This is a genomic window from Nonomuraea sp. NPDC049695 (genome assembly GCF_040674955.1).
GTDB classification, from domain to species: Bacteria; Actinomycetota; Actinomycetes; order Streptosporangiales; family Streptosporangiaceae; genus Nonomuraea; species Nonomuraea helvata.
This window is the reverse complement of sequence record NZ_JBFANV010000039.1, coordinates 1-56209: the sequence shown is the minus strand read 5'-3', so window position 1 is coordinate 56209 and position 56209 is coordinate 1. Positions and strand designations below refer to the sequence as shown.

Annotated in this window: 55 protein-coding genes and 1 riboswitch (1 of these 56 cut by a window edge); of the genes, 21 read left to right on the top strand and 34 right to left on the bottom strand. The window is 69.6% G+C overall.

What is annotated here, in order from left to right; translation table 11 throughout:
* The 4 genes from AB0J64_RS29995 to AB0J64_RS29980 form a co-directional block, all read right to left on the bottom strand.
* Positions 1–200, bottom strand: the start of a protein-coding gene (locus tag AB0J64_RS29995; RefSeq protein ID WP_364033951.1) for a hypothetical protein. Its footprint begins 1408 nt before the window's first position; the window shows 200 of its 1608 coding nt (coding positions 1–200); the start codon lies at positions 198–200; its stop codon lies beyond the left edge, outside the window.
* A gap of 367 nt (positions 201–567) precedes the next feature.
* A complete protein-coding gene (locus AB0J64_RS29990) occupies positions 568–2607 on the bottom strand; it encodes a cellulose binding domain-containing protein (RefSeq protein ID WP_364033948.1) in 2040 nt (679 codons plus the stop codon).
* A 124-nt stretch (positions 2608–2731) separates the two neighbouring features.
* The gene (locus tag AB0J64_RS29985) at positions 2732–3460 is read right to left on the bottom strand and encodes a hypothetical protein (RefSeq protein ID WP_364033945.1); all 729 of its coding nucleotides are present in this window, start codon (positions 3458–3460) and stop codon (positions 2732–2734) included.
* Positions 3461–3586: 126 nt separating this feature from the next.
* Positions 3587–4069 carry a hypothetical protein gene (locus AB0J64_RS29980; protein WP_364033942.1) on the bottom strand — a complete coding sequence of 161 codons (483 nt, stop codon included), beginning with the start codon at positions 4067–4069 and terminating at the stop codon, positions 3587–3589.
* A 258-nt stretch (positions 4070–4327) separates the two neighbouring features.
* Between AB0J64_RS29980 and AB0J64_RS29975 the strand changes: the two genes are divergently transcribed.
* Positions 4328–4792 (top strand): anthrone oxygenase family protein, encoded by a 465-nt coding sequence (locus AB0J64_RS29975; protein WP_364033939.1) that lies wholly within the window; start codon positions 4328–4330, stop codon positions 4790–4792.
* A gap of 33 nt (positions 4793–4825) precedes the next feature.
* On the opposite strand, the gene lpdA is transcribed toward AB0J64_RS29975, so the two are convergent.
* Positions 4826–6205, bottom strand: coding sequence for a dihydrolipoyl dehydrogenase (gene lpdA / locus AB0J64_RS29970; protein WP_364033936.1), 1380 nt, complete (start codon positions 6203–6205; stop codon positions 4826–4828).
* Between the two features lie 20 nt (positions 6206–6225).
* On the bottom strand, positions 6226–6600 hold the full coding sequence (locus AB0J64_RS29965) for a tautomerase family protein (RefSeq protein ID WP_364033933.1): 375 nt from the start codon (positions 6598–6600) through the stop codon (positions 6226–6228).
* An 18-nt stretch (positions 6601–6618) separates the two neighbouring features.
* Here AB0J64_RS29965 and AB0J64_RS29960 point away from each other — a divergent pair, with 18 nt between their 5' ends.
* From AB0J64_RS29960 to AB0J64_RS29950, 3 genes are read left to right on the top strand one after another with little or no spacing between them, the layout of a single operon-like run.
* Positions 6619–7269, top strand: coding sequence for a response regulator transcription factor (locus AB0J64_RS29960; protein WP_364033930.1), 651 nt, complete (start codon positions 6619–6621; stop codon positions 7267–7269).
* Between the two features lie 6 nt (positions 7270–7275).
* A complete protein-coding gene (locus AB0J64_RS29955) occupies positions 7276–8328 on the top strand; it encodes a quinone-dependent dihydroorotate dehydrogenase (protein WP_364033927.1) in 1053 nt (350 codons plus the stop codon).
* A 10-nt stretch (positions 8329–8338) separates the two neighbouring features.
* Positions 8339–8893, top strand: coding sequence for a GNAT family N-acetyltransferase (locus AB0J64_RS29950; protein WP_364033924.1), 555 nt, complete (start codon positions 8339–8341; stop codon positions 8891–8893).
* Position 8894: 1 nt separating this feature from the next.
* Here AB0J64_RS29950 and AB0J64_RS29945 read toward each other — a convergent pair whose 3' ends face one another.
* From AB0J64_RS29945 to AB0J64_RS29930, 4 genes are all read right to left on the bottom strand, one after another.
* Positions 8895–10487 (bottom strand): beta-N-acetylhexosaminidase, encoded by a 1593-nt coding sequence (locus tag AB0J64_RS29945; RefSeq protein WP_364033921.1) that lies wholly within the window; start codon positions 10485–10487, stop codon positions 8895–8897.
* Positions 10484–11311: an N-acetylmuramoyl-L-alanine amidase gene (locus AB0J64_RS29940; RefSeq protein ID WP_364033918.1), complete on the bottom strand. Its 828-nt coding sequence runs from the start codon at positions 11309–11311 to the stop codon at positions 10484–10486. The genes AB0J64_RS29945 and AB0J64_RS29940 overlap by 4 nt, the downstream gene beginning before the upstream one ends.
* A 92-nt stretch (positions 11312–11403) precedes the next feature.
* Positions 11404–11652 (bottom strand): hypothetical protein, encoded by a 249-nt coding sequence (locus AB0J64_RS29935; RefSeq protein ID WP_364033915.1) that lies wholly within the window; start codon positions 11650–11652, stop codon positions 11404–11406.
* 215 nt (positions 11653–11867) lie between these two features.
* Positions 11868–12917 carry a LacI family DNA-binding transcriptional regulator gene (locus tag AB0J64_RS29930; RefSeq protein WP_364033912.1) on the bottom strand — a complete coding sequence of 350 codons (1050 nt, stop codon included), beginning with the start codon at positions 12915–12917 and terminating at the stop codon, positions 11868–11870.
* 155 nt (positions 12918–13072) lie between these two features.
* On the opposite strand from AB0J64_RS29930, the gene AB0J64_RS29925 reads away from it, so the two are divergent.
* On the top strand, positions 13073–13723 hold the full coding sequence (locus AB0J64_RS29925) for a TetR/AcrR family transcriptional regulator (RefSeq protein WP_364033909.1): 651 nt from the start codon (positions 13073–13075) through the stop codon (positions 13721–13723).
* Between the two features lie 128 nt (positions 13724–13851).
* Here the strand turns inward: AB0J64_RS29925 and bldC are convergent, their stop codons facing one another.
* Both bldC and AB0J64_RS29915 read right to left on the bottom strand, forming a co-directional pair.
* The gene (gene bldC, locus AB0J64_RS29920) at positions 13852–14055 is read right to left on the bottom strand and encodes a developmental transcriptional regulator BldC (RefSeq protein ID WP_013133571.1); all 204 of its coding nucleotides are present in this window, start codon (positions 14053–14055) and stop codon (positions 13852–13854) included.
* Positions 14056–14377: 322 nt separating this feature from the next.
* Positions 14378–15241 (bottom strand): hypothetical protein, encoded by an 864-nt coding sequence (locus AB0J64_RS29915; protein WP_364033906.1) that lies wholly within the window; start codon positions 15239–15241, stop codon positions 14378–14380.
* A 105-nt stretch (positions 15242–15346) separates the two neighbouring features.
* Here AB0J64_RS29915 and AB0J64_RS29910 point away from each other — a divergent pair, with 105 nt between their 5' ends.
* Positions 15347–16426, top strand: a complete 1080-nt coding sequence (locus AB0J64_RS29910) for a Glu/Leu/Phe/Val dehydrogenase dimerization domain-containing protein (protein ID WP_364033903.1) — start codon at positions 15347–15349, stop codon at positions 16424–16426.
* Between the two features lie 150 nt (positions 16427–16576).
* Positions 16577–16804, top strand: coding sequence for a DUF3073 domain-containing protein (locus AB0J64_RS29905; RefSeq protein WP_345001228.1), 228 nt, complete (start codon positions 16577–16579; stop codon positions 16802–16804).
* Between the two features lie 164 nt (positions 16805–16968).
* Here AB0J64_RS29905 and purM read toward each other — a convergent pair whose 3' ends face one another.
* Positions 16969–17994, bottom strand: coding sequence for a phosphoribosylformylglycinamidine cyclo-ligase (gene purM / locus AB0J64_RS29900; protein ID WP_364033900.1), 1026 nt, complete (start codon positions 17992–17994; stop codon positions 16969–16971).
* A complete protein-coding gene (purF, locus tag AB0J64_RS29895; protein WP_364033897.1) occupies positions 17991–19427 on the bottom strand; it encodes an amidophosphoribosyltransferase in 1437 nt (478 codons plus the stop codon). The genes purM and purF overlap by 4 nt, the downstream gene beginning before the upstream one ends.
* 225 nt (positions 19428–19652) lie before the next feature.
* On the opposite strand from purF, the gene AB0J64_RS29890 reads away from it, so the two are divergent.
* Positions 19653–20660: a hypothetical protein gene (locus tag AB0J64_RS29890; RefSeq protein ID WP_364033894.1), complete on the top strand. Its 1008-nt coding sequence runs from the start codon at positions 19653–19655 to the stop codon at positions 20658–20660.
* Here the strand turns inward: AB0J64_RS29890 and AB0J64_RS29885 are convergent.
* Positions 20657–21094: a sterol carrier family protein gene (locus AB0J64_RS29885; RefSeq protein WP_364033891.1), complete on the bottom strand. Its 438-nt coding sequence runs from the start codon at positions 21092–21094 to the stop codon at positions 20657–20659. The two genes, AB0J64_RS29890 and AB0J64_RS29885, sit on opposite strands and share 4 nt — an antisense overlap.
* Before the next feature lie 114 nt (positions 21095–21208).
* Between AB0J64_RS29885 and AB0J64_RS29880 the strand changes: the two genes are divergently transcribed.
* Entirely contained in the window at positions 21209–23269 is a 2061-nt protein-coding gene (locus tag AB0J64_RS29880; protein WP_364033888.1) for a PhoX family phosphatase, read from the top strand.
* Between the two features lie 35 nt (positions 23270–23304).
* Positions 23305–25179 (top strand): ABC transporter ATP-binding protein, encoded by a 1875-nt coding sequence (locus tag AB0J64_RS29875; RefSeq protein ID WP_364033885.1) that lies wholly within the window; start codon positions 23305–23307, stop codon positions 25177–25179.
* Here the strand turns inward: AB0J64_RS29875 and AB0J64_RS29870 are convergent.
* Entirely contained in the window at positions 25146–26570 is a 1425-nt protein-coding gene (locus AB0J64_RS29870; protein WP_364033882.1) for an MFS transporter, read from the bottom strand. The two genes, AB0J64_RS29875 and AB0J64_RS29870, sit on opposite strands and share 34 nt — an antisense overlap.
* Before the next feature lie 72 nt (positions 26571–26642).
* Here AB0J64_RS29870 and AB0J64_RS29865 point away from each other — a divergent pair, with 72 nt between their 5' ends.
* A complete protein-coding gene (locus AB0J64_RS29865; RefSeq protein WP_364034062.1) occupies positions 26643–27281 on the top strand; it encodes a TetR family transcriptional regulator in 639 nt (212 codons plus the stop codon).
* 10 nt (positions 27282–27291) lie between these two features.
* Positions 27292–28038 (top strand): methylenetetrahydrofolate reductase, encoded by a 747-nt coding sequence (locus tag AB0J64_RS29860; RefSeq protein ID WP_364033879.1) that lies wholly within the window; start codon positions 27292–27294, stop codon positions 28036–28038.
* Here AB0J64_RS29860 and AB0J64_RS29855 read toward each other — a convergent pair.
* The 9 genes from AB0J64_RS29855 to purS all read right to left on the bottom strand — a co-directional run bounded on the left by AB0J64_RS29855 (position 28035) and on the right by purS (position 36792).
* The gene (locus AB0J64_RS29855) at positions 28035–28355 is read right to left on the bottom strand and encodes a type II toxin-antitoxin system PemK/MazF family toxin (protein WP_364033876.1); all 321 of its coding nucleotides are present in this window, start codon (positions 28353–28355) and stop codon (positions 28035–28037) included. The two genes, AB0J64_RS29860 and AB0J64_RS29855, sit on opposite strands and share 4 nt — an antisense overlap.
* Positions 28352–28576, bottom strand: a complete 225-nt coding sequence (locus AB0J64_RS29850) for a hypothetical protein (RefSeq protein ID WP_357603695.1) — start codon at positions 28574–28576, stop codon at positions 28352–28354. Before AB0J64_RS29850 ends, AB0J64_RS29855 begins: the two co-directional genes overlap by 4 nt.
* A 29-nt stretch (positions 28577–28605) precedes the next feature.
* Positions 28606–30039 carry an MFS transporter gene (locus AB0J64_RS29845; RefSeq protein WP_364033873.1) on the bottom strand — a complete coding sequence of 478 codons (1434 nt, stop codon included), beginning with the start codon at positions 30037–30039 and terminating at the stop codon, positions 28606–28608.
* Positions 30040–30073: 34 nt separating this feature from the next.
* The gene (locus AB0J64_RS29840) at positions 30074–30736 is read right to left on the bottom strand and encodes a Crp/Fnr family transcriptional regulator (RefSeq protein WP_364033870.1); all 663 of its coding nucleotides are present in this window, start codon (positions 30734–30736) and stop codon (positions 30074–30076) included.
* A gap of 33 nt (positions 30737–30769) precedes the next feature.
* The gene (locus AB0J64_RS29835; RefSeq protein ID WP_364033867.1) at positions 30770–32782 is read right to left on the bottom strand and encodes an adenylate/guanylate cyclase domain-containing protein; all 2013 of its coding nucleotides are present in this window, start codon (positions 32780–32782) and stop codon (positions 30770–30772) included.
* A gap of 108 nt (positions 32783–32890) precedes the next feature.
* Positions 32891–35140: a phosphoribosylformylglycinamidine synthase subunit PurL gene (gene purL, locus AB0J64_RS29830; protein WP_364033864.1), complete on the bottom strand. Its 2250-nt coding sequence runs from the start codon at positions 35138–35140 to the stop codon at positions 32891–32893.
* Positions 35137–35817 (bottom strand): phosphoribosylformylglycinamidine synthase subunit PurQ, encoded by a 681-nt coding sequence (gene purQ, locus AB0J64_RS29825; RefSeq protein ID WP_364033861.1) that lies wholly within the window; start codon positions 35815–35817, stop codon positions 35137–35139. Before purQ ends, purL begins: the two co-directional genes overlap by 4 nt.
* 126 nt (positions 35818–35943) lie before the next feature.
* Positions 35944–36327: an ATP-binding protein gene (locus tag AB0J64_RS29820; protein ID WP_364033858.1), complete on the bottom strand. Its 384-nt coding sequence runs from the start codon at positions 36325–36327 to the stop codon at positions 35944–35946.
* A gap of 219 nt (positions 36328–36546) precedes the next feature.
* Positions 36547–36792 (bottom strand): phosphoribosylformylglycinamidine synthase subunit PurS, encoded by a 246-nt coding sequence (gene purS / locus AB0J64_RS29815; RefSeq protein ID WP_345001256.1) that lies wholly within the window; start codon positions 36790–36792, stop codon positions 36547–36549.
* A 230-nt stretch (positions 36793–37022) separates the two neighbouring features.
* On the opposite strand from purS, the gene pdhA reads away from it, so the two are divergent.
* From pdhA to AB0J64_RS29795, 4 genes are all read left to right on the top strand, one after another.
* Positions 37023–38114: a pyruvate dehydrogenase (acetyl-transferring) E1 component subunit alpha gene (pdhA, locus tag AB0J64_RS29810; protein WP_364033854.1), complete on the top strand. Its 1092-nt coding sequence runs from the start codon at positions 37023–37025 to the stop codon at positions 38112–38114.
* A gap of 60 nt (positions 38115–38174) precedes the next feature.
* On the top strand, positions 38175–39155 hold the full coding sequence (locus AB0J64_RS29805; RefSeq protein ID WP_364033851.1) for an alpha-ketoacid dehydrogenase subunit beta: 981 nt from the start codon (positions 38175–38177) through the stop codon (positions 39153–39155).
* A gap of 12 nt (positions 39156–39167) precedes the next feature.
* A complete protein-coding gene (locus tag AB0J64_RS29800; RefSeq protein ID WP_364033848.1) occupies positions 39168–40532 on the top strand; it encodes a dihydrolipoamide acetyltransferase family protein in 1365 nt (454 codons plus the stop codon).
* 130 nt (positions 40533–40662) lie between these two features.
* On the top strand, positions 40663–40956 hold the full coding sequence (locus tag AB0J64_RS29795) for a Dabb family protein (RefSeq protein WP_364033845.1): 294 nt from the start codon (positions 40663–40665) through the stop codon (positions 40954–40956).
* Here AB0J64_RS29795 and AB0J64_RS29790 read toward each other — a convergent pair.
* Both AB0J64_RS29790 and AB0J64_RS29785 read right to left on the bottom strand, forming a co-directional pair.
* A complete protein-coding gene (locus AB0J64_RS29790; protein ID WP_345001270.1) occupies positions 40953–41177 on the bottom strand; it encodes a hypothetical protein in 225 nt (74 codons plus the stop codon). The genes AB0J64_RS29795 and AB0J64_RS29790 overlap by 4 nt on opposite strands.
* Positions 41178–41248: 71 nt before the next feature.
* Entirely contained in the window at positions 41249–42187 is a 939-nt protein-coding gene (locus tag AB0J64_RS29785; RefSeq protein ID WP_364033842.1) for an MBL fold metallo-hydrolase, read from the bottom strand.
* A gap of 108 nt (positions 42188–42295) precedes the next feature.
* Between AB0J64_RS29785 and AB0J64_RS29780 the strand changes: the two genes are divergently transcribed.
* Positions 42296–42745: a hypothetical protein gene (locus tag AB0J64_RS29780; protein WP_364033839.1), complete on the top strand. Its 450-nt coding sequence runs from the start codon at positions 42296–42298 to the stop codon at positions 42743–42745.
* A 17-nt stretch (positions 42746–42762) separates the two neighbouring features.
* Here the strand turns inward: AB0J64_RS29780 and AB0J64_RS29775 are convergent, their stop codons facing one another.
* The 3 genes from AB0J64_RS29775 to AB0J64_RS29765 form a co-directional block, all read right to left on the bottom strand.
* Complete coding sequence (locus tag AB0J64_RS29775; RefSeq protein WP_364033836.1) at positions 42763–43146, bottom strand: VOC family protein; 384 nt, start codon at positions 43144–43146, stop codon at positions 42763–42765.
* A gap of 31 nt (positions 43147–43177) precedes the next feature.
* On the bottom strand, positions 43178–43492 hold the full coding sequence (locus AB0J64_RS29770) for a multidrug efflux SMR transporter (protein ID WP_364033833.1): 315 nt from the start codon (positions 43490–43492) through the stop codon (positions 43178–43180).
* 32 nt (positions 43493–43524) lie between these two features.
* Positions 43525–43586: riboswitch (guanidine-III (ykkC-III) riboswitch) on the bottom strand.
* A gap of 25 nt (positions 43587–43611) precedes the next feature.
* Positions 43612–44409, bottom strand: a complete 798-nt coding sequence (locus tag AB0J64_RS29765; RefSeq protein ID WP_364033830.1) for a methyltransferase domain-containing protein — start codon at positions 44407–44409, stop codon at positions 43612–43614.
* Between the two features lie 102 nt (positions 44410–44511).
* Between AB0J64_RS29765 and AB0J64_RS29760 the strand changes: the two genes are divergently transcribed.
* Both AB0J64_RS29760 and AB0J64_RS29755 read left to right on the top strand, forming a co-directional pair.
* The gene (locus AB0J64_RS29760) at positions 44512–46317 is read left to right on the top strand and encodes an acyl-CoA dehydrogenase (protein ID WP_364033827.1); all 1806 of its coding nucleotides are present in this window, start codon (positions 44512–44514) and stop codon (positions 46315–46317) included.
* Positions 46318–46391: 74 nt separating this feature from the next.
* Positions 46392–46856: a GNAT family N-acetyltransferase gene (locus tag AB0J64_RS29755; RefSeq protein ID WP_364033824.1), complete on the top strand. Its 465-nt coding sequence runs from the start codon at positions 46392–46394 to the stop codon at positions 46854–46856.
* Here AB0J64_RS29755 and AB0J64_RS29750 read toward each other — a convergent pair.
* Positions 46835–47377 carry a helix-turn-helix transcriptional regulator gene (locus AB0J64_RS29750; RefSeq protein ID WP_364033821.1) on the bottom strand — a complete coding sequence of 181 codons (543 nt, stop codon included), beginning with the start codon at positions 47375–47377 and terminating at the stop codon, positions 46835–46837. The genes AB0J64_RS29755 and AB0J64_RS29750 overlap by 22 nt on opposite strands.
* Positions 47378–47447: 70 nt before the next feature.
* Between AB0J64_RS29750 and AB0J64_RS29745 the strand changes: the two genes are divergently transcribed.
* On the top strand, positions 47448–48191 hold the full coding sequence (locus AB0J64_RS29745) for a hypothetical protein (RefSeq protein WP_364033818.1): 744 nt from the start codon (positions 47448–47450) through the stop codon (positions 48189–48191).
* Here AB0J64_RS29745 and AB0J64_RS29740 read toward each other — a convergent pair.
* On the bottom strand, positions 48169–50184 hold the full coding sequence (locus AB0J64_RS29740) for a molybdopterin oxidoreductase family protein (protein WP_364033815.1): 2016 nt from the start codon (positions 50182–50184) through the stop codon (positions 48169–48171). The genes AB0J64_RS29745 and AB0J64_RS29740 overlap by 23 nt on opposite strands.
* A gap of 181 nt (positions 50185–50365) precedes the next feature.
* Here AB0J64_RS29740 and AB0J64_RS29735 point away from each other — a divergent pair, with 181 nt between their 5' ends.
* Complete coding sequence (locus tag AB0J64_RS29735) at positions 50366–52741, top strand: lysylphosphatidylglycerol synthase transmembrane domain-containing protein (RefSeq protein ID WP_364033812.1); 2376 nt, start codon at positions 50366–50368, stop codon at positions 52739–52741.
* Here AB0J64_RS29735 and mgrA read toward each other — a convergent pair.
* Together mgrA and AB0J64_RS29725 are read right to left on the bottom strand one after the other, a co-directional pair.
* Positions 52710–53708, bottom strand: coding sequence for an L-glyceraldehyde 3-phosphate reductase (gene mgrA, locus AB0J64_RS29730; RefSeq protein ID WP_364033809.1), 999 nt, complete (start codon positions 53706–53708; stop codon positions 52710–52712). The genes AB0J64_RS29735 and mgrA overlap by 32 nt on opposite strands.
* On the bottom strand, positions 53705–55792 hold the full coding sequence (locus AB0J64_RS29725) for a S9 family peptidase (protein WP_364033806.1): 2088 nt from the start codon (positions 55790–55792) through the stop codon (positions 53705–53707). The genes mgrA and AB0J64_RS29725 overlap by 4 nt, the downstream gene beginning before the upstream one ends.
* Positions 55793–56209: the final 417 nt, after the last annotated feature.

Sequence of the window (56209 nt, the reverse complement as noted above, 5' to 3'; positions counted from 1 at the left end):
TCCGCCTGCACCAGCCGCTGGTTCCTGGCGCTGGTCTCGCGCGTCAGGTGCTCCTGCGCCTGACGTGCCTGACCGATCCGGTCACGGGCCTGGGCGAGGTCACGGCGTACGCGCATGTGGAGGATGAGGACGCCCACGAGGGCGAGAGCGAGAACGGCGACGACGATCACCGTCGGGAGGCTGAGGGAGTCTGGCGGCATGACAGTCCTGGGTTCGGGGAGAGCCGGCGGGGAGATGTCGACCGCCGAAGAGCCCGCTAACGGCGCGTGCCGGTTTCGCACGGCGACCGGTGGGGGCCGCGGCGGCGTGACACACGCCCTTCCGCGACGCCGGCACGGCTGCGTGCCTGGTGCGGCTCTGCCTGAGGCATGGCGAGGCCAAGCGACATGGGCATCCTCGGTCTCAATGGAACGACGGCCAAACGGGAAACCCAGTATTCCCGTTTAGTCACGATAGTCAACCGTGCGTAAGGCCATCATCGCACTCAGCCGCGAATTTCGTCCGGTTTGCCCGAATCCAAGGCTGCGTACGGCCGCCCAGGGGCGCGGCCCCTGGGCGGCGCGGTGGTTACTGGGTCGTGCAGACGGTGCCGTTGAGGGTGAAGACGGCGGGCAGGACGTTCGGCCCGCTGTAGTTGCCGACGAAACCGATCGTGGTGGACGCCCCCGTGGCGAGGGTGCCGTTGCCGGACTCGTTGACGGCCTTGACGTCCGACCCGTTCTGCGTCCAGACGGCGCTCCAGCCGCTGCCCAGGCTCTGCCACGTCCTCGGCCAGCTGAAGTTCAGGGTCCAGCCGTTGACCGGGGCGCCGTTGTTGGTGATGTCGATGGCGCCGACGTAGCCGCTGGCCCAGTCGTTCTGGACGGTGAGCCGTACCGAGCAGGAGCTGGCGGCCGGCGTGCCGGTGGTGAACGTCAGCGGCGGTGACGCCCAGGACAGGCCGCCGCCGCTGTCGCGTGCGATCACGTTGACCGTGTAGCGGGTGCCCGGATTGAGGTTGGTCACCGTGAACGAGGTTCCGGTGGTCTCGCCGAGCTGCTCGCTGATGGCTCCGTTCTGCCGGTAGAGCTCGTACTTGACGATCGGGCGCGAGCCGGGGGAGGCGGCGGGCCAGGCGATGGTGGCGGCCTTCTCCGTCACCTGGGAGGCCGTGGGCTGTCCCGGGGCGCCCGGACGGCCGGTCTGGGGCGTGGCGGGGTGGAGGATGAGCGTGGTCAGGGAGAGCGGCGGGAGCGTCTGGCTCGTCGCGCTGCCCGTGCTCGAGGTGGTGATGGCGGTGGCGCCGTTGGTGTGGGTCAGTACGGTGGGCGCCCCCGAGGCCGGGCTGTAGCCCGAGTAGTCGATCGCGACGGGGTACGACGTGTCCGACGAGGTGTTGATCAGCATGACCGCCAGGTCGCCGTTGGGCCGGCGGGCGGCGTGCGCGCTGACCTTCGCCTGGTCGGTCGCGGCCCGGACGAACTGGTCACCCGGCCGGGCGAACTTGCTCACCATCTGGAGCGCATAGTACGGCGCGAAGGGCGTGTTGAGCGCCGGCTCGCAGACGCTGTTGTCGGACGTGCACACGCCGCTGGACAGCAGGCCGAAGTCGCCGTAGTCGGTGTGCCCCTCGACCTGGGTGACGGTGCCGATACCGTTGTGCACGTTCCACCAGTCGACCGTGAACACCCCGTTCGCCAGCAGCGTCGCGTACGAGTCGGCGGCGGCCAGCGCGCCGGGCTGGGTGTTCGTGCCGTTGCTGCTCGACCCGGTGTTGAACTCCGTCATGGCGATGCCGATCCGCTCGGAGCCCGGCCCGGCGTACTTCGCGATCTGCTGGCGGGTGAGCTGGACTATGTCGGGTACGTGTCCGGTCTTGTCCAGGGCGCCCGGGTACCAGTGCACGATGACAAAGTCGATCTTCGGGCCGGCGGTCGACAGGACGACCTTGTTCCAGGTGCCGCTGTCGCCGTCGGCGACGATGGCGTCGGGCCAGTTGGCGGCCGTGGTCAGCACCGCGCCGATCTTGATGGTCGGGTCGACCGCCTTCATGGCGTCCGCGTAGGCCACGACGTTGCGGGCGTACTCGGCCGGGCTCTTGTCGGCGTGGTTGTCGGCCTCCCAGGCCGAGCCGTAGTGGCCGTTGCCGTAGTTCTCGTTGCCGATCTCCCAGTACTTGACGCCGTAGCCCTTGGTGATGTTGGCCTGGCGTACCCAGGCCGCGGCCTCGTCGGCGGTGCCGGTGCCGTAGTTGGCGGTCACCATCGCCTGCGCCCCGGTGCGCCGTACGCCGCGCATGAAGGTGTCGAAGTCGGTGTTGGGGGCCACGTAGCCGCCTGGAGCGGTGTGGTCGGCCCAGTGGTAGATGTCGGAGTAGGAGCCGCCCGGATAGCGCAGCACTTTCACGCCCGCGTCCTTGAGCCGGTCGGCGGTCTCGTCAGTGCCCAGATTGGTGTCCCAGATCGCATGGTTGGAGCCGATTCCGGTCTCCGGGACGGTGGCGAGCGCGGCGCGCGCGTTGACGGTCACCGCTACGGGGGTGACGTCGTCGGCGTACGCCGCTGGGGCGGTCAAGGCGGTCAGCGTCAGCAGGAAGGCGGACGCGGCTCGTAACAACGTTCGGGGCATCGGCGTACCTCGCCATGGTCAGCGGTGATCACTCGACGCCTCCTCCTGACCAGGAGGCACGCTGATCATGAGGCGGGTCCGCCGAGCCCGTCAACCAACGGTGAAACTTTCAGGAACGGATCACCTAGTTGTACTTGTAGAGCCTGGTGGCGACCCGCCGGTTGTGGTTGTACACCGACGCGCGGTACATGCTGACGGCCAGGTCACCGTGCTCGGCCTTGCCGCAGGTGTTCACCCCGGCCAGCTGGTGGATCTCGAAACGCGCGGTGGGGTCTCCGGCGAGGAAGTACTGGGCGCGGGCCTGGTATTTGTCGGCGCCCGTGTCACAGACGAAGACGAACGTCTTCTGCTCGCCGAAGCACATGGTCGCGGCGCCGTTGGTCGAGGTGCAGGTCTTCGATCGGGCACGGGCCTCGGCGGGCGTGACCCGCGTTTCCCGCTTTAACGGATATTTCGTCATATCGCGTACGGTTTTCCACCGGCCGAACTTGACCCGATGATTCCCCTCGTAAAGCGCCGCCCGGAACGTCACGATTCTCCCGATTTCTCGGTTTCCTCGGACCTCGCCGCCTCGCCCCAGGTTGTGGATGACGTACTTGGTGCCCAGGTAGCCGTTGAGGTAGTACTCGACGGCCGGATGGAAGTTGTCGTTGGCCGTGTCCTCGACCGTGATGCCCGGCCGATCGCTCCCTTCAGGCCCCACGCACGCCTCCGCGCCCTTGAGCCGAAGGCACACGGGCTCCTTCTCGACCGCGGCCGGCCTGGTGACGGCGGGGGTCGTCGTGGCCACCGCCGGAGCGGCCGGCCGGGGCTCCGCTTCGGCCACCGCCCCGCTGAACACGGTCGCGGTCATCGCGGCCGCCGCTATGAATATCCGGCCTAATGTCACCAGAACCTCACCAGCCTTACCAAGTCACTTCACCTGTGTGGGTGTGACGTGGAAAATGCGGGAAAGGTTCCGAATTCCAGCAAAGGGCGTTCAGTCGCCGTTCACCTGGTGCCGGGACGTCAGGGTGGCCACCGTGAGGAGCAGCGCGCTCTGGGCGAGCATGCCGGGCGCGAGCGGCGGCGCCTGGCCGACGGACTTGGTGAGCGCGTACCACCATTGGGTGAGCGGCGAGAGGGTGTCCCATGTGGGATCGGCCGCGCCGGCGGCATGGTTGACGGACACGTGCATGAAGACGCCGTACGCGGACGCGAGCAGGACGACCAGCGCGATCGCGCGTACCACGGTGGTCGTCCGAGGCGAGTCACGCAGGGCGAGCAGCGCGAGCGCGAACCCGAGCAGCGCCAGGGCCGCCCACGGGATCAGCTGCACCGGGCTCTGCCAGTGGCGTTCGAAGGCGAGCTCGAGAGCGGCACCCATGATGCCTATCGCGGCCAGCCCCAAGAGGCCGAGGCGCACCAGGGCGGGGCGGACGGCCGTCTTCGGCGAGGTCGTAGTGGTAGAGGTCGAGGCCATGCGGGGATCACCATCCGGTACGAGAGGATCTCCGGTTGTCTCAAAGGTCTCCAGGCTCCTTCAGAGGTTTCTGTACGAATCCTGAAGATCTGGTGAGAAAGCGCTAAATCCCCTTGGCCGGCGGAGGAACCGCCTCGAACGCCTACACCGGTTCCACCGCGTTCTCCCTGGCAGGATACGTGTGCGGCATTCGTCCGACCCCCTGCGGGGTGCTTGATCCCCGTAGAAGTGATCTCGCCCGCGGAGGATCATTGGCGCATGGACCTACTCGCGGGCCTCGCGGCGATCCTCGCCCTCGTGCTCAACGGCCTGATGGCCGGGCTCTACTTCGCGTTCTCGACGGCGGTGTCGCCGGCGCTCGACACCATCGACAAGGACCAGGCGGCCGCCGCCATGCGCAGCGTCAACAGGAAGATCCTCAACCCGAGGTTCCTTCCCACGTTCACGCTGTCGCCGGTCGTCGCGCTGGCCGCCGGGGTCCTGCTGCTGGTGGACGGGGCCGGTCTGCCGGGTGTGCTGGCCGTCGCGGCCGCGGTGGCCGGCTTCGTCGGCTCGATCATCGTGACGGCCGTGGTCAACGTGCCGCTGAACAACGCGCTGGACGCGGGCAGCGTGGACTGGCCCGGCTACTCGCCCCGCTGGACCCGCTGGAACAGCGTGCGCGCCTGGTCCTGCGCGCTCGCCGTGGCCCTCCTGGGCACGGCGCTCTACCTCTGGAAGTGACCGGTACGGTCGCGCCGTACCGATCACCGAGGGTCACATGTTGATCATGTGGCCGGCGAGGCCGTGGATCGCCTCCTTGACCGCCTCCCCGAGCGTGGGGTGCGCGTGGACGTTGCGCGCGACCTCGTGCACCGTCAGGTCCCACTGCTGGGCCAGCGTCAGCTCCGGCAGCAGCTCGGTGACCTCGGGCCCGATCAGGTGAGCGCCGAGCAGCTCGCCGTGGGTGTCGTCGCTGATGATCTTGACGAAGCCGGCCGTGTCGCCCAGACCGTGCGCCTTGCCGTTCGCCATGAACGGGAACTTCGCCACCTTCACGTCGTAGCCCAGGTCGCGTGCCTGCGCCTCGGTGTAGCCGAAGCTCGCCACCTGCGGCTGGCAGTACGTCGCCCGCGGGATCATCACGTAGTCGAGCTCCATGGTCTCCGCGTCGGCGATGGTCTCGGCGGCGATGACGCCCATGGACTCCGCGGCGTGCGCCAGCATCAGCTTGGCGGTGACGTCGCCGATGGCGAAGATGTGCGGCACGCTCGTACGGCAGCGCCCGTCCACCGCGATGGCGCCACGGTCGGTCAGCGCCACGCCGGTCTTCTCCAGGCCGTAGCCGTCGACGCGCGGCTGGAACCCGATGGCCTGCAGCACCTTGTCGGCCTCGAGCACCTGCGTCTGGTCGCCCCTGGTGACGGTGACCTTGACGGAGGCGCCGGTGTCCTCGATGGCGTCCACGCGGGTCGAGGTCATCACCTCGATGCCGAGCCGCTTGTAGCGCTTGGCCAGCTCGGCCGAGACCTCCTCGTCCTCCAGCGGCACCATCCGGTCGAGGAACTCCACGATCGTCACCTTGACGCCGTAGTTGTGCAGCACGTACGCGAACTCCACGCCGATCGCGCCGGCGCCCGCGATGATGATGCTGCCGGGCAGCTCCTCGGTGAGGATCTGCTCCTCGTACGTCACCACGCGCTCCGACAGCTGCGTGCCGGGGATCAGGCGAGTGGTCGCCCCCGCCGCGATGATGCAGTTGGAGAACGTGATCGTCTCGCCGTTGACCTGGATCGTGTTGGCGTCCAGGAACGTGCCGCGGCCGTCGTACTCCGTGATCGCGTTCTTCTTCATCAGGAAGTGAACGCCCTTGACCCGCCCGTCGGCCACCTTGCGGCTGCGCTGGAAGGCCGCCCCGTAGTCGAAGCTGACCTGGCCGCTGATGCCGAACGTCTTGGCCTCGTTGTTGAAGATGTGGGCCAGCTCGGCGTTGCGCAGCAGCGCCTTGGACGGGATGCAGCCCACGTTCAGGCAGACGCCACCCCAGTACTTCTCCTCGACGACCGCGGTGCGCAGTCCGAGCTGGGCGGCGCGGACCGCGGCCGTGTACCCTCCCGGACCCGCGCCGAGGACGACGACGTCATAGTGAGTGCTCATGAGTCGGACCATACCGTCAGCTAGACATCGACCTTGTACGAGAGGGTCAGCTCGTCGGCGGGCACCCCGCGGATGCCCCAGTTCGTCTTGGGCATCTCGATGATGGTGATCTCCACGTCCTCGGGGTCGTAGCCGGACCTGGCGTAGATCTCCTTGATCAGCGCCCGCTTGGCGTCGTCGCTGCGCCCGGTGAAGCAGATCACCTCGATGATGAGGTAATTCTCACTGCGCCCAGGGCAGATGAAGTCGTCCTCGTCCAGGAGCAGGAACCGGTGGAACCGCTTCTCCGGCGGCAGACCCCACGCGCTCACCAGGCACGACTGCAGCAGGTCGGAGACCTCCCGCCGGCGCCCGGCCCACACGTCCCTGCGCCCGTACACCTTCACTTGTGCCATGTAGGCAATATAGAGCTCGTGATCCGCATACTTCTGGCCGACGACGAGGCCATGATCCGCGCTGGGGTCGGGGCGATACTCGCGTCCGACCCGTCGCTGGAGGTGGTGGCCGAGGCGGGCGACGGCAGGCAGGCCGTCGATCTGGCCATCAGCCACCGCCCCGACGTGGCGCTGCTCGACATCCGCATGCCGAGGCTGGACGGGCTGGCAGCGGCGGCGGAGCTGCGCAGGGTCGCGCCGCGGACGGCCGTGGTGATGCTGACCACGTTCGGGGAGGACGACTACATCGCCAAGGCGCTCGACGTGGGGGCGAGCGGGTTCCTGCTCAAGTCGGGCGACCCGCGCGAGCTGATCGCCGGGATCCACGCGGTGGCCGAGGGCGCGGCGTACCTGTCGCCGAAGGTCGCCCAGCGGGTGATCGAGCAGCTCGCCGGCGGCAGGATGGCCAAGGGGGCCCGGGCCCGCGACCGCATCGGGGTGCTCACCGACCGCGAGCGCGAGGTGCTCGCCCTGCTCGGCGCGGGCATGTCCAACGCCGAGATCGCCCGCGAGCTGCACATCGTCGAGGGCACGGTGAAGGCGTACGTGAGCGCCATCCTCACCGGTCTCGACGTGCGCAACCGCGTGCAGGCCGCGATCATCGCCCACGAGGCCGGGTTGGTAGCCTGACCCGTGATGTATCGCCTCGTGTTCACGCAGGTCTTGCGGCGTTTCGACGCCGAGGCCGTGCACCATCTCACCGTGAGCGCCCTCGCGCTCCTCGCCCGGCTGCCCGTGCTCAAGCGGCTGCTGCACCGGGCGCTCGCGCCGCACGACCCGGCCCTGCGGGTGTCCGCGTTCGGCGTGCACTTCCCTGGCCCGCTCGGGCTGGCCGCCGGGTTCGACAAGGACGCCGCGTGCGCCGAGGCGCTCGCCTCGCTCGGGTTCGGCCATGTCGAGGTCGGCACGATCACCGCGCACGCCCAGCCGGGAAACCCGCGCCCGCGCCTGTTCAGGCTGGTGCGGGAGCACGCGCTGATCAACCGGATGGGCTTCAACAACGCCGGTGCCGTGGCCGCCGCCCGCAGGCTGCGCCGCACGCGCGGCGTCCCCGTCGTGATCGGGGTGAACATCGGCAAGACCAAGGTGGTCCCCGAGTCGGGAGCCGTGGCCGACTACGTGGCCAGCGCCAAGGAGCTCGCCCCGCTGGCCGACTACCTCGTGGTCAACGTCAGCTCGCCCAACACGCCGGGGCTGCGCGACCTCCAGGCGGTCTCGCTGCTGCGTCCGCTGCTCACCGCGGTCAAGCAGGTGGCTGACACCACACCCCGCCCCACGCCGCTGCTGGTGAAGATCGCGCCCGACCTCGCCGACGAGGACGTGGACGCGGTCGCCGACCTGGCGGTGGAGCTGGGCCTCGACGGGATCATCGCCACCAACACCACGATCAGGCACGGCGGGGAGACGGGCGGGCTGTCGGGCCGCCCGCTCAAGGGCCGCTCGCTGGAGGTGCTCAGGCGCCTGCGCGCCAAGGTCGGCGACCGCCTCACGCTGGTGTCGGTGGGCGGCGTGGAGGACGTGGACGACGTCTGGGAGCGGCTGCTGGCCGGGGCGACCCTGGTCCAGGGCTACACGGGGTGGATCTACGGCGGCCCGTTCTGGGCCTCGCGCATCCACCGCCAGCTCTCCAGGCGCGTACGCCGCCACGGCCTCAAGTCCATTACCGAGGCCATAGGCCGAACGGCCTAATCTAGGACGGGTGATCGAAGACGTACCCCTTTCGGACGGCGTCATCCTGCGCCTGGCCGCCGAGCAGGACGCCGAGGCACTCCTGCACGCCTACAACCGCAACCGCGACCACCTGAAGCCATGGGAGCCCCGCAGGCCCGCGGACTTCTTCACCCTTCAGGGCCAGGCCCTGCGGCTCAAGGACCTGCTGGAGCAGAAGGCGCAGGGCCGCTCGATGCCCTGGGTGCTGGTCGACGGCGACACGATCGTGGGCCGCATGACGCTCAGCGGCATCGTCCGCGGCCCCTGGCTCAGCGCCGACCTCGGTTACTGGGTCGACGGCGACTACACGGGCCGCGGCCTGGCCACCGGGGCCGTGCGGGAGGTGTGCCGCATCGCCGACCAGGAGCTGGGCCTGCACAGGGTCGCGGCCAGCACCCTGCTCGACAACGTGGCCTCCCAGAACGTGCTGCTCAAGGCCGGGTTCGAGCCGTACGGCACCGCGGATCGCTACCTCGCGATCGACGGCCGATGGCAGGACCACCGCCTCTTCCAGCGCATTCTGAACGACCGCCCGGCACCCTGAGTCACAGGCTCGGCCGGGTCGACTCCGCGTCGTGGGTCATGGCGTCGATGCGGGCCATCACGTTGGAGACGTTCACCACGCCCGGCCGGTGCGGGCGACGCCGCTGCCACGGGTGCGGCCCCGCGAAGGGCCGGTACTCGACCCCGATCGCGTCCAGCCGCCCCAGGTGCTCCTCCAGCCGCCCCGTGAAGCCGTCAGAGGACGACCCCGCCCAGGCCACCTCCGCCAGCGCGCAGGCCCTCGGCCACAGGCGATAGTCGACCGTACGGGCGTCCGGCACGCGCTCGGTCCAGAGCTGCGCCTGCACGCCCACCACCCGCGCGCGCTCCTCGTCCGTCCACGAGTCCGGCGCGGCGTCGAAGGCGGCCACGTCCGCGACGGTGATCGCCTCCCCGATGGCCATCGGCTCGTCGGCGGAGGCCGACTCCGCGTAGTCGAAGTACAGCGGGAACACCGGGGTCGCCACCACGTCGTGCCCCGCCGCGGCGGCCCGGCGGCCCACGCCCATGCCCCGCCACGGCATGACCAGCGTGTCCTGGCGCAGCCCGCCGCTGACGAACGCCTCGTCCCACACCACGGCCCGCGCGCCCCGCTCGGCCAGCGCGTCCGCGAGCCGCCGCAGGAACCACGCCTGCAGGTCGTTGACGGAGGCCAGCCCGAGCGAGTCGCGGTACGCGGAGATCTCCGCCGACCCGGCCCAGTGGTCCAGCACAACCTCGTCGCCGCCGATGTGCACGTAGGGCGTCTCGCCCAGCGCCCCGATCAGCTCGTCGAAGACCGTGGTCAGGAACTCGACGGTCGGCGGCAGCGGCGACAGGATCGCGGGGGAGATGCCCCAGCGGTCGAGCACGTCGTACGGCTCCCCGGTGGCCCCGAGCGCCGGGTACGCCGCCAGGATCGCCGACGCGTGCCCGGGCACGTCGATCTCGGGCACGATCGTGACGCACCGCGCACGGGCGTAGGCGCCGATCTCGGCCAGGTCGTCGAGCGTGTAGTAGCCGCCGTGCGGGACCTCGTCGTACGCCACCGGCTCCCGGTGGAAGGTGGTCATCGTGCGCGGGCGGTGCGAGGAGACCTCGTGCAGCAGCGGGTACGCCCTGCTCTCCACCCGCCACCCCTGGTCGTCCACCAGATGAAGATGGAGGCGGTTGAGCTTGTGCATCGCCATCAGGTCGATCAGGCGGAGTATCTCCCGCTTGGGGAAGAAATGCCGGGCCACGTCCAGGTGCAGCCCGCGCCAGGCGAACCGCGGCGCGTCCTCGATCCGCACCCCGGGCACCGGCCACGAGGCGCCGGTGGAGAAGCGGTAGGAGGAGTCGGGGAGCAGCTGGTGCAGCGACTGCGCCGCGTAGAAGGCCCCGGCGCGCCCGCCGGCCACGATCTCCACGCCCCGCGAGCCGACCGTCAGCCGGTACGCCTCCTCGCCCAGCCCAGGATCCCGCCGTACGTCGATCTCACCGGAGTCGCCGGGACGCAGGTCCAGCCCGGGGAGCGCGAGACGTACGGCGTCGAGCAGGTCGCCGGACACGGTCGCGCCCGCGGCCAGCTCGAAGGAGCCGGAAAGATCGGTGAGCAGCTCTGGGCGAGGGATCATGCCTTGAGATACTGCTGCAATCCGTTCGCCAGCGCCACCGCGGCCTTCTGCCGGAACTTCGGATCCTTCATCTTGGCCGCGTCCCCGGCGTTGCGCATGTTGCCGCACTCGATGAAGATCTTCGGCACCGTCGACAGGTTGAGCCCGCCGAGGTCGTTGCGGTAGTCGAGCGCGTTGCGGCCGATGTAGTTGGAGTACGGGATGCCGGTGCCCTTGGCGTAGGCGTTGCGTACGTCGATCCCGAGCTTGCTCGAGGCGCCCACGACCTTGTCCACAGGGCCGTTGATCTTCTTGGGCATGATGATGTGGAAGCCGTGGTTGCCCGGGGCGGACCCGTCACCGTGGATGGAGATCGCCGCGTCGGCCTCGGCCTTGTTGCCGATCGCGGCCCGCTGGGTGATGCAGGGGCCGACGCCGTTGTTGCCGGTCCTGGTCAGCTTGACCTTGGCCCCGCGGTCCTCGAGGACCTTGACGAGCCGCTGCGAGACGTCCCACGTGAAGGCGGCCTCGGTGTAGCCGCTGTTGGTCTCGGTGCCGGTCGTGTCGCAGGGCTTCCACTTGGTGAGCACGTTGACCTGGCGGTTGACGGCCTTCGGATCGCGGTAGTTGCCGCCGTTGTGGCCGGGGTCGATCACGACGACCTTGCCCTCGAGCGGCTTGGCGTCGGGCGGGGCCTGCTTGGCGGGGGTCCGCTTGGCGGGAGCCTGCTCCACGACGGTCGCGGGAGCGGCCTGACCTGCCGCGGCGCCACCGGAGCCGGTGCCGCCACACGCGGAGGCGATCAGGCCGCAAACGGCGAGTGCTGAAGCTTGCAGAGCACGCATGACATCCAAGTTACGGCACGGCCGGAGCTGCATCCCGCTTTATGCCGACTCCGGCGAGTGGAGTGCCGTGCGTCCTCTGCGAGCGCGCGCACTCACCAGACGTGCTCGCCGACCTCCTGCCGCTCCAGCAGGGCGGCCAGCTCCCGCGCGTCCTCGGCGTCGAGCCCGAGGACGACGCGGGGCCGGCCCCATGGGTGGTCGAGGGAGTGGGCGACGTAGCTGGCGACCGACTCCGCGGCGCCCTCGTTCGCCCGGCCCCTTCCCGCCCGCCAGTGCCCCCAGGCACGCTCGAGCTCGGCCGCCGCGCGCTGGGCGCAAGACACCAGTTCCGGATCACGCATGACTGTTCCCCCGGATCAGATCGTGACCGGAGTGAATCCGGCCACAATTAGCATGACCCTGACGAGTAAACAGCCGCGCGGCCACGGTTCCGCGCGGCTTGACCCAGCCTTGATTTTCTGCGAACAAGAAACCTGCTCCAGCAGACTCCCGCCCTACCGTCTGGTGGGTGATCCTCGCCATAGCGGCAGTCGGCTTTGCAGATTTCTCATTCGTCTTAAGCCGGCCCCGTGCTCCGTCGCACGATCAGTTCGGGGTGGATCTCCCGCATGCGGGAGACCTTGGCGGGGTCCCCGATCCGGTCGCTCAGCAGCGCCGCCGCCGACCTGCCCATGGACCTGCGGGCCTGGTCGATGGAGGTGAGCGCGACATGATGGGAGGCCGCCAGGTGCGTGTTGTCGTAGCCGACCACCGAGAGGTCTTGCGGGACTCGCAGGCCCAGTTCGCTCGCGGCTGAGAGCACGCCGAGCGCCACCACGTCATTGGCGGCGAAGATCGCCGTAGGCCTGGGGTCGCGGGTCAGCAGCGCCAGCGCCGCCTCCTTGCCGCTCTCCTCGGTCGAGTCCGCGGCCTCGACCATGATGTACGGCGCCAGCGAGTGCCTGCGCATCGCCACGAGGTAGCCCTCGCAGCGCGACGATCGGCGGCCCTCGATGTGCGCGATGCGCTTGTGTCCCAGCTCGACGAGGTGATCGATGGCCAGGCGGGCGCCGAGCTGGTCGTCGTCGACCACGATGTCGACGCCGTCGAGCTCGATGTCACGTTCCCCTACGACGACGGTCGGGGTGTAGGCGGTGGCCTCGATCAGCGTCTCGCTGGTCGGCGCGATGCCCAGGAGGACCAGCCCGTCCACCCGGAGCTCGAGGAAGGCCTCTACGGCCTCGTCCTCGAAAGCCGGGTCCCACTGGCTGTTCCCGATGAGCATGCGCAGCCCGTCGCCGTGCAGGCTCTCCTGCAGGCCGTCGAGGAACTCGGCGTAGAACGGATTGTGCAGGTCGGCGACGAGCGCGCCCACCAGATGCGTACGGCCTTCCACCAGGCTCCGCGCGACCGCGTTCGGCCGGTAGCCGAGTTCGCGGGCGGCCTGCAGCACGGCCTGGCGCCGGTGCTCGCTCACGTGCGGGGATCCGCGCAGCACGAGAGAGACCAGCGATTTCGAGACGCCGGCTCGTTCGGCGACGTTGCGGATGGTCGGTCTGGGCCGAGGCAGTGTGTCTACCTCTCTGAGCTCAGTAATGGTTGACGTGTTGACGGGCGGTCCTGACATGTGTCTCCCCCGCGATGCGGATATGGGCACCTGTCTGACCAAACGATCGAGTTAGCCGCAGGGTACGGCCTCCGTCACTGATTGACTCAGGGATGCCGACATTGACCGGATATCCACACGTCAGCTGACGGCACGGCGTCGGCTACTGTGCAGGTGTGACACCCGGGAAGTCAGCCGAGACGGCACGACCCGCGCGGCGCAGGCTCAGCGTCGACCGGCGTCGCGAGGAGCTCATGGCGGCCGCGCTCGAGCTGTTCAGCACCCGCGACGCGGAAGACGTCTCGATCGACGACGTCGCCTCCGCGGCAGGTGCTTCGCGGGCCCTGGTCTACCACTACTTCGGTGGCAAACAGGAGCTCTATGTGGCCGCGCTGAGGAGCGCGGCGGAGCAGTTGGAGTCCCGGCTGCGCCCCCAAGGGGGCGGCAGGCCGCTCGACGAGCTGGCCTCGGGGCTCAGGCGCTACTTCGATTTCGTCGAGGAGCACGCGACCGGGTTCGCCGCGTTGCTGCGTGGGGGGCCCGCCGACAGGGCGGGGGAGGTCGGTGAGATCGTCGACGGTGTCCGTCAGCGCCTCTTCCGCCTCATCCAGAAGCAGATGCAGGTGGAGGAGCCGAGCCCGGTGCTCCGCATGACCCTGCGGTCGTGGATCGCCTCCGTGGAGACGGCCGGCCTCGACTGGCTCGAGCGCCGCGACATCGAGCGACCGGTGCTGGAGAAGCTGCTCGTCGATCACATGGTCGCGCTGCTCCGCGTGGCCGCCGCGCACGACGGCGACGTGGCAGGACTGCTCGAGCGCCTGGCGTAGGTAGGCGGGAGAAGAATGGCGCCGGGCGGGCGGCGCCACCTCTCCCATGCGACGTTGTCGTCACAGTGGTGGACCAGGCCGTCGGCCTGGCTCACCAAACCCCCCTGAGGTTCGTGACGACCCCTCATTCACTCCGAGCGCTGCTGCGGAATGCCCGCGAGCAGGGCCCGGACCTCGGTCTCCCGGTAGCGCCGATGACCGCCGAGGGTGCGAATCGACGTCAACTTGCCTGCCTTGGCCCACCGCGTAACGGTCTTGGGGTCGACCCTGAACATGGTCGCGACCTCGGCGGGCGTGAGCAGCGGCTCGGCCTCGGGTGTACGAGCTGACATTTGTGCGGCCTCTCCTCCGTGTGGACCGGCTTAGCGATCCTGTGACTGCTTTTGCGCGTGTCACGGATGTCCCCCTATGGCACAGAGCGTGCGGCTTTTCCGCGCCATATGCGGCATCACCCGATGTGACCATACCGCCACGCAGAGCGATTGGCGAGCCCTTCTTTGACCCAACTGCCCGCCCCCATGGGGATGTCACGCTCGGTGATTCTAGCGACACGGTTCGTGGTATCGCAGTGAAAACGGCAAACTACTCAGTTCGCAGAAGAGAGCAGCCGCGAGACGTGACCTACTCATGCAGGTCAGACGGTCGTATTGGGCGTCAGTTGGCAGATTCCAGCTGTTGCATTGACTTCCACCGGAGGATCACCCTCTGGTACATGGCGTAGGCAAGTTCTTCTTGACCCGTGTCCAGGCCCGTCAGGGCGGCGGAAAGCTCGGCCACCGACTGGTCCGCCTGCAGCGCGTCGTCGTTCATGAGGTGGACGAGCCCGCCGTAGTCGAGCTCCACCAGCGAGTGGGGATGGAACTCCTCCAGCCACCTGGCGACGTCCTCCACGTCGAAGTTGGCCGCGGCGTCCCCCAGGTGCCTGCGCAGCACGCCGAGCGCGCGCGCCGTCCGCCTCCTGGCCTGTGCCATGGAGGTGACGTAGATCAAGTTACGTCCTGTAGCCGTCGTCACGTCCTGCCCAGGAGTGGAGGAACCGAGCACCAGCCAGCGCTCGTTCCCATCAAACGGCACGAACCACGATGGCGGCACATGCCACGCCGTGGTGCGAATGTGGGTGCGCAACGCGGACGAACCGGCCTGCCGCTTGAACCGGTCGAAGTCGTCGGCGGTCTGCTCGGCGATCGCCTTGGGCACGAGGCGGTCCATCAGCTTCACGGGAGCGGTGCCACGCAGCCTTGAGAAGGCCAGCCACGAGCGCAGGCGGGTTTGCCAAGGGCATACGTAGAGACGGTCCTCAACGCGCCTCAGGTAGGCGTTGGGGCTCTCCTGCGCGGGAACGGGTTGAGGGGGCATGCCGAGGAGGCGCATCACCGACTCGCCGTGCTCCGCATTGAGCGCGTTCGCGCGACGAGGGCGGTCACGTGAGTCGGCGTAGTCGGCCCACACCTTGCGCTCGGACTCGGCGAACGCGGTCAGTGGCTCATAGACGCGGAGGTAGGCGGCATAGGGCAGCACGGAGGCATCGTGTCACGAAGCGAACCTGCGTGCACCGTTGTGGCTTACTACGCTGAGGCGATCTCCGTCGCGAAGAAGCGGCGGACCGGACAGGGAGTCACCACCGTGACCGACGTCTTCGGCTCGTCCCACAAGGACGTCCACGAGCAGGTCGTGTTCTGCGCCGACGAGCAGAGCGGCCTGCGCGCCATCATCGCCATCCACAACACGGCGCTGGGCCCGGCCCTGGGAGGCACGCGGTTCTACCCGTACGAGAGCGAGAGCGCGGCCCTGGCCGACGTGCTCAACCTCGCCAAGGGCATGGCCTACAAGAACGCGCTGGCCGGGCTCGACCTGGGAGGCGGCAAGGCAGTCATCATCGGCGACCCGGCCCGTGACAAGAGCGAGGCGCTGCTGCGCGCGTACGGGCGGTTCGTGCAGTCGCTCGGCGGCCGCTACATCACGGCGTGCGACGTGGGGACCTACAGCGAGGACATGGACGTCGTCGCCCGAGAGTCACGCTTCGTGACCGGCCGCACCCGTGCGCACGGGGGAGCGGGGGATTCCTCCATCCTCACGGCCTTCGGTGTGTTCCAGGGCATGCGTGCCTCGGCCGAGCGCGTGTACGGCACGCCGTCGCTGCACGGCAGGCGGGTCGGCGTCGAAGGGGTCGGCAAGGTGGGCCACCGCCTGGTCGAGCTCCTGTGCGAGGACGGCGCCGAGGTGGTGATCTGCGACGTCGACCCCGATGCGGTCGAGCGGGTACGCCGGCGCCGTCCGGAGGTGGACGTGGTGGCCGACGCGGTGGAGCTGAGCGAGTCCGACATCGACGTGTTCGCGCCGTGCGCGCTGGGCGGCGTCCTCGACGACGCCATGGTGGCCAGGCTGCGGGCCAGGATCGTCTGCGGCGCGGCCAACAACCAGCTCGCCCATCCCGGCGTCGAGAAGCAGCTCGCCGAGCGCGGCATCCTGTACGCGCCCGACTACGTCGTCAACGCCGGAGGCGTGATCCAGGTCGCGGACGAGATCGAGGGCTTCGACATGGAGAGAGCCAGGTCGAAGGCGACCCAGATCTACGACACGACTCTGAAGATCTTCCGAATAGCGGCCGATGAGGGCGTTCCTCCCGCCGTCGCAGCGGATAGGCTAGCCGAGCGCAGAATGTCGGAAGTCGGGCGTATTCGGGGCATTTGGCTGGGCCGCTGACTCCCCACGCCCATACGACGTACCGAGCTGGGCACAAAACAGGTACGGTAATAGGCGAACGATAGGCTGACGCCCAGAGTGAGCGGCGTCAGTGTGTGGTGCGTTAGCGACGAGGGGTCGGGGACGACCCCACACGAGGGGGTCGAGCCAATGGGGCGCGGCCGAGCAAAGGCCAAGCAGGTCAAGGTTGCTCGCCAGCTGAAGTACAACAGCGGTGGCACGGATCTTGACCGTCTTCGCGACGAACTCGGGGTCGGAGACTCCAGCAGTGACGACGCCGACGACCTCAACGATGAGCTGGCGGATCGCTATGCCGATTACGCCGATGACTATGGCGCCGGAGACGACGACGATGGCCGTCCTTCCGGTCGTCGGTAGCCGTTCTCCGGGTTGATGTGGCGAAAGGCCCGGCGCGGGGCTGCGCCGGATCTTCGCCCATGCTCGTCGGGCCCCACGGGCAACCGTGGGGCTTCGTCACGTGGTCGGTCGTTCTGCACGTGTTGAGCCCCCCGCCCGTCCACGGGCCGGGGGCTCAAGCCGTTTTACCGGTAGCGCGCCCGTCCGTCGCCGGGGACGATCTCACCCATCACCCAGGCGTCCAGCCCCCGGGCGGCCAGCAGCCGGATCGCCTCGTCCGCGGAGTCGGCGGCCACCACGGCCGCCATCCCCACCCCGAGGTTGAACGTGCGGTCCAGGTCCGCCTGCGCGATGTCGCCGTGCCCGGCCAGCACGCCGAAGACGGCCGGCGGTGTCCACGACGAGCGGTCCAGCACGGCGTCCAGCTGCCCCGGCAGCGACCGTGACAGGTTGCTCTCGACGCCCCCGCCCGTGATGTGCGCGTACGCGTGCACGTCAACGGCCTTGGCCAGCTCCAGGCAGTGGAGCGAGTAGATCCGGGTGGGCTCCAGCAGCTCCTCGCCCAGCGGCCGCCCCAGCTCGGGCAGCACGGCGTCGAGGGAGAGCCCGGCCTCGCGCAGCACGTGGCGCACCAGCGAGTAGCCGTTGGAGTGGATGCCCGAGGACGCCAGGCCCAGCACCGCGTCGCCCGCCTGGACCCGCGAGGGCCCCAGCATGGCGTCGGCCTCGACGACGCCCGTGCCGGCTCCTGCCAGGTCGTACTCGTCCGGCCCCATGGCACCGGGGTGCTCGGCCGTCTCGCCGCCCACCAGCGCGGCTCCCGCCAGCCGGCAGCCCTCGGCCACCCCGCCGACGATCTCGGCGACGCGCTCGGGCACCACCTTGCCGCAGGCGATGTAGTCGGTCATGAACAGCGGCTCGGCCCCGCAGACCACCAGGTCGTCGAGGACCATGCCGACCAGGTCGATGCCGATCGTGTCGTGCTTGCCGTACCGCTGGGCGATCATGACCTTGGTGCCCACGCCGTCGGTGGACGTGGCGAGCAGCGGCCGCCGGTAGCTCAGCAGCGCCGAGGCGTCGAACAGCCCGGCGAACCCGCTGGCGTCGTCGACGACCTCGGGCCGGCGCGAGGCCGCCACCTTGTCCTTCATCAGGTCGACGGCGCGCTCACCCGCCGCGATGTCCACCCCGGCGGCCTCATAGGTACTCACGCTTTGCTCTCCAGCACGAACTTGCCCACGTTGTCCTGGTCGATGGGAATGGGGTAGGAGCCGTTGAAGCAGGCCATGCAGAGCCGCTCCGCGGGGATGGTGGTGGCCTTGGTCAGGCCCTCCAGGGAGATGTAGCCGAGCGAGTCGGCGCCGAGCGAGGCCCGGATCTCCTCCACCGTCAGCGACCCCGCGATCAGCTCCGCCCTGGTGGCGAAGTCGATGCCGTAGAAGCACGGCCAGGCCACGGGCGGCGAGGAGATGCGGACGTGCACCTCCTTGGCCCCGGCCTCGCGCAGCATGCGGACGATGGCGCGCTGGGTGTTGCCGCGCACGATCGAGTCGTCCACGACCACCAGCCGCTTGCCCTCGACCACCTCGCGCAGCGGGTTGAGCTTCAGCCGGATGCCGAGCTGGCGGATGGTCTGCGAGGGCTGGATGAACGTGCGCCCCACATAGGAGTTCTTCACCAGCCCCTGCCCGTACGGTATCCCGCTCTCCTGGGCGTAGCCCACGGCGGCCGGGGTGCCGGACTCCGGCGTCGGGATGACCAGGTCGGCCTCCACCGGGTGCTCGCGGGCCAGCACGCGGCCGACCTCGACCCGGGTGACCTGCACGCCGCGCCCGGCGATGGTGGTGTCGGGGCGGGCGAGATAGACGTACTCGAAGAGGCAGCCCTTGGGCTCGGCCAGGGCGAACCTGCGTGACCTGACGCCGCGCTCGTCGATGGTGAGCAGCTCGCCCGGCTCGATCTCGCGGACGAACGTGGCGCCCACGATGTCGAGGGCGGCCGTCTCGGAGGCCACCACCCAGCCCCGCTCCAGCCGGCCGAGGACCATGGGACGGATGCCCTGCGGGTCGCGGGCCGCGTAGAGCGTCTTCTCGTCCATGAACACGAGCGAGTAGGCGCCCTTGACCTGCGGGAGCAGCTCCGCCGCTGTGTCCTCGATGGAACGCGTGCGGTCCTGCGCGAGCAGCGAGGTGAGGACCTCGGTGTCGGTCGTCGCGCGCATGGAGCCCGGAGCCAGGCGCTCGGCCAGCTCAGGGGTGTTGATCAGGTTGCCGTTGTGGGCGAGCGCGAGCCCGCCGACGTCGGTGGAGCTCAGCGTGGGCTGCGCGTTCTCCCACACGCTCGATCCGGTGGTGGAGTAGCGGCAGTGGCCGATGGCCAGGTGGCCGCGGAGGGTGCCGAGCACCGACTCGTCGAAGACCTGGGCGACCAGGCCCATGTCCTTGTAGACGAGAATGCGGCTGCCCTCGCTGACTGCGATGCCCGCGGACTCCTGGCCGCGGTGCTGCAACGCGTACAGCCCGTAGTAGGTGAGTTTGGAAACTTCCTCGCCCGGAGCCCAGACGCCGAAGACGCCACAGGCGTCCTTGGGAGCGCGGTCATGGGGGTCCAGGTCATGGCCGAGCCGGCCGTCGCCCTTCAGCACATGCCTCAGTCTAGGTCGGCGGCTTCTGTGCTCGCACACCCGGGGGCGATATCGGAGGCTGCGGCATCGCCGCGGATCCCAGGTCCGCGGGGCTCGGCCACCGCCTGCCGGTTTGGCGGATGGAGACGGAAGTATGGACGGCCTTTTACCGTGTCGCCGGGTTTAGCCGGTGCCCTCCGCGAAAGGGTGAAGTATCCCGCATGCAAACCCGTCGGGGAGACAGACGTGACCACATCTGGGGACCCGAACGAGCCCCGCCCGGGGCAGGACCCGCGCGAAGGCCGTCCGGAAGAAGAGGAAGAGCCCGGCCGGCCCGCGCCCGATTGGTGGCGCGAGGGGGAGCCTCCCGAGGAGGGCGAAGAGCGCCCCGGTCAGGGGGAGGAGCCGATCGCCCCCGTGCCGCCCGTGGTGCCGCCGCCCGACGTGCCGCCGACGCACGAGCCGAGGCCGGGCGGTGAGCCGAGCCATCCCGACCTGCCCACCTCGCCCGAGACCCCGCCGCCCGTCGGCGGCGACGCGGAGGCGACCCAGGCGTACCCGATCCCGGGGGCCACCCCGTCGTATCCCGGTTGGGGAGGCTCCCCTGGGGAGGGGGAGCCGCCGGCCAGGCCGACGCCGTCGCGTTACGAGGGTGAGCAGCCGTCCTTCACGCCGCCGGGCGAAGGCGCGCCGCAGCGTGAAGGCGTGCCCTCCGACGCGACTCCCCCTGAGGGGATCACCCCGCCGGTAGGAGGCCCGCCGCCAGGGGGCCCGCCGCCCGGCCAGGAAGTGCCCCGCGGGGCGCCGTACCCGGGCGGGTACGGCGCTCCCCAGGGCCAGGAGCCGACCGTCCCGGGCACCACGCCCTCCAGCCCGTACGGCGGCCCGCCCGGCTACGGCCCGCCGCCCGCGGGAGCCCCCTACGGAGTCCCGTACCAGCAGGCCCAGCCGGGCAGCGGCCTGGCCACCGCGTCGCTGGTGCTCGGCGTGGCCAGCCCGTTCCTGGTGTTCGTCTGCTTCACCGGCCTGATCACCGCCATCCTGTCGATCGTCTTCGGCTGCGTGGCGCTCGCCAAGCGCGCAGGCAAGGGCCGCGCCATCGCCGGCATCGTGATCAGCGCGTTCTCGCTCGTCCTCTTCGCGATCGTGGCCATCTGGTTCTGGAACGTGGTCCAGGAGTGCGCCCACCTGCCGGGCCAGCTCGCCGACAGGTGCTTCGAGCAGAAGTTTCCCTGGATGAGCGGCAGCCGCTAGAGCGGCAGATGCGCCGACAGGTCGGCCCGCGCCCCGCTGGCCGAGACCAGGCCTTCGGCCATGGCCTCGGCCCAGGTCAGGCGGCCGAGGGCGAGCTCGATCCAGGTGCGCCCGTCCATCTCGACCACGTTCGGCGGCGTGCCCCGGGTGTGGCGGGGGCCTTCGACGGCCTGGACGGCGGCGTACGGCGGGACGCGTACCTCGACGGTCCGGCCGGGCGCCGCGGTCACCAGCCGGTCGAGCAGGTGGCGCACCGCCTGCCTGGCCGCGTCGCGCTCGGGCTGGACCCCGCGGTCGTAGGCGGCCAGCACGGCGGCCACGAGCGCGTCGGGCAGCGTGGACGCGGGGCCGTCGTAGGGCGGCTCGTCCAGGGCGACGAGCTGGCCGTCGAGCGCAGATCTCAGCTTCTCAGGGTCCGGTTTGCGTGGTGGCACCCCACCATTGTCTCCCTGGAAGCGTTCATCAAGACGGAGGTCATCGTTCACCTCAGGTTTCGCCGACGACCGTAACCTCCCGGCGGTACAACCGCGCACAATGATGGAGGACCTGTGGCGAACCCCAACGCGGGCGGACGGCTGCTGCCGTTGCTCTCGACCCCGCACAAAGGCGGTCGCTCCGCGCTGACCTGTCAGTTCCGCTGCGGCAACGCGTGCGCGCATGACGTGGCCAACACCACCGCCAACGCCTACTTCGGCGATGTGGTGAAGGAGGCGCTGTCCCGGCGCGGTGTGCTGCGCGCCGGCGCGCTCGGCGCCCTCGTGGCCGGCGCCGGCATCGCGGGGGCGGTGCCGGCCATGGCCGACGAGCCGGAGGCGGCGGCCGAGGTCCAGGGCAGGCCGACCGGCGACATCCGTTTCACCCCGGTGGCGCCCAACACCGACGACGCCCTGACCATCCCTGAGGGCTACCGCTCGTCCGTGGTCGTGCGCTGGGGCGACCCCGTGCTGCCGGACGCGCCCGCCTTCGACTTCGACAACCAGAGCGCCGACGCGCAGAACAAGCAGTTCGGCTACAACAACGACTACGTCACGCTCTTCCCGATGGGCCGCGACCGCGCCCTGCTCTGGGTGAACCACGAGTACACCGACGAGAGCCTGATGTTCCGCGGTTACACCGGCGGCGCCGCCGCGACCGAGGAGCAGATCAAGATCGCGCTGGCCGCGCACGGCGGCTCGGTCGTGGAGATCGAGCGGGCGAACGGCACAGGCGAGTGGAAGCTGGTCACCAAGGGACGCCGCCGCTACAACCGCCGCATCACCGCTCAGACCCCCATGACCTTCTCCGGCCCCGCGGCCGGCAGCGATCTGCTCAAGACGGCCGCCGACGCCGAGGGCCGCAAGCCCGTCGGCATGCTGAACAACTGCTCGGGCGGCTCCACCCCGTGGGGGACCGTGCTGACCGCCGAGGAGAACTTCGACCAGTACTTCGTCAACGGCGACAAGGTGCCCGCGGAGCAGAAGCCGTACATCTCCCGCTACACGATCACCACCGGCACGCCGTCGAGCAGCCGCAGGTTCGACCGGGTCGAGGAGCGCTTCGACCTGGCCAAGCACCCGAACGAGGCCAACAGGTTCGGCTGGATCGTGGAGATCGACCCGTTCGACCCCGACTCCACGCCGATCAAGCGGACCGCCCTCGGCCGGTTCAAGCACGAGGCCGCCAACACGACCCTGGCCCGCGACGGCCGCCTGGTCGTGTACATGGGTGACGACTCGCGCTTCGAGTACATCTACAAGTTCGTCTCGAAGAACCGCTACATCCCGGGATTCGACCGGCACAACCGCACGCTGCTGGACGAGGGCACCCTGTACGTGGCCAAGTTCACCGGCGACAGCCCCGCCTCCGAGATCGACGGGAGCGGCAAGCTGCCCTCCGACGGCGAGTTCGACGGATCGGGCGAGTGGATCCCGCTGGTCTCCGGCGACAGGTCGTTCGTGGACGGCATGACCGCCGCCCAGGTCCTCGTCTACACCCGCGTGGCCGCCGACAAGGTGGGCGCGACCAAGATGGACCGCCCGGAGGACATGGAGCGCAACCCGGTCACCGGCGGCGTGTACGTGGCGCTCACCAACAACACCAACCGCACCGCGGCCCAGGTGGACGAGGCCAACCCGCGCCCCTCCAACAAGCACGGCCACGTCCTGGAGCTCGTCGAGAAGCGCAACGACGCGGGCGAGAAGACGTTCGCCTGGTCGCTCCCGCTGGTCTGCGGCGACCCGAACGACCCCGCCACCTACTTCGCCGGCTACGACAAGACCAAGGTCTCGCCGATCTCGTGCCCGGACAACGTGACGTTCGACAGGGACGGCAACCTGTGGATCGCCACGGACGGCAACCAGCTCGGCAGCAACGACGGCATGTTCGTGATGCCCGTGCGGGGCAAGGATCGGGGCCACCTGCGCCAGTTCCTCACCGTCCCGGTCGGGGCGGAGACCTGCGGCCCGCTGGTCACCCAGGACCAGCGCAGCGTGTTCGTGGCGGTGCAGCACCCGGGCGAGACCGACGGCGCCAGCCCGGACAAGCCCTCCAGCCGCTGGCCCGACGGCGCTCAGCCGCGCCCGGCGGTCGCCGTGGTCTGGCACGGCCAGGGCAAGAAGGTCGGGAGTTGACCTCAAGTTAACTTGAGGCAATACCGTTCCATGCCATGAGCATGGAGATGACCGCCTGGCACCAGCTGTATTCGATGAACAACAAGAAGGAGCGTCGCCCTGTCACCAGGGCGACGCTCCGTCGTATCGGCGGCTTCGCCCGGCCGCACCGCCGCAGGATCGCGCTGTTCCTGCTGCTCAGCGTGGTGATGGCGGGCTTAGCGGTGGGATCGCCGCTGCTCGCGGGCCGGGTGGTGGACGCGATCTTCCACGGAGAGCCGCTGGACGTGGTCGTCGTGGTGGCGCTGGCGATCGCGGGCCTGGCGCTCGCCGAGGCGGGGCTCGGGCTGCTGAACCGGTGGCTGTCGGCGGGCCTGGGCGAGGACCTGATCCTCGACCTGCGTACGGCCGTCTTCGACCACGTACAGAAGATGCCGATCGCGTTCTTCATGAGAACGCGCACCGGAGCGCTGGTCAGCCGCCTGAACAACGACGTGATCGGGGCGCAGCGGGCCTTCACCGACACCCTGTCCGGAGTGGCGGGCAACGTCGTGACGCTCGTGCTGACGCTTGTCGCGATGATCGGCATCTCCTGGCAGATCACGCTGCTCGCGCTGCTGCTGCTCCCGGTGTTCCTGCTGCCCGCCCGGCGGATGGGCACGAAAATCGCGCGGCTCCGGCGCGAGGCGGCCGACCACAACGCGGCCATGGGCACGCAGATGACCGAGCGCTTCTCTGCGCCGGGTGCGACGCTGGTGAAGCTGTTCGGCCGGCCCGCGCACGAGTCGGCCGAGTTCGCCCACAGGGCCAGGCGGGTGCGCGACATCGGCGTGCGCTCGGCCATGACCCAGTCGGCGTTCGTCACCGCGCTGACGCTGGTCTCCGCGCTGGCCCTGGCGCTGGTGTACGGGCTCGGCGGCTTCTACGCGCTGCGCGACCAGCTCGCGCCCGGCGCGGTCGTGTCGATGGCCATGCTGCTCACCCGCCTGTACGCGCCCCTCACCGCGCTGGCCAGCGCCCGCGTGGACGTGATGAGCGCGGTCGTCAGCTTCGAGCGCGTCTTCGAGGTCCTCGACCTCGAGCCGCTCATCAAGGAGCGGCCCGGCGCCCGCGAGGTGCCGGAGGGCCCGGTGACGGTCGAGTTCGACGACGTGAAGTTCGCCTACCCCTCGGCCGACAAGGTCTCGCTCGCCTCGCTGGAGGAGGTCGCCACGCTCGACTCGCGCGGCGGCGTCGAAGTGCTGCACGGTGTGTCGTTCAGGGCCGAGCCCGGCCAGATGGTGGCCCTGGTCGGCTCGTCCGGCGCGGGCAAGTCCACGATCGCGCAGCTCCTGCCCAGGCTGTACGACGTCGACTCGGGCTCGGTGCGGCTCGGCGGCGTGGACGTACGCGACCTGACCGCCGACTCGATCCGCGACACCCTCGGCATGGTCACCCAGGACGGCCACCTGTTCCACGAGACGATCAGGGCGAACCTCCTGCTCGCCAGGCCCGAGGCGGGCGAGGACGAGATCTGGGACGCCCTCACCAGGGCCAGGCTGGCCGGCCTGATCGAGTCGCTGCCCGACGGGCTCGACACGGTCGTGGGCGAGCGCGGCTACCGCCTGTCGGGCGGCGAGCGCCAGCGGCTGACGATCGCCCGGCTGCTGCTGGCCAGGCCCAGGGTGGTCATCCTGGACGAGGCCACGGCGGCGCTCGACTCCACCTCCGAGGCGGCCGTGCAGGCGGCGCTCGGGGAGGCGCTCGAAGGCAGGACCGCCGTGGTGATCGCGCACCGGCTCTCCACGATCCGCGCCGCCGACCTCATCCTGGTGATCGAGGACGGGCGCGTGGTCGAGCGCGGCACGCACACCGACCTGCTGGCCGCCGGGGGCCGCTACGAGGAGCTGTACCGCACTCAGTTCGACGAGCCGACGGTAGCGGTGGCCTGAGGCTGAGGCTCGTCCTGGCGCTCCTCGGAGCGGTGGGTGACGCGCAGGGAGTACAGCGCGACCGGGATCGCGGCCAGCACCACGACGGCCGCGATGACCAGGGTGAACTGGTACGCGTCCAGGAAGGCGAGCAGCGGCGGCAGGTCGCTGCCGCTCTGCCTGGAGCTCAGGATCGCCCCCAGCACGGTGACGCCGAGCAGCCCGAACACCTCGCGTGACACGTTCAGGACGCCCGAGGCCACGCCGGACCTGCCCTTGGGCATGCCGCCCAGGATCGCTGCCGTCAGGGGCACCAGCATGCCGCCGCCCAGCCCGTACAGCAGGAACCAGGGCGCCACGTCCGCGTAGTCGGCGTCGGCGCCCACACCGGAGAGCAGGTAGATCGCCGTCCCCATGAACGCCATCCCGAGCGCCACCGTGCGGCCGATGCCGATCCGCGCGCTGATCCGCTGCGACAGCATCGCGGTCACGGCCATGACCAGGGCCATCGGCACGAACGCGGCGCCCGCCTGGGTGGGGGAGAAGCCGAGCACGTTCTGCAGCCACAGGGCGCTGAAGAAGTAGATCCCGAAGACGCCGAACGACCAGACGCCCATCGTGAGCAGGCCGCCCGTGAACACCCTGGCCCGGAACAGCGACACCGCGATCATCGGCTCGGCGGCCCGCGCCTCGACCAGCACGAACGCCACGGCCGCCGCCGCGAACACGCCGAACGCGGCCAGGATCTGCGGCGAGGTCCAGCCGGCGCCCTCGCCCTCGATGAGCGCGTAGGTCAGGGCGAACAGGGCGAGCGCGGAGGTGGCCAGGCCCGGCAGGTCGATGCGGTGCCGTACGCGGGTGAAGGCGGGCCTGACCGCCCACAGCCCCAGGCCGAAGGTCACCACCCCGATCGGGACGTTGATCAGGTAGATCCAGCCCCAGTGCAGGTGCTGGCTGATGAAGCCGCCCGTGATCGGCCCGAGCGCCATGGACAGCGCCCCGGCGGCGCTCCAGATGCCCACGGCCCTCCCGCGCTCGCCCGGGTCGGGGAAGATCTGGGTGATCAACGTCAGCGCGGTGGGCGTGAGCAGCGCCGCGCCGACGCCCTGCGCGGCCCGCGCCGCGATCAGGGCCGTCCCCGAGCCGGCCAGCCCGGCGGCCAGCGAGGACAGCGTGAAGACCGCCAGCCCGCCCAGGAACACCCTGCGGGCCCCGAACACGTCCGCGAGCCGGCCGCCGACCAGCATGAGCCCGGCGAAGACCAGGATGTACGAGCTCACGATCCACTCAAGCCCCGAGATCGTCAGCCCGAGCTCCCGCTGGATCGTCGGCAACGCGACGTTGCCCACGTTGTTGTCCAGATAGGTCATGAAGGTGCCCAAGGTCACCGCGACCAGCGCCCACCATCTCACGACATTTCCTCCTATACGCCGTACTTGTACGTCGTATAGTTGAACTTGTACGGCGTATAGTTGTCAACCGTGATGGGAAAACTGACCGCACAGGCGATCGCGGAACGGGCTCTGGAGATCGGCGACACCGAGGGGCTCGACGCCGTGACGATCCGGCGTCTGGCCACGGAGCTGGGCGTGACCCCGATGGCTCTTTACTGGCACTACAAGAACAAGGAGCAGCTGATCGTCGGCATGGCCGACCACCTGATCGGCGGCTTCGCGCCCAAGCAGGCCGACGACCGCCCGTGGCAGGAGCAGTTCCGCGACCTGATCGAGGGGCTGATCAGGACGCTGCGCACGCATCGCTGCGCCAAGAGCGTGATCGAGCAGATCGACCCCGTCGAGGTGCCGAACTTCCTGGCCGTCTGGGACCAGGCGCTCGGCCTGGCCCGTGGCGCCGGGTTCGGCGTCGACGAGAGCTGCCTGGTCAGCAAATACCTGCTGCAGAGCGCCATCGCCATCGCCGACGCCCCCGTGCACGTCAAGACCGTGGACCCGGCCGCGGTCCGGGCCAAGCTGGCCGGCCTGCAGTCACTGCCCGAGGAGACGTACCCGTACCTGGTGGAGATGGCCTCTCCGCTGGTCAGGGGGACGGAGCCAGGGCTGTACGACACGTTCGGCGTCGATCTTGTTCTCAGCGGCATAGAGGCGCTGGCGGCCAGACGTTAGGGTCGTGCTCGTGACCTTCGAGCTGATCTGCGAGATCGAACCTCCCACCAAGCCCGATCTGAAGCATGTCAGGCACCAGATCGGCACGATGAGCAAGATCGCCCACTCGTTCCTCATCCCCGACAACCACATCGGCCGTGCCACGGTGTCGAGCGTGGCGGTGGCCCACGAGGTCGAGGCGATGGGCGGGCGCGGCATCGCCTGTCTCAACTCGCGCGACCGCAACCTGCTCGGCTTCCGTCGCGACCTGCTGACGGCGGCGGCGTACGGGGTGGAGCAGTTCCTCTTCGTCTACGGCGACAAGCCGACGAGCGGCAACCGCACCAGCGACCTCACTGTGCGCTCGATGATCGAGGAAGCCCGCGAGTTCTCCCCGGGCGTCCGCCTCGGCGCGGCGGCCTCGATGCGCTCGCTGCCCACCTGGAAGCGCGCGGCAGACTTCCTGTTCCTCCAGGTCGGCTTCTCGCTGGAGGCGCAGCTGCGCTGGCGCGAGGCCCACCCGGTGGACGTGCCGGTCTACGCGGGCGTCATGGTCCTGGCCAGCGAGCGCCACGCCCGCGCCCTGGCCACCGCGATCCCCGACATCGACCTGCCGGAGGAGCTGATCGCGAAGGTGGCCGCGGACCGCATGGCGGGGGTGGAGGCGGCCTGCGAGCAGGTGCTCGCGATCCGCGACTCGGGCGCCTTCGACGGCGTCCACCTCATCCCGGTCTCCCGCTACCGCGACGTGGAGTCCAGGCTCGCCACCGCTCTTTAGATGAGCCCTAGCTTGAGCATCAGGGCGCGATCGAGTTCCGCTGCTTCTTCTGCTTCGAGCGCGCCTATGAAGTCGCCGAGCCTCGATGGTGACACGGTGTAGATCTGGTCGGTCAGAACACGTGACTTCTTGCCGTTGAACTCGACCTCTGGGCGATAGATCGCCGGCCCGGCACTTGTCGAGGTCAGAGCGACAGTGATGGTGCTCGTGGCGAAGCGGTCCGACTGGATGATCACCGCGTAGCGGCGGCCCTGTTGCTCATGGCCGCGAGCTCCAGGGAGTGCCTTGAGCTCGTAGATCGCGCCTCGGAATATCACTCCGCAACGCCCATGAAGCGTTCGATCGCCAGCATCTCGGCCTGATCGACAGGGTCGTTCCGCAGCCGCTCAGCATCCGCCGCGGCCTGTTCGAGCAGCATCTCCTTGTAGGTGTGAAGAATGGCGTAGCGGACGGCTTCGGAGCGGGTTCCCTTCTCTCCGGCCAGCGCGCGAAGGGCCGTCTCCATTGCCTCATCGGTGCGTACGTTGAGAGTTCCCATATCAGAAGCGTATCACAATTTGTAATACGTCAGCAGGGTCGCGACCGGGCCAGGGACGCGAGCAGCGCGCCCGTGAGGGCCACCGTGAAGAGCACCGCGTACGCGTGCCGGAACCCGTCCATGAGCTGCCCCACCGCCACCGGCGAGAGCTTGGACAGCGTGCCCGCGTACACCTGGGCGCGCAGTTCGGGCCCCACGGACGCGGTCAGGACGCTGAGCGACAGGCCGACGCTGATCACGATGCCGACGTTCATGATCATGACGCGGAAGCCGTTGACCACCCCCAGGCTCCCGCTGGGCAGCGCCCGCATGACCTGGGTGGTGTTGCCGGTCAGGAACGTCCCGCTGCCGCAGCCGGCCACGAACAGACCGATCCCGATCACCCAGTACGGCGTGGCCGGATCGGCCGTCAGCATCAGCGTGCCGAGCCCCAGGGCGCTCATCGTCGCCCCGCCGATGGACAGCGCGTACGGCGACACCCTCCGTCCCAGCGCTCCCGTGATCGGCGAGGCCAGCCCGATCCCGACGGGCACCGGCAGCACGCTCAGCCCCGCCGCGAACGCGTCCACCCCTCGCGCCGCCTGGAAGTACAGCGCCACCACCAGGATGAGCGCCGACCGCGCCAGGGCGTTGCAGAAGGAGGCCAGGTTCGCGTACGCCAGCAGCCGCCCCCCGAAGAGCCGTAAGTCCAGCACCGGGTTGGACGAGCGCCGCTCGGCCCACACGATCAGCGGCAGCAGCAGAGCGAAGACGGCGAATCCCGCCACCACCATGAGGCCGCCCGAGTTCGCCTCCGACAGCGCCATCAGCACCGCCGACAGCGCCGCGAACACCAGCACGTTGCCCAGCGCGTCCACCGGCTCCTTCGGCCGCCTGGGCATTTTGCGTAAGATCGCCGCGCCCACGCCCAGCGCGAGCAGCCCGGCGGGCACGTTCACCCAGAAGATCCACTGCCAGCCGGCCGTCTCCGCGATCAGGCCGCCCAGCGTGGGCCCGGCCAGCTGCGCCACCGAGAGTGTGCCGATGTAGACGCCCATGCCCTGGCTGAGCCGGTCGGGCGGGAACGCGTCGGTGATGATGACCGTGCCGTTCGCCAGGATCATCGCCGCCCCGATCGCCTGCAGCACGCGCATCGCGATGAGGAACCACACGCCCGGCGACAGCCCCGCCAGCAGCGAGGCCACCGTGAACAGCGCGAACCCCGTCAGATACACCTCGCGCCTGCCCAGCAGGTCGGCCACCCGGCCGAAGAACACCAGCGAGGCCGTGTTGACCAGCAGGAACGCCAGCAGGATCCAGCCCGACTCCAGCGCGTCGGCGTGGAAGTGCCGCACGACCGCCGGGAGCGCGACGTTGAGCGTGCTGCCGGCGATGCCGATGAGGACGAGCCCCAGGCTGGTGACCGCGCACACGCGCCACGCGTAGCGCAGGCGGGTGTCGTCGTGGGGGGTGACGGCTACCATGCCCTCCACTATGACGTACGGCGTACGTAGATCATCAGCGGGCTCGCCTGCGCAGTCCCTCGAGGTCGTGGATCACCACGCGCCGCCGTCCGGTCTCGATGAGACCCCGGTCGCGCAGCGTGCGCAGCGCCTTGCTGACGGCCTCGCGCGAGGCGCCCGTCCAGCCGGCCAGCTCGTCCTGTGACAGGGGCAGCGCCACGCGCACCCCGCTGTTGGTCTTCTCGCCGTACCGGTCGGCCAGCTCCAGCAGGCGCGTCGCGACCCGGCCCGTGGTGTCGAACGCGCCGTACTCGATGCGCTTCCTGTCGGCGTCCCGCAGCTTGGCGGTGACGAGCTGCATCAGCAGTACGGCGATGCGTCCGTGGGACTCCAGGAACGACGAGAAGTCCCGCAGCACGATCCCCGAGATCGGCTCCAGCGCGGTCACCGTGGCCGAGCGCGGGGACCCGTCGATGGCCGACATCTCGCCGAGCAGCGCGCCAGGGCCGCGTACGGCCAGCACCACCTCGGTGCCGGCACTCGTGTGCGACGAGCACTTGACCCGGCCCTCCATCAGCACGAGGACCCAGTCGGACGTGTCGCCCTCGTTGATCACGGTCGTGCCGCGATCCCACCGCCGCGGGCGGCCGGCCGCGCGCAGGTCCGCGACCTCCTCGTCGGTGAGCAGGGAAAGGAACTCGCCGGGCTCAGGCTCCATGCGCCCGATTATGTCGGTACGAGTGTCGACCTTCTATTGCAAATCAGTCAGAACGTACGCGGCCACGAGCTCTTCCTTGCCCTTGAGGCTGAGCCGGCCCAGAGGGTTCACCGACGCGCCGTGGCCCAGTTGCCTGAGCGTCGTCTCCCCGATGACGACCGTGCCGGGCTCGGCGATGCCCTCGAGCCTGGCCGCCACGTTCACGCAGTCGCCCATCGCATTGAAGCCGCGCAGCTCGGGGCTGCCGATGTTGCCGACCAGGGCGGGACCGGTGTTGACGCCCACCCTGAACGTCGGCCACTCGACGTCGTCCACCCGCTTCCACGCCATCTCCTCGGCCACCTCGGCGGCGGCCCGCTGCATGTCCAGCGCCGCCCGGCACGCGGCCCTGGCATGGCCGGGCTGCGTGGCGGGGGCGTTGAACAGGGCCAGCAGCGCGTCACCGACGAACTGCACGATCGTGCCGCCGTTGTTGAGAATGCAGGGGACGGCGGCCGTGTGGTAGCGGTTGAGCATCTCGACGATCTCGCCGGGCGTGACCTTCTCGGAGAACGTCGTGAAGCCCTTGAGGTCGGCGAAGAGCGCGGTCAGCTCCTTCAGCTCGCCGCCGAGCGCCGCCTGCGCCGGGTCGGCCAGCAGGGCGTTGGCCACGTCCGGCGACATGTACTGCCGGAAGAGCGTGTCGAGCTCCTGGTAGAGGCGGGCGTTCTCCAACGAGATGGACAGCTGCCCGGCCAGGGTGGCGGCCAGCGCCTCGTCCTGCGGGGTGCGGCCGACGGGCACCTCCAGCACGCCCGCCAGGTGGCCCTTGACCGTCAAGGGGAAGGCCAGCAGGCTGTCGCGCCTGATGGGCTGGTTCCCGGCGAACTCGTACTCGCGGGAGCCGATCTGGGTCCTGCCCTCCGCGACCAGGCCGATCTTGACGTCGCCGTACGCCTGCCGCACCCGCTCCAGCGCCGTGGCCAGCAGCCGGCCCTCCGGCAGACCCACCTTGGTCTGGGCGCTCACCGCCACCAGGGCGGCCAGCCGCTCCGACAGCTCGCGCTCGTTGGCCAGCGCCTGGCCGGCGCGGTCGAGCACGGCGGCCTGGCCCTCGTTCAGCCGGAACTTGCCCGACAGCCGGGTCGCGGCCAGCGGCTCGCCCCGGCGTACGTGCTCGACCAGCTCCTCCAGCGCCTGGTCGTAGTCCTGCTGGATGCGCGCCACGGTCGCCGCCAGCGTCACCGAGTCGAACAGGCCCGCGCTCGACCCCTCCCGCCTGAACTGCAGGTGCGCGCTGTAGGCCACGAAGACGAAGGCCAGCGTGAGCAGGAGGTGCCACTCCCACCAGGACAGATGCCAGTTGAGCTGGGACATCCCCGCGACCATGGCCTCGGCCAGCAGCGCGTACGCCGTGATCAGGCTGATCAGCATGGCGGACGGGCGCCGCCGGTGGAGCAGGAACATCATCACGCTCGCCGCGGCGTACAGCAGGACGCCGGGTATGGACGCCCAGACCAGCCAGGGGACCGGCGACGCGAGCGGCGGCTCGCTGAGCACCGTCAGCCCCGGGATCAGCGACACCAGCCCCCAGACGACCATGAACCCGAAGAGCACCGCACGGATGAAGTACTGCGAGCCCAGCACGGCCTTGGCCGCCCGCTCGCCCAGCGGCAGCGCGGAGGCGAACGCGAACGCGGCCGCGATCGTGAGGCCCACCTGCTGGCCCAGGTCGAACCCCAGCGAGCCGGTCGGCAGGATGATCTTGGGGGTGGCCAGCCCGTGCAGGAAGAAGAACCCGGCACTGCTCAGGAAGACCATGGAGACCAGGAACAGCCGGGCGTCCTGCCGCCGCCGCGACGCCTCGCTGATCATGACGCCCAGCACCACGTTGAGCCCGGCCACCGTGATGATCATCCAGAAGTGGCTGGGATTGTGCTGCCAGGGGATGTTGACGTCCGGGTGCGACAGCAGGAGCCAGAGGCCCAGCAGCGGCAGCACCAGATGGATGCCCCAGACCACGCCCCGCACGGGGTGGGTGGCCGGAGGCAGGTAGGGGGTCGGCACAGACCCGATTATCCACGCGGGGCCGTGGCCGCCAATGCGTCGTTTTACCCACAGCGATCAGCGAAGAGGGCCGGCACGGAACCCGTGCCGGCCCTCTTCACGCGATCGTCAGCCGAACAGCGCGGGCAGCGCCGCCGAGTGGGTCTCCCGCAGCTCCTCGACCGGCACCTCGAACTCGCCCTCGACCACCAGCGACGCGCCGCCGGTCGTGCCCAGCCCGTAGCAGGGCACGTCGTGGCGCCCGCACAGCGACGCGAACTCCTCGTAGGCCTCCGGCCGCACCGCGACCAGCGCCCGCGCGGAGGACTCGCTGAACAGGTCGGTGAACGCGTCACCGCTCAGCACCACCGAGGCGCCGACGCCCCGCGCCAGGCAGGACTCCGCCAGCGCGACGGCCAGCCCGCCGTCCGACAGGTCGTGCGAGCCCTCGAGGAGCCCCCGCTTGGCGGCCTCCACCAGCACGGTGGCCAGTGCCTGCTCGGCCTCCAGGTCCGCCCGCGGCGGCAGTCCGCCCAGGTGGCGGTGGGCGACGTGCGCCCACTCGGAGCCGCCGAACTCCTCGCGCGTCTCGCCGAGCAGCACGACCTTGAGCCCCTCGGCGGTGAACCCGGACGGCACCCGCCGGGCCACGTCGTCGATGACGCCGAGCACGCCCACGACCGGCGTGGGGTTGATGGCCGTCGAGCCCGTCTGGTTGTAGAAGGAGACGTTTCCGCCGGTCACCGGCACGCCAAGGGTCCTGCACGCGTCGGCCAGGCCGCGCACGGCCTCGGCGAACTGCCACATGACCTCGGGGTCCTCGGGGGAGCCGAAGTTGAGGCAGTTGGTCACGGCGAGGGGCTTGGCGCCGGTCACGGCCACGTTCCGGTACGCCTCGGCCAGCGCCAGCTGCGCCCCCGCGTACGGGTCGAGCTTGGCGTAACGGCCGTTGCCGTCGGTGGCCAGCGCGATGCCCCTGGTCGTCGGCTCCGCTCCGGCGATGGCCTCCGAGATGCGCAGCATGCCCGCGTCCGCCGGCTGGGCCAGCACGGTGTTGGAGCGGACGTAGCGGTCGTACTGGGAGGTCACCCACTCCTTGGAGGCCAGGTTGGGCGAGCCGAGGAGCTGGAGCAGCGTGCCCCGCAGCTCGGCGGGCCGCTCCAGCCTGTCGGGGGTGTCGGCGTTGAGCGCCGCCTGCCCGGAAGGCTCGTGGTACGGGCGCTCGTAGACGGGCCCCTCATCGGCCGCGGTGCCCGGCGGGATGTCCACGATGACCTCGCCGTCCCAGGTCATGACCAGGCGGCCGGTGTCGGTGACCTCGCCGATGACGGTGGCGGGGACGTCCCACTTGTCGCAGATCGCCATGAACGCCGGGATGTCGTCGGGCCTGACGACGGCCATCATGCGCTCCTGCGACTCGCTCATGAGGATCTCCTCCGGCCTGAGCGAGGGATCCCGGAGCGGGACGCGGTTGAGGTCGACGTCCATGCCGCCGGTGCCCTTGGCCGCCAGCTCGGTCGTGGCGCACGACACCCCGGCCGCGCCGAGGTCCTGGATGCCGACGACGACATCGGCCGCGTACAGCTCCAGGCAGCACTCGATGAGCAGCTTCTCCATGAACGGGTCGCCCACCTGCACGGCGGGCCGCTTGGCCTGCGACTCGTCCTCGAACGTCGCCGACGCCAGCACCGAGGCGCCGCCGATGCCGTCGGGGCCGGTGGACGCGCCGAACAGCACGACCTTGTTGCCCGGACCGGGCGCGGTGGCCAGCTTGATCTGGTCTTTCCTCAGCAGCCCGACACACAGGGCGTTGACCAGGGGGTTGCCGATGTAGCAGGGGTCGAAGACGACCTCGCCGCCGATGTTGGGCAGGCCCAGGCAGTTTCCGTAGTGGCTGATGCCCTCGACCACGCCGGGCAGCACCCTGCGCGTGTCGACCGCGTCCGCGCCACCGAAGCGCAGCGAGTCCATGACGGCGATCGGGCGCGCGCCCATCGACATGATGTCGCGCACGATGCCGCCGACGCCGGTGGCCGCGCCCTGGTGCGGCTCGACGTAGGACGGGTGGTTGTGCGACTCGATCTTGAACGTGGCCGCCCAGCCGTCGCCGATGTCCACCACGCCCGCGTTCTCGCCCATGCCCACCAGCAGGGCCTCGGACTTGGGCGCCTTGGTGGCGAACTGCTTGAGATGCACCTTGGACGACTTGTACGAGCAGTGCTCGGACCACATGACGCTGTAGATGGCCAGCTCCGAGCCGGTGGGACGGCGCCCGAGGATCTCCTTGACCCGGTCGTACTCGTCCTGCTTCATCCCCAGCTCGGCGAAGGGCATCGGCTCGTCGGGCGTCTCCGCAGCGCGCTTCACACTGTCGGTCATGCGTTCACCAGCTTCTTGAGAATGGAGGTGAAGAACCCGAGACCGTCGGTGCTCGGGGCGCCGACCAGCTCCTCGACCGCGTGCTCGGGGTGCGGCATGAGGCCGACCACGTTGCCCGCCTCGTTGCGGATGCCCGCGATGTCGTTGAGCGAGCCGTTGGGGTTGCCGACGTAGCGCACGACCACGTGACCGCCGGCCTCGAGCGCGGCCAGCGTGTCGTCGGAGGCCACGTAGCGGCCCTCGCCGTGCTTGATCGGCAGCACGATCTCCTGGCCCTGGTCGAACGCGTTGGTCCACGCGGTCGCGGTCTGCTCGATCCTGACCTTCTGGTCACGGCAGACGTAGTGGAGCGAGCCGTTGCGGGTCAGCGCGCCCGGCAGCAGGTGCGCCTCGCAGAGGATCTGGAACCCGTTGCACGTGCCGAGTACGGGCAGCCCCGCCCTGGCGGCCGGGATGAGCTCCTCCATGAGCGGCGCGAACCGCGAGATGGCGCCGCAGCGCAGGTAGTCGCCGTAGGAGAAGCCGCCGGGCAGGAAGACGGCGTCGACTCCCTTCAGGTCGTGGTCGGCGTGCCACAGCGGAACCGCCTCCGCGCCCACGAGGCGCACGGCTCTGGCGGCGTCCTGGTCGTCGAGAGTTCCTGGAAACGTGACTACGCCCACACGGGCAGCGCTCATGACAGTCGTCCCCTCCGAGGAATGCGCGCGCACGCGCCACCGTCGGTCGGACGGTGGCGGTCTACTCAGGTTATCGGGTGCTGTCGCGTGGTCCGCATCGGCTCGTACGTCCGGCGGAAGCCCAGCTCAGACGGCTGCCAACTCGCGGGGGCGGGCGTCGGCCTCGTCCCAGGCGAGTTGCTTGCGCAGGTGGACCGTGGTGCCACGGCCGGGTGTGATGCCGAAGGAGATCTCGTCGACCACGGAGCGCATGATCAGCAGGCCGCGGCCGTTCTCGGTGTCCGGCGGGGGGAAGTGCAGCGGCATCGTCGGCAGGCCGTCGCCGTTGTCGGCGACGCGTACGTCGCAGCGGCCGTAGCCGATCGCGGCGGTCACCTCGTAGCGGTTGGCGGGACCCCCGTGCCGCACCGCATTGGAGCATGCCTCGGAGACGGCGAGGAGCATGTCGGCGATGCACGTCTCGCTCACGTTCAGTGAACGCATGGCATCGCCCAGCACTCGCCTGACCATCGGTATGCCGATCGCATCCCGAGGCAGTGCCAACGAGAACTCAATATCCACCGGACTCCTCCGGGCGCCAGAATGTCACCTGGAGTAGGTTTCCCTGTGAAAACGGGGCTAACCGCAAAATCACCCTGTTGTTATTTAGTGTTGGCATGCCCGTGGCATTGTGGCATGCCGGAACCCGGCTTTAACCGACCAAGAGGGAATCAGGGGAGCTTATCTCCCTTACTCCTCAACCCGGACGCTGTAGTCCTCGATCACCGTGTTGGCCAGCAGGGTCTCGGCCATCTTACGGACTTCGCCGAGTGCCGTCTCGTCGGCCGGGCCGTCGAGCTCGATCTCGAAGCGCTTGCCCTGGCGCACGGCCGAGACGCCGGAGAAGCCGAGCCTGGGCAGTGCCCTGGCGATCGCCTGGCCCTGCGGATCGAGGATCTCGGGCTTCAACATGACGTCCACGATGACGCGGGCCACTGCGTTCCTCCTGGATGCGGTGGGTGACTGGGAAGCACAGCCTACCGGCGCGTGTGGCTGACGACACAACGGGAACGGGGAGGGCATGGGGCTTGCGCGGAGGGTTGTGATGTCTGCCACCATGGCCCCAAACGCGTACGAACCACCACCAGATGGTTCCTCGCACGGACGGCTGGCTAAGGTGGCAACCCCATCGAAGACCTGGCCCTTTAGACGCACAGGAGTGGCAAGTGACAGCTGAAGCCTCTCGTGGTGCTGCCGCACCTCCCGAGCTCGTCCAGCTGCTCACCCCCGAGGGCGAGCGGGTCGAGCACCCCGATTACGACATCGACCTGACCGACGAGGAGGTCCGGTCGCTCTACCGCGACCTGGTCCTCGTCCGGCGCATCGACCTGGAGGCCGTGGCGCTGCAGCGCCAGGGTGAGCTGGGCATCTGGGCCTCGCTGCTGGGCCAGGAGGCGGCCCAGATCGGCTCGGGCCGGGCGCTGACCGACGCCGACATGGCCTTCCCCACCTACCGCGAGCACGGTGTGGCGTGGTGCCGCGACGTGGACCCGGTGAAGCTGCTTGGCCTGTTCAGGGGCGTGAACCACGGCGGATGGGACCCCGAGGAGCACAACTTCCACCTCTACACGATCGTGATCGGCAGCCAGACCCTCCACGCCGTCGGGTACGCCATGGGCATCCAGCGCGACGACGCGAACGCCGCCACGATCGTCTATTTCGGTGACGGCGCCACCTCGCAGGGCGACGTGAACGAGTCGTTCATCTGGGCCAGCGTGTTCAACGCGCCGATCGTGTTCTTCTGCCAGAACAACCAGTGGGCCATCTCCGAGCCCCTGGAGAAGCAGACCCGCATCCCGCTCTACCGCCGCGCCTCGGGCTTCGGCTTCCCCGGGATCAGGGTGGACGGCAACGACGTGTTCGCCTGCCTGGCGGTGACCAGGAAGGCCCTCGAAGCCGCCCGTACGGGCCAGGGGCCGACGCTCATCGAGGCGTTCACGTACCGGATGGGCGCCCACACCACCACCGACGACCCGACGCGTTACCGCGTGGCCAGCGAGTTGGAGGCGTGGAAGCTCAAGGACCCGATCGAGCGGGTCAGGTCGTACCTCTTCAAGAACGAGCACGCCGACCAGGCGTTCTTCGACTCCGTCGACGCCGAGGCCGACCAGCTCGGAGCCGATCTGCGCAGGCGTTGCCTGGCGATGCCCGACCCGGAGCCGCTCGACATCTTCGACCACGTCTACCGCGAGCCCCACGCCCTGATCGACCAGGAACGAGCCCAGTTCGCCGCGTACCTGGAGGGGTTCCGTGACTGAGCGAAGCGAAGGCACCAATAAGCACAGCATGACTGTCATGAGGCCGACGAAGGAGGCGTCATGACCATCTTGAGTCTGTCCAAGGCGCTCAACGAGGGCATGCGTAAGGCCATGGAGGACGACCCCAAGGTCCTCATCATGGGGGAGGACGTCGGCAAGCTGGGCGGCGTCTTCCGCGTCACCGACGGCCTGCAGAAGGACTTCGGCGAGGACCGCGTCATCGACACGCCGCTGGCCGAATCGGGCATCATCGGCACCGCGATCGGGCTGGCGCTGCGCGGCTACCGGCCGGTGTGCGAGATCCAGTTCGACGGGTTCGTCTTCCCGGCCGCCGACCAGATCATCACGCAGCTCGCCAAGATGCCGATGCGCTCGCTGGGCGCGATCAAGCTCCCCGTGGTCGTACGCATCCCGTGCGGCGGCGGCATCGGCGCGGTCGAGCACCACAGCGAGTCGCCCGAGGCGTACTTCACCCACACCGCCGGGCTGCGCGTCGTGTCCTGCTCCAATCCGGCCGACGCGTACACCATGATCCAGCAGGCCATCCGCAGCGACGACCCGGTGATCTTCTTCGAGCCCAAGCGCCGCTACTGGGAGAAGGCCGACATCGACACCTCCTCCACCGACTGGTGGCCGCCGCTGCACGCCGCCAAGGTGGTCCGCCCGGGCAGCGACGCCACGCTGCTGGCCTACGGCCCCATGGTCAAGACGTGCCTGGAGGCGGCCAAGGCCGCCGAGGACGACGGCCGCTCGCTCGAGGTGGTCGACCTGCGCTCGCTCAACCCGCTGGACGAGCCGGTCGTGATGGACTCCGTACGCCGTACCGGGCGGGTGGTGGTCGTCCACGAGGCGCCGGTCAACAGCGGGTTCGGCGCCGAACTGGCGGCGAGGATCACGGAGCAGTGCTTCTACCACCTGGAGTCGCCGGTGCTCCGGGTCGGCGGCTTCTCCACCCCCTACCCTCCGTCGCGGCTGGAGGAGCACTACCTGCCCGACCTGGACCGGGTGCTCGACGCCGTCGACCGGGCACTCGGCTACTGAGGAGGGCTGTTCATGCGACGCGAGTTCAAGCTTCCCGACGTCGGCGAGGGGCTGACGGAGGCCGAGATCGTCCGATGGCACGTCAAGGCGGGTGACGCCGTCAAGGTCAACCAGATCGTCGTGGAGATCGAGACGGCCAAGTCGATCGTCGAGCTGCCGATCCCGTGGGACGGGGCGGTGGCGGATCTGCTGGCCGAGGTGGGCCAGACGGTCGACGTCGGCGCCCCCATCATCGCCGTCGACACATCTGAGCCCTCGGAGCAGGTCCAGGCCGCTGCCGAGGACATGGTGCCCAACCCGCCGGAGGAGGGCGCCGTCGAGCCGGGGGCCCACGGCAGCCCGGCCCCCAAGGAGGAGCGCCAGGCGGTCCTGGTCGGCTACGGCGTCAAGACCGGCGCCACGAAGCGCCGGCCCCGCAAGCGTCAGGCGGCCCGGATCCCGGCCACTCCCGTGGCCAACCCGTCCCGCGTGGAGGTGGACGGCCAGCCGGCCCCCGCCCCCACGCCGCCTGCCGCCGGGGCTTCCGTCCTCGCCAAGCCGCCGGTACGGAAGCTGGCCAAGGACCTCGGGGTCGACCTCAGGGACATCACCGGCACCGGACCTCAGGGCTCCATCACCCGGGAGGACATCCACGCCGCGGCGGAGGCCAAGGAGCCCGTGGCAGCGCCCGAGCGGGTCGAGGAGGAGCGCATCCCCATCAAGGGCGTGCGCAAGATGACCGCCCAGGCCATGGTCGCCAGCGCCTTCACCGCCCCCCACGTCACCGAGTTCCTCCAGCTCGACATGACGAACACCATGGAGACGGTCCGGCGCCTGCGCGCCTTCCCCGACTTCGCGGAGGTCAAGGTCTCCCCGCTGCTCCTGGTGGCCAAGGCGGTGCTCACGGCGGTGAAACGCCACCCCATGATCAACTCATCGTGGGACGAGGCGGCCCAGGAGATCGTGGTCAAGCATCACGTCAACCTGGGGATAGCCGCCGCCACCCCCAGGGGCCTGGTGGTGCCCAACATCAAGGGCGCCCACGCCCTGTCGCTCCCCGATCTGGCCAAGCAGCTGGCCCAGCTCACCGAGACCGCCCGGGCGGGCCGCACCCAGCCGGCCGAGATGGCGGGCGGCACCTTCACCATCACCAACGTCGGCGTCTTCGGCGTCGACGCCGGCACCCCGATCCTGAACCCCGGCGAGGCGGCCATCCTCGCCGTCGGCCAGATCAGGGACATGCCGTGGGTGGTGGACGGCGAGCTGGCGGTACGCAAGGTGGCGACGCTCGCCCTCTCGTTCGACCACCGCATCGTGGACGGCGAGCTGGGCTCGATGTTCCTGCGTGACGTGGGCGCCATGCTGGAGGACCCGCTGCGCGTGCTGGCCTGGAGCTAGCCGGGAAAGACCACGGCGACCGCCGGGAGGACCCCTCCCCCGGCGATCGCCGTAGGCCCGGGACACCCGCACCCACCTCGTACAGAGTCACGTCGGACCGGTTTGATACACCACCGATAAGGTTGATCGCATGATTCGTCACATCGTGCTGTTCACCTGGACCGACGACGCCACCGACGAGCAGAAGGAGAGGGTGACGGCCGAGCTGCGCAAGCTGCCCGGCATCATCCCCCAGCTGCGCGCGTACACGGTGGGCGCCGACGCGGGCATCAACCAGGGCAACCACGACTACGGGGTGGTGGCCGACTTCGACAGCGTCGACGACTACCTGGTCTACCGCGACCATCCGCAGCACCAGGCAGTGATCGCGCAGCACATCAAGCCGATCCTGGCCTCGCGCGCCGCGGTGCAGCTGAGCCTCTAGATCTCCGGCGGGTTGTTCTCGCGGTGCATCAGCCTGTCGTCGGAGGTGCGCCCCCTCCTGGGGGCCAGCACGATGCTCAGCACCACGCCCACGCCGCCGACGATCATGAAGATGAGCCCGACGACGTCCATGTGGACGCTCTTGCCGAACACGTCCGGCTCGATCGCGAACTTCAGGATGGCGCCAAGCGTGAGGAAGAAGATGCTGACCCCGACACCCATGACGACCTCCACGCAAACGGCAAGTACAGCCACGGTCATACCCGCGTATTGGTGATCACACCCGTCGCTTGTCAGGCGAGGCAGGACAGCGGCTTGCCGCCGTTGTAGGTGATCATGTCGAGCACGGCGGTGGCCAGGTCGATCGGGGCGCCGAGGGGCTGCCCGTCGAGTTCGGCGTAGGCCCGGTGCAGGTTGCCCACGATGCGCTCGGAGTCGAGCAGCCCGCCCCACTCGCCCAGGTCGGCCTCCCTGGCGGCGTCCAGCGGCGACAGCCCCGCAGCCCGGCCCCGCTCGGCGGTCTCCTGCACGAACCGCAGGTAGCCCTCCACCCGGTCGTACACCTCCGGCCCGCACACCGCTCCGTGCCCCGGCACGACCGTCTCCGCCCCCAGCGCCCTGAGCTGGCCGAGTGCGTCCAGCGCCCCGGCCACCGAGCCCATCAGCACGAAGGGCGTGCCGCCGTTGAACACGAGGTCGCCGGAGAACAGCAGCCGCCGCTCGGGGATCCACACGTACGAGTCGTTCGTGGTGTGCGCGGCGTGGCCGACGTGCCTGACCTCGCACCGCAGGTCGTCGGAGTGCACGGTGACCCGGTCGGTGAAGGTGAGGAACGGCGGCGTCACCACCATCTCGCCCCAGTCCACCTCGGGCGACCACGCGGGCAGGTAGGCCGGGACGCCCTCGGCCAGGATCTGCTCGCGTACGCCCTCGTGCCCGACGATCGTGGCCTCGGGGAAGAGCCAGTTGCCGAACGTGTGGTCGCCGTGGTGGTGGGTGTTGATCAGCGTGGTGATCGGCCGGTCGGTGACCGTGCGGACGGCCTCGCGGAAGGCCCGCGTACGGCGCTCGGTCGAGCAGGCGTCGACGCAGATCACGCCACGCCGCCCAGCCAGGAACCCGGTGTTGTTGATCCACCAGCTCCCGTCGGGCTGGACGTAGGCGTAGACGCCGTCGGACACCTCTTCGACCCGGGGAGGCGCCAGGGGGTGGTCATGAGTGCTCGAGCTCATGCCGCGACGGTACCTGAACCGAACCCTGGGATCAGGCGTGACTCCCAGGGTCGAAATCAGGGTTCATCCCCGATGCACCTGGATGTCGGTAAACGCAGCATGGATGACATGAACGAAATCAGCCGACGCGACGAGATATCGCTGTCGGGCGCCGCGCTCCGCGGCGCCCCTTGGAAGGCCGCCGCCATCGGCGGCGGCGCCGTCACCGCGGCCAGCTTCGGCCTGGGCGTCCTCACGGGCGGTGGCGACCTGGTGTGGGCGCTGGGCCTGGGCATCAGCCTGTTCGCCCTGATCGCCGCGGTCGGCGCGGTCGCCCGGCCGCACGAGGGCGACCGGGTGACCCGCCAGGCCAGGATCTGGTCGTTGCGGCACCCGTGGCGGTTCGCGCTGCTGCCCGCGGGCATCGTGGCCGTGCTCGACTACCCGGTGCAGCTCGTGTTCGACGACGACGGGGTCTTCGGCGCGGCGGTGGACGCGCTGTGGCACGGCGCCCTGGTCTACCTGATCGCCGGCGTCCTCACGCTCGCCATGCAGGGCCGCGCCCGATCCTCCGAGTGAGGACCCGCGCCGTGAGGTCAGCTCTGCGCCTGCTTCTCCGCCTGGCTCCTGCACACGCAGAACTCGTTGCCCTCGGGGTCGAGCATGGTCACCCAGCCGGTGCCGTCGGGCTGGCGCCGGTCGTCGAAGACGGTCGCGCCCAGCCCGATCAGCCGCTCGACCTCCTCGTCACGGGTCCTGCCCTCGGTGCCGTTGACGTCGAGGTGCAGCCGGTTCTTCACGGTCTTGCCCTCGGGCACGCGGATGAACAGCAGGAACGGGTCCTGCTTGGTACGCAGCATCACCTCGTCGTCGCCGGGCTTGTCGCCCTCGCCGAGGGGCAGCCCGGTGGCCTTGCTCCACCAGGTGGCGATCTCGTACGGGTCGGCGGCGTCGATGGTGACGGCATGGATTTCAATCACGCAGTCACCTAACCGGGGACGCCCTGCGACGTCAAGCGAGCATCCGCAGCCCGACGACCCCGGCCAGGATCAGGGCGATCGAGATCAGGCGCGGCAACGAGACCTCGTCCCCCATGGCGATCATGCCGAGCACCGCGGTGCCCGCCGCGCCGACGCCGGTCCAGACGGCGTACGCGGTGCCGACTTCGAGGGTCTTGAGCGCGTACGAGAGCAGACCGAAGCTCAGCGCGGCCGTCACGAAGAACGACAGCGCCCACCACAGATTGCTGAACCCGTTGCTGAGCTTGAGCGAGAGGGCCATGGCGACCTCGAAGACGCCGGCCAGCACGATGACGATCCACGCCATGATCGGAACTCCCTTGGGACGAGGCTGTCACGGATGCGTCGTCTTGGCGTTCCGGGAAATACGGCGCGTCTCGTCCGGGAGCAATCAGCTCATCGGGGGGAACGCGGCGCGCGGCGGGGTCATTCCCACCAGACGGTGACCCAACGGTCGCGGGGCACCGGCCACATGCCCAGCGCGAGCACGGTGTCCGCCACCTCCTGCGCCCTTGACGGGTCGAGGCAGACCCGGCGGCACACGCTCGTCGCCAGCTCCTCCAGCGAGGTGAATCGTTCCAGGGGAGCCTCCCGCTCCTCCACCTGCACCGCGAAGCCGAGCGCCGCCACCAGTGCCACGCAGTCCTCCGCGACGGGCCGCACCGGCCGGTCCACCCCGTGGAAGTGCTCCCAGAGCGGCGTCATCCAGCTCATGGGATGGCGGTGCGGCAACTCCAGCACCACCCGCCCCTGGGTGCGCTCGTCGAGCGCGCGCAGGAAGTCCGCCAGGTCGGGGACGTTGTAGACCACGTGCGCGGCCACGGCGACGTCGACCACGGGCACCTGGTCGGCCACGTCGGGCCAGCGGCCCTCGATCGCCGTGACCGGCACACCGAGCTTCTCCGCCCTGGCCGTCAGCCCCTCCAGCATCGCGGGCGAGGTGTCGACCGCGTAGAGGTGGCCGATGCGCTCGTGCAGCGGCAGCGACGAGGCGCCGGGGCCCGAGCCCACGTCGAGCAGCGTGCCCTTGTCGGGCAGCGCCTCGGAGAGCCGGGTCATGGTCGGGCCGTCGTCCGGCTCGGCCAGCGCCCTGTCGGTACGGGCGCCGAACCGCTCGGGCGAGTGGCCCCACGGATCAACGGGAGCCTTGGCCATGATCTCGGCGGGAATGGCCCAGGAATGCAGGCGCTCTCGCCATCTGGCGGCGAGTTCTTCGGCGTCCATGGAGAGCAGCATGCCATGCATAGCACGGGTTACCCACGGGTAGCATTTCAGAGTAAGGTTACTCGCCAGTACAGAAACCTCGGTTCAAGGAGATCGACACCCATGGGCCACTACAAGAGCAACGTGCGTGACCTGGAGTTCAACCTCTTCGAGGTGTTCGGCAGGCGCGAAATCCTCGGCACAGGGCCCTTTGCGGATGTGGACGAGGAGGTTGCCCGCGGCATTCTGGACGAGGTCAACAGGCTGGCCACCGGCGTCCTCGCCGACTCCTTCGAGGAGGGCGACAGGCACCCGCCCGTGTTCGACGCGGCGACCGGCTCCGTGACGATTCCCGACGGTTTCAAGAAGTCGTACAAGGCGCTGGTCGACGGCGGCTGGGCGAACCTCGACCTGCCCGCCGAGCTGGGCGGCCCCGGCATCCCGAGGACCCTGGCCTGGGCCACGGCCGAGCTGGTGCTCGGCTCGAACCCGGCGCTCTACATGTACGCGGCGGGGCCCAACTTCGCCTACACGCTGTGGAAGGTCGGCACGCCGGAGCAGAAGCGCTTCGCGGAGCTGGCCATCGAGCGCGAGTGGGGCGCCACGATGGTGCTCACCGAGCCGGACGCCGGGTCCGACGTGGGCGCCGGGCGTACCAGGGCGGTGCGGCAGGAGGACGGCACCTGGCACATCGAGGGCGTCAAGCGCTTCATCACCAGCGCCGAGCACGACATGGCCGAGAACATCTTCCACCTCGTCCTGGCCCGCCCCGAGGGCCACGGCCCCGGCACCAAGGGGCTGTCGATGTTCCTGGTGCCGAAGTACCTCGTGGACCTGGAGACCGGCGAGCTCGGCGAGCGCAACGGCGTCTACGTCACGAACGTCGAGAAGAAGATGGGCCTGAAGATCTCCACGACGTGCGAGCTGACCTTCGGCGACAAGCACCCGGCGGTCGGCTATCTCGTGGGCGACATGCACGAGGGCATCAGGCAGATGTTCATGGTGATCGAGCACGCCCGCATGATGGTCGGCACCAAGGCCATCGCCACGCTCTCCACCGGCTACCTGAACGCGCTGGAGTACGCCAAGTCCCGCGTGCAGGGCGCCGACCTGACGCGGATGGCCGACAAGAGCGCCCCGCGCGTGACCGTCAGCCACCACCCGGACGTGCGGCGCGAGCTCATGCTGCAGAAGTCGTACGCCGAGGGCATGCGGGCCCTGGTGCTCTACACGGCCACGTTCCAGGACGCCCTCCTCGTGGACCCGGACGACCGGCACGCCCACGACATGAACGACCTGCTGCTGCCCATCGTCAAGGGCGTCGGCTCGGAGCGGTCGTACGAGCTGCTCTCCCGCTCGCTGCAGACCCTCGGCGGCTCGGGTTACCTGCAGGACTACCCGATCGAGCAGTACATCCGGGACGCCAAGATCGACTCCCTGTACGAGGGCACGACCGCGATCCAGGGCCTCGACCTGTTCTTCAGGAAGATCCTGCGCAACCAGGGCGCCGCGGTCGGGTCGCTGCTGACCGAGATCGGCGAGTTCGCCTCCTCCGAGGCGGGCAACGGCCGGCTGAAGGAGGAGCGCAAGCTGCTCGCCGAGGCCGCCGCCGAGGTCAAGGCCATGGGCGACACCATGGCGGGCTGGGCCCTTGCCTCGCTGGAGACGCCCACCGAGGTCTACAAGGTCGGTCTGAACAGCACCAGGCTCCTGCTCGCGCTGGGCGACCTGGTGATCGGCTGGCTGCTGCTGCGGCAGGCCGAGGTGGCGCTGGAGAAGCTGGCCGCGGGCGAGGACCCGTTCTACCTGGGCAAGATCGCCGCGGCCTCGTTCTTCGCCAAGACCGTCCTGCCCCGTCTGGCCGCCGAGCGCCGCGTGGTCGACTCCACCGGCCAGGAGCTCATGGACCTTCCGGAGGAGGCGTTCTAGGGCCTTCTGTGCCCCCCTGCGAGTGCGCCCGCCCGCGGCGTGCGGGCGCACTCGTCCCTGACATCATTCGGAACATGCAGCAAACAGACAGAACGCTCTTCCGCCCCGCCCGCAAGGAGGACGTGCCCGCGATCGTGGCCATGCTCGCCGACGACCATCTCGGCGCCACGCGCGAGGGCGACCCGGACGACGAGCGTTACCTGGCGGCGTTCGAGCGGGTCGACGCCAACCCGTACGACGAGCTGATCGTGGCCGAGCAGGACGGCGAGGTGGTGGGCACCATGCAGCTCACGTACCTGGCCGGGCTGTCGCGGCTGGGCGCCGAGCGGTGCCAGATCGAGGCCGTCAGGGTCGCCGCCGCCACCCGCGGCCAGGGCCTCGGCCGCCGGATGATCCAGTGGGCCGTCGACAGGGCGCGGGAGCGCGGCTGCGCGATCGTGCAGCTCACCTCCGACAAGTCACGTACGGACGCGCACCGCTTCTACGACAACCTCGGCTTCACGGCCTCCCACGTGGGCTACAAGCTCTCGCTGAGCTGAGCCAGCATCCACCGGCACCAGTCGGCCCGGTGCCGCTCGTAGCTCAGTCCGCACCGCAACGTCGCGTAGTTGCCGAACCGGGGATCCCCGAATGCGGGCGGCCCGTCGAATGACGCCTCGTGCCGCTCGTACTCGGCCAGCCGCGCCTCGTGCGCGGCGAGCTGGTCGGCGAACATCCGCCTGACCAGCTCCGGCTCGGCCAGCCACGACGCGTACGTCTTCAGCACCAGCTCGTCGCGCTCAGGCCGCTCGCGCGGCGGCTCGGTGACCCATTCCCGCAGCGCCCGCGTGCCCTCGGCCGTCAGGTGGTAGACCTTCCTGCCCTGCGGCCCCGGCCCGTGCTCGGCCTCGAACCCGACCAGCCCGGCCGCCCGCAGCTTCTGCAGCTCCGCGTGGATCTGGCTGTGTCCGGCCGTCCAGAAGTAGCCGACCGGCCGCCGCATGGCCGCGGCGAGGTCGTATCCCGTGCGGTCGCCGCGCGCGAGCACGGCGAGAATCGCGAATCCGAGCGTTGAGGTCATGGTTCGCCCAAGGATAAAGTGCCCCTAGAACTATGTCAGTTTTGACATAGTCTACGGAGAGGGGACGGTCGTGCGCGGCTTGATCGGTGTCATGGGGTTCGTGATGGCGCTGGCCGCGTGCGGGGGCGGAGGCGGCACGGGGGCGGTCCCCGCTCCGAGCAGCCCGGCCGTCCCCAGCGTCTCGGTGAGCGCTCCGCCGCCCAGCGGCCCCGACGTCTCGGGGTGCTACCACGCGAACGACGGCAAGATCTTCAAATATGACGGCGACATGCCCGGGATCATCGGAGGCACCGGCTCCGTCGGCGTGGTGATCACCTACGAGCGCCGCGGCACCGTGTGCTCCTGGCGCCCGCTCTTCGACCGCCTCGTCTCCCGCTACCGCGTGCTCGTCTACACCCGGTCCTCGCAGTCCCTCCCCGAGGACACCGCCGTCGCCATGGCCCGGCGCCTGCTCAAGGAGCGGGGTGTCGAGCGAGTCTTCCTGGTCGGCGGCTCGATCGGCGCCACCACCTCGGTCCCCGCGGCACTCAGGCTCGGCTCCAAGGTGGCCGGCGTCGTGGCCCTCTCAGGCCAGATCAGCCAGGAGAACGCCGGCAGGCTGACCGTCCCCCTCCTCCAGATCGGCTCGGCGAACGACGGCTACGGCGGTGCCGGCGACCTGGCGAAGGCGCACGACGCCGCGGCCAAGGCCCCGGACAACGAGCTGCTGGTCATCCCGGGGGAGAGCCTGCACGCCTCGGCCCTGCTGGCGAGCCCTCACGCGCAGCAGGTGCTCGACAGGATCGATGCCTTCATGGCGCGGCACAAGGGCTGATCTCGACCAGGTTGTCGTGGAAGCCGGGGCCCCTGCCCATGTCCCCGTCCCGCTCCGCCACGACCGCGTTCGGGTTGGCGCCGCCCGGGGTGAGCTTCGGCCAGCGGCCCTTGGGCGAGGCCACCACGCCGGACGCCACCCGGTCGCTGATCTCCACGTCCGCCAGGAACTCCCCGCCGTCGTTGTGCACGCGTACCCGCTGCCCGTCCACCAGGCCGCGCGCCGCCGCGTCGGCCGGGTTGACCAGCACCACCGGGTCCTTGGCCCGCCGCCGCAGCTCCGGGTTGTTGCCGAAGGTGGTGTTGAGGAACGTGTGCGGCGCGGGCGTCACCAGGGCCAGCGGGTACGGCGAGCGCCCCCGCTGCCGGGTCGTGTGGGACGGCGTGTACGCCTTGCCCGCCGGAGGGAAGCGCAGCCTGCCGGACGGCGTCGGGAAGCCCTCGGCGAACGGCGTGAAGGGCTGGGGATAGTTCATCCGCACCCACCCCTCCTTGCGCAGCCGGTCGAGCGTGACGCCCTCCAGCGACGAGTGCCCGCTGGAGAGCAGCTGCTCGGCCAGCTCCAGGTCCGAGTCGAACAGCGACGGCTCGGTCATCCCCATGTGCGCCGCCAGCCGGCGGAACGTCTCCGTCGTGGACAGGCACTCGCCGGGCGGCGGCACGGCGGGCTCGTTCCACAGCAGGTAGAGGTGCCCGTACCCGGCGTGCAGGTCATGGTGCTCGGTCTGCATGGTCGCGGGCAGCACGATGTCGGCGTAGTCCACGGTGTCGGTCGGGAACTGCTCCATGACCACCGTGAACAGGTCCTCGCGGGCGAGTTGCCGCCTGATCGCGTTCGCGTCGGGGCTCGAGCCCGCCGGGTTGGCCGCGTACACCCACAGGCACTTCACGTCGTCGAGCTGCGAGGCGATCTTGGTCATGACCAGCGTGCGGACCGGCTTGGCCAGCAGGTCATTGCGCATGTCGATGTCGAAGTGGACATGACCGCTGGTCGAGTACGCGACGCCGCCGCCGGGGTGGCGCCAGTCGCCGGTGACGCCGGGAATCGCCCCGATCGTCCGCAGCGCGGTGCCACCGCCCTCGTGGCGCTGGAGGCCCATGGTCGCGCGGATGGCGGTGGGGCGGGTGTGCGCGAGCCGCATCCCCAGGCTGTGGACGGCCTCGGCGGGGATGCCGGTGATTTCGGCCACAGTCTCGACCGGATATTTCAGGATCTCCTGGCGGAAATCCTCCCAGCCCTCCGTGTGCGCGGCCAGGAACTCCTCGTCCTGCGCGTTCTCCGCCAGCACGACGTTGAGCAGCCCGAGCGCGAGCGCCGCGTCCGTGCCCGGCCTGATCGCCAGGTACTCGTCGGCCTGGTCGGCCGTCCTGGTGCGGATCGGGTCGATGGCCACGACGTGCGCGCCGTTCGCCCGCCCGTCCTGGATGAACTTCCACAGGTGGTGGCCGCTGGTCAGCGTGTTCGTGCCCCAGAGCAGGATCAGCCTGGCCTGCGCGAAGTTCTCCGGGTCCATGCCGGCCGCGGTGCCGTTCGTACGGGCCAGGCCGCTGCTGCCGGCCGCCGAGCAGATGTTGAGCCAGTGCTTGGAGGCGCCCAGCATGTTCCAGAACCGCCGCCCGGCCACGCCCTCGCAGCCCTGCAGGTAGCCGAGCGTGCCCGTGCCCAGATAGGGCCAGATGGCCTCGCCGCCGTGCTCCTCGACGATGGCGCGCAGCCGTACGGAGATCTCGTCGAGCGCCTCTTCCCACGTGATGCGCTCGAACTGGCCGGACCCCTTGGGCCCCGTACGGCGCAGCGGGTGGAGGATGCGGTCGTCCGCCTGGGTGTGCTCCAGATAGCGGTTGACCTTCACGCAGAGGGCGCCTCTGGTGTAGGGCTGGTCGGGGTTGCCGCGTAGTTTGACGGCCTTGCCGTCCTCCACGGTGACAATCCAGGAGCAGGTATCCGGGCAGTCCAGCGGACACGCGCCCAAAACTCTCAGTTCACCCGACATGGCTCACAGACTACGTTCTGGAAATACGTGTAGCCTGCCCGGTGCGACGACTGCGGGGACGATTTAGCAGACTGGAATTCTGGAGATCGTACGGTCGGGCCTGGAAGGTGCAGAATCTCTGTCGGTGGCCGGAATCAGGGAACGAGATGACGCGGAGGACCTCGCGGAGGGGGATCCAGCCGTGGCTGAGTCACGCGCGGACAGCGACGTCTACGTCGTAGAGCCGCTGCTGCCCCAGCGCCTACGCCGCCCCTCCGACCTGCTGCGCTTCTTCGCCACGGTGATCGCGCTCGGCGCGGCCGTCCTGCTCATGCTGGTCGCCAAGCAGACGCTCATCGGCCTGGAGCAGGACGTCAAGGAGGGCGCCCAACTGGTGCCCCTGCTCAGCAGGGTCGCCGCGTTCCTGGGCGGCGCGGCGGTGCTCATCGTGCCCGCGGCGTTCGCGGTCGAGCGGGTCTTCCACCGCGACGGCCTGCGCGTCGCGGAAGGACTGATCGCCGCCATCGTCGGCATGGCCGGATCGTTCCTGCTCGGGCAGTGGCTCGTCGCGGGCAACGCCGACGACCTGCGCGTGCTGCTGACCGGCGACAGGACGATCGAGCCGCTGAACACGCTGCTCACCTCGGTCGTCGCGTACGCCACCGCCGTCCGCATCTCGCGCCGGCCCACGTGGCGCATGCTGATGTGGACCACGATCGCGCTCTACATCCTCGCGTTCTTCTCCGGCAGGCAGATCACGCTGCCCAGCGCCATCGTCACCGTGCTGGTCGGCATGGCCATCGGTTACGCCACCCTCTACGGCGTCGGCAGCCCCAACACCAGGCCGCCGGGGAGCGCCGTGGTGGCCGCGCTGCGCAAGCTGGAGTTCCCGGTGGTCTCGGCCCGTCGCATCGAGGACGACCACCAGGGCAGCCGCCGCTACGCCATCGGGCTCAAGGACGGCGCCAATCTGGACGTCACCGTGCTCGACCGCGACCGTCAGGTGGCCGGCCTTCCGTACCGGCTGTGGCGGCGCATCAGGCTCCACTCCGAGACCAGGCGCAGGGCCATCAGGTCGCTCCGTGCCGAGCTCGAACGCGAGGCGCTCATGGCGTACGCGGCCCAGGCGGCCGGCGCCAGCACGCCCCGGCTGCTCGGCACCAGCGAGATCGGCACCGAGGCCGCGCTGCTCGCGTACGAGCACCTCGAGACACGCCCGCTCGACGAGGTGCCCGACGAGCAGATCGACGACGACCTCCTCGCCCAGATGTGGGAGCAGGTCGAGCTGCTGCACGTCCAGCGCCTGGCGCACCGGCGGCTCACCGGCGACAGCATCCACCTCGACCGGGCGGGCCGGGTCGTGCTGACCGACGCCCGCAGCGGCGAGATCGCCGCCGGAGACCTGCTGCTCAGGCTGGACGTCGCCCAGCTCCTCACCTACCTGGCGCTGCGGGTCGGCCCCGAGCGCTCGGTGCGGGCCGCGGCGGCCGTCATGGGGCCGGACACGCTGGCCGCCGCCATGCCGCTGCTCCAGCAGATCGCGCTGACCCGGGAGACCCGCTCGGCCCTGTCGAAGGCCAAGCACGTGCTGCCCGGCATCCGCGAGCAGATCGTCGCACTCAAGCCGCAGGGCAAGGTCGAGGAGGTACGCCTCGAGCGGTTCAGGCCGCGCACCCTGATCACGATCATCGCCAGCACGATGGCCGCGTACTTCCTGCTCTCCCAGCTCAGCCGGGTCAACGTCTACCAGGTGGTCACCACGGCCAACTGGGCCTGGTCGGGGCTCGCGCTGGTCGCCTCGTTCGTCAGCTTCGTGGCCGCCGCGCTGATGCTGAGAGGGTTCGTGCCCGAGCACCTGCCGCTCTGGCGCACGGTGCTGGTGCAGTTCGCGTCCTCGTTCGTCAAGCTCGTCACGCCCGCGGCCGTGGGCGGCGTCGCCATCAACACCCGCTACCTGCAGAAGCGCGGCATCTCGCCGGCCAGCGCGGTGGCCAGTGTGGGGGCCTCCCAGCTCATCATGCTGGTGTTCCACATCTCGCTGCTGCTGCTGTTCGCCTACATCACCGGCTCCAACACCAACACCTCGTTCACGCCGTCGCGCGGGCTCGTCGGGGTGCTGCTGGCGGTGGCGGTGCTGGTCGTGGTCGTGCTCGGCGTGCCGCCGCTACGCAGGATGGTCACCGCGCGGATGCGCAAACTCTTCTCGAACGTGCTGCCGCGGCTGCTCGACGTGCTGCAGTCGCCGCGCAAGATGGTCGAGGCGTGCACGGGCACGCTCATGATCACCATCGCGTTCGTGATCTGCCTGGACGCCTGCGTGGCGGCCTTCGGCGGTGACCTCAGCTTCACCGCCGTGGCCGTCGTCTACCTCACCGCCAACGCGATCGGCTCGGCCGCGCCCACACCCGGCGGGCTGGGCGCGGTCGAGGGCGCGCTCGCGCTGGGGCTGACCGTGGCGGGCCTGCCGGCCGAGCTGGCCACCTCGGCCGTGCTGCTGCACCGGCTCCTCACGTTCTGGCTCCCGGTGCTGCCCGGTTGGGCCTCCTTCACCTACCTCCAGCGGCACGAGGCGCTGTGATCTTGTCGATTGCCTGAAGCTCGTCCTCCGTGAAGGCGGGGCCGTCCACGCAGGCCACGTTGTCCTCGAGCTGCTGCACGCTGCTCGCCCCGATCAGCGTGCTCGTCACCCGTGGGTCCCTGAGCGTCCACGACAGCGCCATCTGGGCCAGCGTCTGTCCCCGGCCCTTCGCGATCTCGTTGAGGTCGCGCGCCAGCTCGCGGTTGATCCGGTCCTCGCTCAGGAACCGGCTCGTGGCCGCCCGCGAGTCGGCCGGCACGCCTTCGAGGTAGCGGTCGGTCAGCAGGCCCTGCGCCAGCGGCGAGAACACGATGCAGCCCATGCCCGCCTCCTCCACCGCGTCCAGCAGGCCGTCCTCGATCCACCGGTTGATCATCGAGTAGGACGGCTGGTGGATGAGCAGCGGCGTGCCCAGCTCGCGCATGATCCGCGCGGCCTGGGTGGTCTGCTCGGCCGAGTAGCTGGAGATGCCCGCGTAGAGCGCCTTGCCCGAGCGTACGGCCCGGTCGAGCGCCCCCATGGTCTCCTCGAGCGGCGTCTCGGGGTCGGGGCGGTGGCTGTAGAAGATGTCGACGTACTCCAGGCCCATGCGCTGGAGCGACTGGTCGAGGCTGGCCAGGAGGTATTTGCGCGAGCCCCACTCACCGTACGGACCCGGCCACATGTCGTACCCGGCCTTGGTGGAGATGATCAGCTCATCCCGATGGTGCGCGAAATCCTCGCGCAGGATGCGCCCGAAGTTCTGCTCCGCCGAGCCGTACGGGACGCCGTAGTTGTTGGCCAGGTCGAAGTGCGTCACCCCTAGGTCGAACGCGCGCCGCAGGATCGCCCGGGAGTTCTCGATCGGCCGGTTGTCGCCGAAGTTGTGCCACAGGCCCAGCGACACCGCGGGCAGCTTCAGCCCGCTGCGGCCGCTGCGGTTGTACGGCTGCCGCTCGTAACGCTGTTCGTCTGCCTGGTAGGTCATGAAGTGCCCCTTTCGATGATCCACGACAGCGCGAAGGCCTCCTCGCGCCAGGCGTCGTAGCGCCCGCTGCGGCCGCCGTGCCCGGCGCCCATCTCCGTCTTGAGCAGGAACGGCCCGCCGCCCGCCGTCGCGCGGAGCCTGGCGATCCACTTCGCCGGCTCGTGGTACAGCACGCGGGTGTCGTTCAGGCTGGTGATCGCCAGGATCGGCGGGTACGCCCTGCCGTCCACGTTCTCGTACGGCGTGTAGCTCTTCATGTAGGCGTAGACGTCGGGGTCGTGCAGGGGATCGCCCCACTCGTCCCATTCGATCACGGTCAGCGGGAGCGACGGATCGAGGATGGTGTTCAACGCGTCCACGAACGGCACCTCGGCCACCACGCCCGCGAACTCCTCCGGCGCGAGGTTCGTCACCGCGCCCATCAGCAGGCCGCCCGCGGAGGCGCCCCTGGCGATGATCCGCTCGCTCCACCCGGTCGCCTTCAGATGCCTGGCCGCGGCCACGAAGTCGGTGAACGTGTTGCGCTTCCTGGTGAGCTTGCCCTCCTCGTACCAGCGGCGGCCCATCTCGCCGCCGCCCCTGACGTGCGCGACGGCGAAGACGAACCCGCGGTCGAGCAGCGAGAGCCTCGGGATCGAGAAGGCGGGGTCGATGGAGCTCTCGTAGCTTCCGTACCCGTACAGCACGGTCGGGGCGGGCTTGGCGGCGTCCTTGCGCTTCACGATGGACACGGGGATCCTCGTGCCGTCCTCGGCCGTGGCCCACTCACGGAACTGCTCGTAGTCGGCCGGGTCGAAGCCGCCCAGCACCGGGCGCCGCTTGAGCAGGATCAGCTCGTGCGTGTCGAGCTCGTAGTCGTACACGCTGGGCGGGGTGACCATGCTCGTGTAGGCGAGCCTGAGCCTGGTGGTGGTGAACTCGGGGTTGCCCGCGGGGCCGACGTCGTAGAGCGGCTCGGGGAAGTCGATCTCGTACGCGTTCCGCTCGGCGGCCTCCATCCGCTCGCGCCAGTCCGGCGCATCGGGATAGGGGAGGATCCGCAGGCCGGTCAGCCCGTCGCGGCGGAAGTGCACGACGGCGTGGTCGGAGAACGCGTCGATCTCAAGGAGCCTGGTGTCCTCGCGGTGGGCGGTCAGCGGGGTCCAGGTGGCGGGGTCGTCGAGCGGCGCGGTGGCCAGCTCGAAGTTCTCGGCGTTCTCGTTGTGCAGCACGTAGAAGAAGTCGCCCGCGTGCTCGACGCCGTACTCGACGCCCGTCTTCCTGGGGCGGACCACCTTGAACTCACCCGTGGGGTCGGTGGCGTCGAGAAGGCGCACCTCGCTGGTGATCTTGCTGCCGGCGCCGAGCACCAGGTACTTCTCGCTCCGCGTGAGCCCGATGCCGACCCAGTAACGCTCGTCGGTCTCCTCGTAGACCAGCACGTCCTCCTCGGTGCCGAGGGTGTGCCGGTAGACCTGGAACGGGCGCCAGGCGTCGTCCACGCGCGTGTAGAAGAACGTCGAGCCGTCGGCCGACCAGCAGCCCCCGTAGAAGATGTCCGTGATCTCGTCGGGGAGCACCTCGCCCGTCTCGAGGTTCTTGAACCTGAGCGTGAACCGCTCGTCGCCCTTGTAGTCGGTCGCGTAGGCCAGCATCGTGCCGTCGGGAGTGACGGCGCTGGTGCCGATCGAGAAGAACGGGCTGTCGCCGGCGAGCTCATTGCCGTCCAGGATCACCTGCTCGCGGTCGAGCTTCTCGCCCGGGGTGATCTCCGGGGGCGCGTCGCCCTCCGCGGGGACGCGGCAGGAGACGGAGTACTGCTTGCCCTCCTCCGTACGCGAGAAGTACCACCATGCGCCCTTGCGGCTGGCGACGGAGAGATCCGTTTCCTGCGTGCGTCCCTTGATCTCCTGGAACACCTCCTCCTGGAGATCGGAGAGGTGAGCGGTCTGCTGTTTGAGGAATTCGTTCTCCGCCTCGAGATAGGCGGTGGTATCTGGATCTTCCTTGTTGCTCAGCCAGGCGTACTCGTCTATGACGGTGTCACCGTGATGGGTGCGCTTCGTCGGGATCTTCTTCGCCACTGGCGGCGTGTTGCTGCTCACGTGGGGAGTCTATGTTCGGTCGTGATCGATCTGTGTCCGTAGAACACGGCGAACCGGCACGAGGGCTCGGGAGCGCTGCTAATCTTGAACAGCCGACGCAGTACGGCGCAACCCTTCTTCCCCTCCTCACTTCGGTGGATGTACGCATCACTCCGGATGGGCTGGTAAGTTAGAGGGGTTGTCCCGGAAGCGGGGCACGGATTAATTCCAGCAAGTCGAGCAAGTCGGGTCAATTTGACAGGGACTTGAACGGCTGAAAGAATTAAGACACAACGAAATGAACGCCTCCGAGCGAAAAGCCTGAACGGTTTTGAGTGAGGAAGTACGCGTCCGTTTCTTGAGAACTCAACAGTGTGTTAAAAGCCAGTGCATGAGATACACATGCATGACCCCGTCATGATTGACGGATATTGCTTG

Bases quoted from the DNA above. Each gene is read 5' to 3' on its own strand.
- AB0J64_RS29975 (WP_364033939.1), top strand. From the start codon at position 4,328: ATGGACCTACTCGCGGGCCTCGCGGCGATCCTCGCCCTCGTGCTCAAC.
- AB0J64_RS29840 (WP_364033870.1), bottom strand. From the start codon at position 30,736: ATGGAGCCTGAGCCCGGCGAGTTCCTTTCCCTGCTCACCGACGAGGAG.
- lpdA (WP_364033936.1), bottom strand. From the start codon at position 6,205: ATGAGCACTCACTATGACGTCGTCGTCCTCGGCGCGGGTCCGGGAGGG.
- AB0J64_RS29760 (WP_364033827.1), top strand. From the start codon at position 44,512: ATGGGCCACTACAAGAGCAACGTGCGTGACCTGGAGTTCAACCTCTTC.
- AB0J64_RS29980 (WP_364033942.1), bottom strand. From the start codon at position 4,069: ATGGCCTCGACCTCTACCACTACGACCTCGCCGAAGACGGCCGTCCGC.
- AB0J64_RS29755 (WP_364033824.1), top strand. From the start codon at position 46,392: ATGCAGCAAACAGACAGAACGCTCTTCCGCCCCGCCCGCAAGGAGGAC.
- AB0J64_RS29930 (WP_364033912.1), bottom strand. From the start codon at position 12,917: ATGTCAGGACCGCCCGTCAACACGTCAACCATTACTGAGCTCAGAGAG.
- purL (WP_364033864.1), bottom strand. From the start codon at position 35,140: ATGACCGACAGTGTGAAGCGCGCTGCGGAGACGCCCGACGAGCCGATG.
- AB0J64_RS29985 (WP_364033945.1), bottom strand. From the start codon at position 3,460: ATGACCGCGACCGTGTTCAGCGGGGCGGTGGCCGAAGCGGAGCCCCGG.
- AB0J64_RS29955 (WP_364033927.1), top strand. From the start codon at position 7,276: ATGTATCGCCTCGTGTTCACGCAGGTCTTGCGGCGTTTCGACGCCGAG.
- AB0J64_RS29795 (WP_364033845.1), top strand. From the start codon at position 40,663: ATGATTCGTCACATCGTGCTGTTCACCTGGACCGACGACGCCACCGAC.
- AB0J64_RS29905 (WP_345001228.1), top strand. From the start codon at position 16,577: ATGGGGCGCGGCCGAGCAAAGGCCAAGCAGGTCAAGGTTGCTCGCCAG.
- AB0J64_RS29845 (WP_364033873.1), bottom strand. From the start codon at position 30,039: ATGGTAGCCGTCACCCCCCACGACGACACCCGCCTGCGCTACGCGTGG.
- AB0J64_RS29790 (WP_345001270.1), bottom strand. From the start codon at position 41,177: ATGGGTGTCGGGGTCAGCATCTTCTTCCTCACGCTTGGCGCCATCCTG.
- AB0J64_RS29965 (WP_364033933.1), bottom strand. From the start codon at position 6,600: ATGGCACAAGTGAAGGTGTACGGGCGCAGGGACGTGTGGGCCGGGCGC.
- AB0J64_RS29740 (WP_364033815.1), bottom strand. From the start codon at position 50,184: ATGTCGGGTGAACTGAGAGTTTTGGGCGCGTGTCCGCTGGACTGCCCG.
- AB0J64_RS29780 (WP_364033839.1), top strand. From the start codon at position 42,296: ATGAACGAAATCAGCCGACGCGACGAGATATCGCTGTCGGGCGCCGCG.
- AB0J64_RS29750 (WP_364033821.1), bottom strand. From the start codon at position 47,377: ATGACCTCAACGCTCGGATTCGCGATTCTCGCCGTGCTCGCGCGCGGC.
- AB0J64_RS29820 (WP_364033858.1), bottom strand. From the start codon at position 36,327: ATGGTCAGGCGAGTGCTGGGCGATGCCATGCGTTCACTGAACGTGAGC.
- AB0J64_RS29850 (WP_357603695.1), bottom strand. From the start codon at position 28,576: ATGGGAACTCTCAACGTACGCACCGATGAGGCAATGGAGACGGCCCTT.
- AB0J64_RS29785 (WP_364033842.1), bottom strand. From the start codon at position 42,187: ATGAGCTCGAGCACTCATGACCACCCCCTGGCGCCTCCCCGGGTCGAA.
- AB0J64_RS29800 (WP_364033848.1), top strand. From the start codon at position 39,168: ATGCGACGCGAGTTCAAGCTTCCCGACGTCGGCGAGGGGCTGACGGAG.
- AB0J64_RS29935 (WP_364033915.1), bottom strand. From the start codon at position 11,652: ATGCGTGATCCGGAACTGGTGTCTTGCGCCCAGCGCGCGGCGGCCGAG.
- AB0J64_RS29990 (WP_364033948.1), bottom strand. From the start codon at position 2,607: ATGCCCCGAACGTTGTTACGAGCCGCGTCCGCCTTCCTGCTGACGCTG.
- AB0J64_RS29865 (WP_364034062.1), top strand. From the start codon at position 26,643: ATGGGAAAACTGACCGCACAGGCGATCGCGGAACGGGCTCTGGAGATC.
- AB0J64_RS29805 (WP_364033851.1), top strand. From the start codon at position 38,175: ATGACCATCTTGAGTCTGTCCAAGGCGCTCAACGAGGGCATGCGTAAG.
- AB0J64_RS29945 (WP_364033921.1), bottom strand. From the start codon at position 10,487: ATGATCCCTCGCCCAGAGCTGCTCACCGATCTTTCCGGCTCCTTCGAG.
- purQ (WP_364033861.1), bottom strand. From the start codon at position 35,817: ATGAGCGCTGCCCGTGTGGGCGTAGTCACGTTTCCAGGAACTCTCGAC.
- AB0J64_RS29770 (WP_364033833.1), bottom strand. From the start codon at position 43,492: ATGGCGTGGATCGTCATCGTGCTGGCCGGCGTCTTCGAGGTCGCCATG.
- AB0J64_RS29875 (WP_364033885.1), top strand. From the start codon at position 23,305: ATGAGCATGGAGATGACCGCCTGGCACCAGCTGTATTCGATGAACAAC.
- bldC (WP_013133571.1), bottom strand. From the start codon at position 14,055: ATGTCAGCTCGTACACCCGAGGCCGAGCCGCTGCTCACGCCCGCCGAG.
- AB0J64_RS29940 (WP_364033918.1), bottom strand. From the start codon at position 11,311: ATGCGTGCTCTGCAAGCTTCAGCACTCGCCGTTTGCGGCCTGATCGCC.
- AB0J64_RS29765 (WP_364033830.1), bottom strand. From the start codon at position 44,409: ATGGACGCCGAAGAACTCGCCGCCAGATGGCGAGAGCGCCTGCATTCC.
- mgrA (WP_364033809.1), bottom strand. From the start codon at position 53,708: ATGACCTACCAGGCAGACGAACAGCGTTACGAGCGGCAGCCGTACAAC.